This window comes from Mycobacterium sp. DBP42 (genome assembly GCF_005924235.1).
In the GTDB taxonomy this organism is placed as follows: Bacteria; Actinomycetota; Actinomycetes; order Mycobacteriales; family Mycobacteriaceae; genus Mycobacterium; species Mycobacterium syngnathidarum.
Map to the genome: position 1 here is coordinate 448,671 of NZ_VCMY01000001.1, position 50,295 is coordinate 498,965.

Sequence of the window (50,295 nt, forward strand, 5' to 3'; positions counted from 1 at the left end):
CCGGGATCACCGCGGACAGCCGGCGGGTGAGGTCCATGGTCGATTTGGGTGTGGCGGTGAACGTGGTCCACCGGGCCAGGTTCTCGCCGTCGGTGCCGATGACGACATCGGCTACATCACCGTTGATGACGTAGTCGGCGTCAAAAGCGACCGTGCCGATGGCTGTGCCATCGGCCAGACCTTCGAGCGGCTCGTGGTCGCCCACGGCCAGCAGGGCGAGTTCGGCCAGGGTGGTGCCCAGCAGGGGAGTGGGTACCAGGGCCTTGCCAAGCTCTTCGAGAACCACTGCGGCATCGGCGAGTTCGCCTCCGGCCCCGCCGAGTTCCTCCGGGACCACCAGGGCGGCGGCGCCGACCTGCTCGCACAGCAGGCCCCACAGCTTCTCGTCGTAGCCGCGCTTGGATTCCATCGCGGCGCGGACCGCCTCGGGGGAGGCATGCTTGTCCACGAGCGCGGCGACGGTTTCGCGCAACAGTTGCCGTTCTTCACTCACGACAGGGCCTCCAGCAGTCGACGACGGTGTGCGTTGGGGTCGCCCCAGGCACTGCGCAACGCCTGCACGCGCAGCAGCGACAGGGACAAGTCGTGTTCCTGGGTGAACCCGATAGCGCCGTGGGTCTGCAGCGCCGAGCGGGCGGCCAGCAGCGCGGCATCGGCGGCGGCCACCTTGGCGGCGCTGACGTCGCGGGCGGTATCGGGCGAGCCCTCGCCCAGTGACAGCGCCGCGCCGTACACCAGCGGGCGGGCCAACTCGACGGCGATGTGCACATCGGCGAGCTTGTGCTTGATGGCCTGGTACGAGCCGATGATCCGGCCGAACTGGGTGCGCTGCTTGGCGTATTCGACGGAATGGCCCAGCATGGCCTGGCCGGCGCCGACCAGTTGGGCGGCAGTGGCCAGGACACCGAACTCGTAGGCGCGTGCGGTATCAGCGGCCTGCGTGTCGCCGGATGCGGTGATGTCGAACAGCTTTCGGGCCGGGTCGACGGAATCGTGGGCGGCACCCGCGGTGGCATCGCCGACCTGGCCGTCGGCGGCCAGCAGCGTCAGTCCGGCGAAGTCGGCGTTGACGGCCCGTGGTGCCTGGGGCGGCATGGCGACGGTGGCGATCAGTTCACCGGAGGCCAGCGCTCCCGAACGCTCGTCGTTCGAAAGCAGAATCGGGGCAACGGCGATGGATTCGGTGACCGGGCCGGGCACCGCCCAGTAACCCAGCCGCTCCAGTGCGACCACCAGGTCGACCGGGCTGGCGTCGATGCCGTCGTACTTCTCCGGCACCAGCAGCGCCGTGACGCCGAGGTCGGTCAGCTGTGCCCACACCTTGCGGCCCGGCCCGGTGTCGCCCTCGCCCCAGGCTCGCACCGCAGCCGGGACATCGGCGGCGCTCAGTGCCGCGTCGATGCTGGCCGCAAAGTCCCGTTGCTGTTCGTCGATCTCGAAATTCACTTTGGCTTCCCTCCAGATTCGCGCGGTAGGCCAAGCAGTCTTTCCGCAATGATGTTGCGTTGGATCTCGTTGGTGCCGGCGTAGATCGGGCCGCCGAGCGCGAACAGCAGGCCTTCGGTCCAGTGATCGACCAGTTCGGCCTCGGGACCCTGCATGTCCAGTGCAGTTTGGTGCAAGGCGACGTCCAGGTCGGACCAGAACACCTTGGTCACCGAGGACTCCGCGCCCAGCTCGCCACCGTTGGCGAGCCGGGTGACGGTGCCGAAGGTGTGCAGCCGGTAGGCCTGGGCCTTGATCCAGGTGTCGGCGACGCGGTCGGTGAAGACCGGATCCGGGTTGGACTTCCACTGTGCGACAAGCCGTTCCGCAGGTGCCAGGAACCGGGCCGGGCTGCGCAGCGACATGCCGCGTTCGTTGCTCGACGTGCTCATCGCCGCGCGCCAGCCTTCGTGCACAGCGCCGATCACGTCGTTGTCCGGCACGAACACGTCGTCGAGGAAGATCTCGCCGAAGCCGGTGTCCCCGCCGAGCTGGGCGATCGGGCGCACGGTGATGCCGGGAGCCTTGAGGTCGAACATGAAGTAGGTCAGACCCTTGTGGCGCTGCGCCTCCGGGTCGGAACGGAACAAGCCGAAGCCCCGCTCACCGAACGGTGCACGGGAGCTCCAGATCTTCTGCCCGTTGAGCTTCCAGCCGCCGTCGACTTTGGTGGCCGTCGAGCGCAGCGAGGCCAGGTCGCTCCCCGACTCGGGCTCGGACCAGGCTTGTGCCCAGATCTCCTCGCCGCTGGCCATTTTCGGCAGTACCCGCTGCAGTTGTTCTTCGGTGCCGTGCGCGAACAGTGTCGGCGCCAGCATCGCGGTGCCGTTGGCGCTGGCCCGCCCGGGTGCGCCGGCGTGGAAGTACTCCTCCTCGAACACCACCCACTGCAGCAGCGTGGCGTCGCGGCCGCCATATTCTTTAGGCCAGGCGATCACCGACAGGCCGGCGTCGAAAAGCACCTTGTCCCAGCGACGGTGCTGCTCGAACCCCTCCAGGGTGTCGTACGACTTGGTCGGGAAGTGTTCCCGGTTGGCCGCCAGGAAGTCGCGGACCTCGGCCCGAAAGGCCTCGGTCTCGTCGTCGAATGTCAGGTCCATTGCACCCCTTCTCGGGTCCCTCTGCTGCGCAGCACCGGTTTGATCACCTTGCCGCCCGGGTTTCGCGGCAGCACATCCAGAAACTCAACTGATCGCGGCACCTTGAAGTTCGCCAGATGCTCGCGGGTGTGGGCTATTACGTCGGCCTCGTCGAGCGTCACGCCGGGCTTGAGCACCACATAGGCCTTGCCGACCTCGCCGAGCCGCTCGTCGGGAACGCCGATCACCGCGGATTCGACCACCCCGTCCAACCGGGCCAGCACCTGTTCGATCTCGGCCGGGTACACGTTGAACCCGCCGCAGATGAACATGTCCTTGAGACGGTCGGTGATGGTCAGGTTGCCGCGGGCGTCGAGCGTCCCGATGTCGCCGGTGTGCAGCCAGCCGCCGGCGTCGATGGCCTCCGCGGTGGCCTCGGGATCGTCGAGGTAGCCGAGCATGACGTTGGGTCCACGTAGCAGAACTTCGCCCGAATCATCCAGGCGCAGTTCGAAATCGGCGATCGGACGGCCGCACGTCGTGGCCACGGTCACCGCGTCGTCGTCGGCACTGCACATGGTGCCGAAGCCGGCGGCTTCGGTCAGCCCGTATGCGGTCAGCACGATGTCGATGTCGAGCTCGGACTGCATCCGCTCGATCAGGACCACCGGGACGACGGCGGCACCGGTCACCGAGAAGCGCAGCGAGGACAGGTCGTAATCGGCACGCCCGGGATGGTCCAGCAGGGTCTGGAAGATGGTCGGCGGACCGGGGAGGACGGTGATGCGCTGTTCGGCAATCGTTTTCAGCACCTGCTCGGGCTTGAACGTGAGCACCGGGTACAGCGTGGCGCCAGTCTGCAGGCAGGCCAGGATGCCGGCCTTGTAGCCGAAGTTGTGGAAGAACGGGTTGATGCACAGGTAGCGGTCGGTGCTGGTGACCTGGCCGCACTCGGCCCAGGCCGCCGATCCGTCGAGGGACTGGCGGTGTGCGCACCGCACGCCCTTGCTGCGTCCGGTGGTGCCGGAGGTGAACAGGATGTCGGAGACGTCGTCGGGCATCACCGCCGCGGCACGTGCGTCGACCGCCTCCAGGTCGGTCCCCCGGGAGACGAACTCGTCCCACGACACGACGGAGTCTTTGTCCTGGACTTCAACGGGCACCCGCACGATGTCGCGCAGTGCCGGCAGTGCGTCGCGATCCAGTTCGGACGCGCGATCCGAGCCGAGAAATTCGCCCGCGGCAATCAGCAGCGGAGCTTCGGTGCGGGCCAGGATGTCGGTGGCCTCGCTGGCGGTGTAGCGGGTGTTCAGCGGCACCATCTGGGCCCCGGCGTAGTGGGTGGCCAGGCAGGCCACCACCCAGTGCCAGGTGTTCGGTGACCAGATCGCCACCCGGTCGCCGGGTTGGACGCCGAGTGCGATCATCGCCGCCGCAGCTTGGCGTACGTGCGCGCGCAGCTCCGAATAGGTCAGCCTCTGGACTCCGGCCGAATTGCCGGCTTCGCCGGCGGTCACCAGGGCGTCATGGTCGGAAAACTGCACGGCAACCCGGTCCAGCACCGCTGGCACGGTGCGGCGATCGCTCGTCATCGATGCTCCCTTAACAAAGCAAGTGCTTGGTAGGTTAGCCTACAGGGGTGATAGAGGTCCAGGAGTTCCGGGCCGAGGTCCGGCAGTGGCTCGCAGACAATCTCGTTGGCGAATTCGCAGCGCTCAAGGGCCTGGGTGGACCGGGGCGTGAACACGAAGCCTTCGAAGAGCGACGGGCGTGGAATCAGCATCTGGCCGCGGCGGGATTGACCTGCCTCGGCTGGCCGGTGGAGCATGGCGGCCGCGGGCTGTCGGTCGCGCACCGCGTCGCCTTCTACGAGGAGTACGCCCGCGCCAACGCGCCCGACAAGGTCAACCACCTGGGCGAGGAACTGCTCGGGCCGACGCTCATCGAGTACGGCACCCCCGAACAGCAGAAGCGGTTCCTGCCGAAGATCCTGGACGTCACCGAGCTGTGGAGCCAGGGTTACTCCGAGCCCAACGCCGGCAGTGACCTGGCCAATGTGGCGACGACGGCCGAACTGGTCGGCGACGAATGGGTGATCAACGGTCAGAAGGTGTGGACGTCACTGGCTCACTGGGCGCAGTGGTGCTTCGTGGTCGCGCGCACCGAGAAGGGCTCCAAGCGGCACGCCGGCCTGTCCTATCTGCTGGTGCCGCTGGATCAGCCGGGCGTCGAGATCCGCCCGATCATCCAGCTGACCGGGGACTCCGAGTTCAACGAGGTGTTCTTCGACGACGCTCGCACCGAGGCGTCGCTCGTGGTCGGTCAGCCCGGTGACGGCTGGCGCGTGGCGATGGGCACGCTGACCTTCGAGCGCGGGGTGTCCACGCTGGGTCAGCAGATCCGCTACGCCCGTGAGCACTCCAATCTCGTCGAGCTGGCCAAGCGCACCGGCGCGGCCGACGACCCCCTGATCCGCCAAAAGCTGACCGAGTCGTGGACCGGCTTGCAGGCCATGCGGTCCTACGCCCTGGCCACCATGGATGTCGAGCAGCCGGGCCAGGACAATGTGTCGAAGCTGTTGTGGGCCAACTGGCACCGCGAGCTCGGCGAGATCGCCATGGACGTGCAGGGCACGGCCGGGCTGACGCTGGAAGACGGCGAGTTCGACGAGTGGCAGCGGCTCTACCTGTTCTCGCGTTCGGACACCATCTACGGCGGGTCCAACGAAATCCAGCGCAACATCATCGCCGAGCGAGTGCTCGGTCTACCCCGAGAGGCAAAGGGCTGATGGATCTTTCAGTTGCTCCGAACGAGGTTGAGGGACACGGCCTGCTGAAGGGCAAGGTGGTCCTGGTGACCGCCGCCGCCGGAACCGGCATCGGCTCGTCCACCGCACGCCGCGCCCTGCTCGAGGGTGCCAACGTCGTGGTGTCCGACTACCACGAGCGGCGCCTGAACGAGACCCGCGACCAGCTGGCCGAACTCGGCCTGGGCCGGGTCGAGGCCGTGGTCTGCGACGTCACCTCCACTGAGGCGGTCGACGCGCTCATCGCCCGGTCGGTCGAGACGATGGGCCGCCTGGACGTTCTGGTGAACAACGCCGGCCTGGGTGGCGAGACGCCGCTGGTCGACATGACCGACGACGAATGGGACCGCGTCCTCAACGTCACGCTGAACTCGGTCATGCGGGCCACCCGCGCCGCCCTGCGGTACTTCCGTGATGTCGAGCACGGCGGGGTGATCGTGAACAACGCCAGTGTTCTCGGCTGGCGCGCACAGCACTCGCAGTCGCACTACGCTGCGGCCAAGGCCGGTGTGATGGCGCTGACCCGGTGCAGCGCAATCGAAGCCGTCGAGTTCGGGGTGCGAATCAACGCTGTGTCGCCGAGCATCGCGCGGCACAAGTTCCTGGAGCGCTCGGCCGATGCCGCGCTGCTGGACCGGCTGTCCTCGGATGAGGCGTTCGGCCGCGCGGCCGAGCCGTGGGAGATCGCCACCACGATCGCCTACCTGGCCAGCGACTACTCGAGCTATCTGACCGGCGAGGTCATCTCGGTTTCGAGTCAGCGGGCCTGAGGCCACACGAGTCACAGTTTCGGGTGGCATGTCTGACATGCCCGCCTGTTAGCGACAATCGAGCGACAATCGCCTCACTGGCAACACCTGCGCCGCCCGACGCATTGTCGCTGGTCACTTTCAGCTGTCCAGTACCGTGGGTCACATCAGCCTCAGTGGTTTAGTGCCCACTTACCAGCGACTCTGTCGCGCGTAGGTGGGCAGCCTGAAATCTGTTGCACACGCGACTGATTGGGCCTGAGTGACGCATGTATCGATCGTGCCTGCGACGGAAGTTGTCGATGCGACCTATGTGGCGACTGTCGCTGAGTTGTCGCTCGTAGGCGGGCACTTCGGCACCCGGCCGCGAAGCCGGTGCCATTGAGGCGGGTGTGACTCTTGTGCTCGAGCCCAAGTTGCGTGCAAGCGAAGCCGGGCTCCCTCTGATGGCGGCCGGGGCGGCAACCGTCGTTCTCATCGCGGCCGCATCGAGCCCGAACGTGACCTAGCAAGCGCTTGGTTGCTATGCTGTGTCGATGGAGCCGGAGACCGCCGCCCAGCCGGCAAGCAGACGCGACGAGCTTCTCGATCTTGCCGCGAGGATGTTTGCCGAACGCGGCCTGAAGGCGACGACGGTCCGCGACATCGCCGACTCTGCTGGAATCCTCTCGGGCAGCCTGTACCACCACTTCAAGTCCAAAGAGCAGATGGTCGAGGAAGTGCTCAAGGACTTCCTGGACTGGCTGTTCGCGCGCTACCAGGAGATCCTCGACCGCGAGACCACGCCGTTGGGCCGGTTGACCGGACTGTTCATGACGTCGTTCGAGGCGATCGAGCACCGGCATGCGCAGGTCGTCATCTACCAGGACGAGGCCAAGCGGCTCTCGTCGATCCCTCAGTTCGGCTTCGTCGACGAGCGCAACCGCGAACAGCGCAAGATGTGGGTGGACATCCTGCAGCAGGGGATCTCCGACGGCTCGTTCCGGCAGGACATCGACGTCGACCTGGTGTACCGGTTCATTCGCGACACCACCTGGGTTTCGGTCCGCTGGTATCAACCGGGCGGACCGCTTTCGGCCGAAGAGGTCGGCCGGCAATACCTCGCCATCGTCCTCGGCGGAATCACCGCCGGGAACGCCACTGTCAAAGGAGACCAGTAATGCCTGAGGCATACATCGTCGACGCCGTGCGTACGCCGGTCGGAAAGAAGAACGGCTCGCTGGCCGAGGTGCACCCGATCGATCTCGGCGTGCACGCGTTCCGCGCCATCTTCGACCGCAACGATGTCGACCCGGGTGCGGTTGACGACGTCATCGTCGGTTGCGTCGACGCGATCGGTGGCCAGGCCGGAAACATCGGTCGGCTGACCTGGCTGGCCGCCGGCTATCCCGAAGCCGTCCCCGGCGTCACCGTCGACCGGCAGTGCGGCTCCAGCCAGCAGGCCATCTCCTTCGGCGCCCAGGCCATCATGTCCGGCACGGCGGACCTGATCCTCGCCGGCGGTATGCAGAACATGAGCTGGATCCCGATCTCCTCGGCCATGGTGGTCGGCAAGGAATTCGGATTCACCTCGCCCACAAACGAATCCAAGAACTGGCTGCACCGCTACGGCGATCAGGAGATCTCTCAGTTCCGTGGCTCGGAAATGATCGCCGAGAAGTGGGACATCTCCCGTGCGGAGATGGAGGAGTTCGCCTACAACAGCCACCAGCGGGCGTTCGCGGCGATCCGCAACGGGCACTTCGACAACGAGATCGTCCCGGTGGGTGACTTCGGTGTCGACGAGGGACCACGTGAGTCGACGCTGGAGAAGCTGGCCTCGCTCAAGCCCTTGGTCGAGGGTGGTCGCCTGACTGCCGCGCTGGCCAGCCAGATCTCTGACGGCGCGGCGGCGGTGCTGCTGGCTTCGGAGGAAGCGGTCAACAAGTACAACCTGAAGCCCCGCGCCCGCATCCACCACATCAGCGCCCGCGGCGACGACCCGGTGATGATGCTGACCGGCCCGATCCCGGCCACCCAGTACGCGCTGGAGAAGACCGGCCTGACGATCGACGACATCGACACCGTCGAGATCAACGAAGCCTTCGCACCGGTGGTGCTGGCCTGGCTCAAGGAGACCAAGGCCGATCCGGCCAAGGTCAACCCGAGCGGCGGCGCCATCGCACTGGGTCACCCGCTGGGTGCCACCGGAGCCAAGCTCTTCACGACCATGCTCAACACCCTCGAGCGCACCGGCGGCCGCTACGGCCTGCAGACCATGTGTGAGGGCGGCGGCACCGCCAACGTCACGATCATCGAGCGCCTCTAGATTTCCCCGCGAGACTTCCTCCCTCGAGCAGACACAGAACTGCCCTTCGGAAGAGGGGCAGTTCTGTGTCTGCTTACCGGGTTACGTCACACCCAACGGCTGCGTGGAGGCGGCGCTTGCGGTGTCACCCACGCCTTCGCGTAGCGGTTTTTCCCGGTCTGCTGCGGGTCGCGGCTGCGGTAGATCACAAACGGGCGTACCAGATAGCCGATCGGTGCGCTGAACATGTGCACCAGCCGGGTGTAGGGCCACACCCCGAGCAGGGCGAGCACGATCAGTACATGCGCCTGAAAAGTCCACGGCGATTCGGCCATCAGCTGTGGCGCCGGATGCAGGGTGAACAAGCTGCGGAACCACGGCGACACCGTCTCGCGGTAGTTGTACGTGGAGAACACGTTGGTGAGGGTGTTCAGCATCCCGGTCGCCAGCGCCCCGACCAGAAGCAGGTACATCACCTTGTCGTTGAGTGTGGTCGCTGTTCGCACCTCGGGTACGGTGACCCGGCGGTAGAGCAGGATGGCTATCCCGGCGATGACGGCGATGCCGGCCAGCGACCCCATGCTCACCGACATCAGGTGGTAGACGTGTTCGGAAACGCCGACCGCTGAAGTCCACGACTGCGGAATCAGCAGGCCCACGACGTGTCCGGCCAGCACACCGAGGATGCCGAAATGGAACAGCGGGCTGCCCAATCGCAGCAGCCGGCTTTCGTAGATCTGGGAAGACCTTGTGGTCCAACCGAACTGATCCGCCCGGTAACGCCAGATGTGCCCAAGGACGAACGACGTGAAGGCGATGTAGGGCAGTGTCATCCACAGCACGTTGCTCATTGGCATTCTCTCTTCGCGCAAGCGCTCATCGGCGAGTTCCTCCCGAAGCCATCGGATCCAACGCGAACGGATCGAGACCGACATCCTCATCGGGCGGCCCCTCGGCGGCGAGCTGCGCGATGCGGCGGCGGTCAGCACTGTTGACCGGGGGCAACGTGACCAGGATCGCGGCCAACAGGCCGGTGTAGTAGGAACCGTTGTCCTCCAGGGACAGCCGAAGTAGTTCGAGCACCGGGACATGTTCGGCCAGCAAGCGTTCGCCTTGGGCATGATCGACGGTCGCCGCGAACTCGAGCACCATGGGCAGGTAGTCGGGCAGTTCCGAACTGCCCAGGTCCCCGTCGGCGATCCCGGCCTGACGGTAGGCGTGCTTGAACCGCAGCAGGGCCATTCCGCGTTTGCGAGTGTCGCCGTATGCGTAGTAGGTGAGGTGCAGGCTGCTGCGCCGTTGCATGTCGAACGTCTCGACGTAGTTCGACGCACGCCGCATCGGGTCCGTCTCGCCGAACCGGTTCAGGAACTCCGTCAGCGGCGCACATGCCGCGTCCGGCAGTTCCGCGGTGGCAGCGCCAAGTTGGTCTACGAGGCCGGCTGTCTCGGCTGTCGGGTAGTCGAGCAGCAGCGCGGTCATACGCCACACCAGCCGCTGCTGGCGTTCGGACAGGGCAGATCCCGTTCCGGTTCTGCGGCCGCGGGTGAGTAACTTCATGTGGTCGGCAACAACCCGTCTGTGCTCCGGCCGTCCCAGTTGAGCAGGTTGACCCGGGACGGATCGCCCTGCGGGACAGCATCGTTGGTGTGGGTCAGATGGAACTTGTCCACCATGGTGTCGAACGCGGTCATTCCCGGCCCGCCGTCACCATCCAGGCTGCAACCGGTGGCCAGTGCGTCGAGGCGGTGGGCATCGGACCCGGCCCCGGTGGGGATGACGTAGCGATCCTGGTATTTGGCGATCGCCAGCAGCCGGTACATCGACTCGATCTCGTTGCCGCTCAAGCGCACTGATTCCGGGATGGTCTCGTCGAACTCCTCACCGAGGTTCGCCGCCCGCATGTAGGCCCGCATGGCCGCAAGTCGTTGCAGCGCCGCCCGGACCGGGCCGACCTCACCGGCGGTGAACAATTCGGCGAGGTACTCGACCGGGATGCGCAGCGTGTCGATCGCGCCGAACAGGTTGTTCTTGTTCTCGCCGTCGTGACCGGTCTCCTTGAGGATGTCCACCACCGGGGACAGCGGTGGCACGTACCACACCATCGGCATGGTCCGGTATTCCGGATGCAGCGGCAGCGCCACCTGGTAGTCGACGATCAGCCGGTACACCGGCGAATTCTGTGCCGCCTCGATCCATTCCGGGGAGATACCGGCCCGTTCGGCTTCGGCGACGACGCGCGGATCGTGCGGGTTGAGGAACACCCCGAGCTGTGACGGGTAGAGGTCCTTGTCGTCTTTGACCGAGGCCGCCTCCAGCACCGCATCGGCGTCGTAGAGCATCACACCGATATAGCGGAGCCGCCCGACGCAGGTCTCCGAACACACCGTGGGGATGCCGACCTCGACGCGCGGGTAACAGAACGTGCATTTCTCGGCCTTGCCGGTCTTGTGGTTGAAGTAGATCTTCTTGTAGGGGCATCCGGTGACGCACTGCCGCCACCCTCTGCACTTGTCCTGGTCGACCAGCACGATGCCGTCTTCGGAGCGCTTGTAGATCGCGCCCGACGGGCACGCGGCGGCGCAGGCCGGGTTGAGGCAGTGCTCGCAGATGCGCGGCAGGTAGAACATGAATGTCTGCTCGAACTCGAGCTTGACCTTGTCCGAGATTTCAGCCACTTTGGCCAGCACCGGATCCCGGCCGACCTGCTCCGGACCGCCACCCAGGTCGTCGTCCCAGTTGGCGCCCCAGGTCACCTTGGTGTCCCGCCCGGTGATCAAGGACTTGGGCCGCGCCACCGGAGTGGTGTCCATGGCCGGCGCCGACAGCAGGTTCTCGTAGTCGTAGGTCCACGGATCGTAGTAGTCCGACACCGTGGGCAGGTCCGGGTTGGCGAAGATGTTGAGCAACCGCTTGAAGCGAGAGCCGGACTTGAGGGTGAGCTTGCCGCGCTTGTTCAGCGTCCAGCCGCCCTTCCACTTCTCCTGATCCTGGTACTGCCGTGGGTACCCTTGTCCGGGACGGGTTTCCACGTTGTTGAACCACACGTATTCCACACCGCTGCGGTTGGTCCAGGCCTGCTTGCAGGTGACGCTGCAGGTGTGGCAGCCGATGCACTTGTCGAGGTTCATCACCATCGCGAGCTGCGCCATTATCCTCATTGGTCCACCCCGCAAGCTTCGTGTCCGGTCATCGTCTAGTACTCCACTTCCTGCGAGCGACGACGAATCGTGGTGACTTCATCGCGTTGGTTTCCGGTGGGCCCGTGGTAGTTCAGGGCGAAGGACTGCTGCGCGTACCCACCGATCAGATGGGTGGGCTTGATCATGATCCGGGTCAGCGCGTTGTGGATGCCGCCGCGTTTGCCGTTCTTTTCGGTGCGCGGCACGTCGACCGCCTTGTCCTGGGCGTGGTACATGAACACCAGGCCTTCGGGCATGCGGTGGCTGACGATGGCGCGGGCATTCACCACGCCGTTGCGGTTGGTGCACTCGATCCAGTCGTTGTCCTTGACCCCGATCTTGGCGGCGTCCACGTCCGACATCCAGATGCACTGACCACCGCGGGACAGGGTGAGCATGTACAGGTTGTCCTGGTAGGCAGAGTGAATCGACCACTTCGAGTGCGGGGTGAGATACCGCACGGTGATCCCGCCGCTCATGTCTCCGACGGCCGGTTCGTTGAACAGTGCAGTCATGTCCAGCGGTGGCCGGAACGTGGGCAGCTGCTCGCCGAGCTCACTCATCCAGTCGTGGTCGAGATAGAAGTGCTGACGCCCGGTCAGCGTGTGCCACGGCTTGAGTCGCTCGGTGTTGATCGTGAAGGGGGAGTAACGCCGGCCGCCGGTCTCCGAACCGGACCATTCCGGTGAGGTGTTGACCGGGACCGGCCGGGCCTGCGTGTCGGCGAACGTGATCCGCTTTCCCTCGCTCTCCTTGGCCAGATCGACCAGCTCGGTTCCGGTGCGACGTTCCAGCGCTTCGAAGCCTTCGACGGCCAGCCGACCGTTCGTGGTGCCGGACAACGCGAGGATGGCCTCGGCGGCGTGGGTGTCCTTGGCCAATGACGGGCGCCCGACCGCGACGCCGCTGACCACTGCGCCATTGACGCCGCGCAGATATTCGACCTCGGCCTCGGGGTGGGTGGTCACGCCCTTGGTGGTGAGGCCGACGGTTTCGACCATTGGTCCCAGCGCGGCCATCTTCTCGGCGATCGCCGGGTAGTCGCGGTCCACCATGACCAGCCGCGGCATGGTCTTGCCCGGAATCGGCTCGCATTCACCGGCTTTCCAGTCCAGCACGTGACCGCCGGGCTGCGCGGTGGCATCGGCGCTGTCGTGCTGCAGCGGCATCGCCACAATGTCCTTGCGCTTGCCCAGGTGTTTTTCGGCCAGCCACGAGAAGCCGCGGGCGATGCGGTGGAACGCCTCGAAATCGGTCTTCGTCTCCCACGGCGGTGAGATGGCCGGCGAGAACGCGTGCACGAACGGGTGCATGTCGGTGCTGGACAAGTCGTGCTTCTCGTACCAGGTGGCCGCGGGCAGCACGATGTCGGAGAACAGGGTCGTGCTGGTGTTGCGGAAATCCAGGGACAGAAGGAGATCCAGCTTGCCGGCGGGCGCCTCGTCGCGCCAGCGAACCTCTTGGGGCCGAATGCCGTCCTCGTCGCGGGCGGCGACTGCGGAGTCGGTGCCGAGCAGGTGTTTGAGGAAGTATTCGTTGCCTTTGGCCGAGGAGCCCAGCAGATTCGACCGCCATACCGTCAGACAGCGGGGAAAGTTCTCCGGAGCGTCAGGGTCTTCACAGGCGAACTGCAAATGGCCCGACTTCAGCCCGTCCACCACGTATTCTGCGGCGTCCTTGCCCATCCGGGCGGCTTCGTCGGCCAGATCCAGCGGATTGCGATTGAACGTGGGGTAACTCGGCATCCAGCCGAGCCGGCTGGCCAGGGCGATGTTGTCGGCGGCGGTGCGTCCCGAGAACTTGCCCTCGGCCAAGGGGGAGGCCATCACCTCCGAGGTGAACGGGTCATAGCGCCATTGATCGGTCGCCAGGTACCAGAACACCGTGCCCTGCATCTGTCGTGGGGGCCGCTGCCAGTCCAGGCCGAACGCCAGTGTGGACCAACCGGTCACCGGCCGGCACTTCTCCTGGCCGACGTAGTGCGCCCAGCCGCCGCCGTTGACGCCCTGGCAGCCGGTGAGCATGACCAGCGTGAGAAACGACCGGTAGATCTGGTCGGAATGGAACCAATGGTTGGTGCCCGCGCCCATGAGGATCATCGAGCGGCCCTTGGAACGTTCGGCGTTGTCGGCGAATTCGCGGGCGATGCGCTCGGCGGCCTGGGCGGGAACGCCGGTGATCTCTTCCTGCCACGCGGGGGTGTAGGGCTCGGACGCGTCGTCGTAGCCTGTCGGCCACTGCCCGGGCAGCCCGTCGCGACCCACCCCATATTGCGCCATCATCAGGTCGAACACCGTTGTCACGCGGTGTCCGGCAATGGTTTTGGTGGGCACGCCGCGTTCCAGGACGCCGGGCTTGTCGCTGTCGAACCGGGGGAGCGCCACGGCAGCGGTGTCGTCATGGTTGCCGAGCAGGGTCAGCATGGGGTGGACACCGTGAAGGTCCAGGTTCCAGTGGCCTTCGCCGGAAGCGGTGAATCGGTGGCCGAGTGAGCCGTTCGGCACCACGGGTCGCCCGGCCTGGTCCAGCAGGACTGTTTTCGATTCGGCGGCTTCGGTGTCGGCATACTCACCGCCCAGATCGGCTGCGGTGAGGAACTTTCCGGGCAGCATCCGCCCATCGCGTTCGGTGAGGGTGACCAGGAACGGCAGATCGGTGTACTTCTTGACGTATTCGGTGAAGTACGGCGTCTGCTTCTCGACGAAGAACTCCTTGAGGATGACGTGGCCCATCGCCATGGCGAGCGCGGCATCGGTACCGGGGCGGGCCGGCAGCCATTCGTCGGCGAACTTGGTGTTGTCGGCGTAATCCGGTGACACCACGACCACCTTCTGGCCGCGGTACCGGGCCTCGGTCATGTAGTGCGCGTCCGGGGTTCGGGTGACCGGGACGTTGGAGCCCCACATGATCAGGTAGCCCGCATCGAACCAGTCGGCCGACTCGGGCACGTCGGTCTGATCCCCGAACACCTGCGGCGACGCCACCGGCAGGTCGGCATACCAGTCGTAGAACGACAGCATCGACCCACCGAGCAGCGAGATGAACCGGGCTCCCACGGCGTGGCTGACCATCGACATCGCCGGGATCGGTGAGAAGCCGGCCACGCGGTCCGGCCCGTACTTCTTGACGGTGTGGACGTGGGCGGCGGCCGCGATCTCGGCGGCCTCCCACCATTCGGCGCGGACGAATCCGCCCTTGCCGCGGGCCGATTTGTACCGCTTCGATTTCTCCGGATCCTCGACGATGTCGGCCCAGGCCAGTACGGGGTCCTTCAAGCGTTCCTTGGCCTCGCGGTAGTACTCCAGCAGAATCCCGCGCACGTACGGATAGCGAACGCGGGCAGGCGAATACGTGTACCAGGAGAACGAGGCACCGCGGGGGCACCCGCGCGGCTCGTACTCGGGCTTGTCGGCGCCGACCGACGGATAGTCGGTCTGCTGCGACTCCCAGGTGATCACACCGTCCTTGACATAGATCTTCCAGGAGCAGGATCCGGTGCAGTTCACGCCGTGGGTCGACCGCACCACTTTGTCGTGCGCCCAGCGGTCCCGATAGAACTCGTCAGCCGAGCGGCCGCCGATCTTGTGCAGAGTGCGCTGATCGTCGGAGATCTCACCGCGGTGGAAGTACCTACCCAGCCGCAGCAAAGCATCGGCAGGTGGTGTACCGCCTGCATGTGAATCGACCACGATCCGTCCCTCCCAGCTGTTGACTTCTGAGCGTAAGGGCGTCGCGGAGGCCGTCAAAAGAACGCACCAGGGGGTGCGCACCGGTGTGAAATTGCGTTAACGCACAAGTTATTTCGCGGGAACGCGGTAGTCATACAGCGATTGGCGAGGGCCACCGCAATTGCGGGTGTCACCTGCGATTACGGCAGAAATTTCGGCCGGTTCCGAGTTTGGGGGAGCATCGGGATCGCACCGGGCGTGCCCGGGCAGGGCGCGATGATTTTTCACCCCGGTAACAATGCATCCGTCGGACGCTCCGGCCGTGACACGTCGATGGTTCACCGACTTCCCGGCGGCCTTCCTGGCCGGGAAGCAACGGGACGAACCCGATCGCCGTTGGACCGTGGTGACCTAGGCGGCAAACATATCGACGGTCAGGGACGGGCGGGATTCGTCCAGCTGATGGTGTGGCGGAACGCCAGGCGACGGCGCATCTGGGCGCCCGGCATGACGCCTTGGACGAGCGCATGCAGCTGATCGAAGCTGAGCTGCGGATCGCGAACCGGAAACGGCGGTGCCACAGCACCGCCGGACACCGGGCGTGGATGCTTGATCAAGCCGATGAGCGGGTTGGTCGCCGCCGAGGCGAAATCCCATGCGGTATCCCGGATCGACACCGGGGCCGCCAGGCCGACAACCAGGAACCGCCCGCCGGGGGCCAGGAGTCTCTTGACGTCCAGCAGCGCCTGTTCGGCGTCGAGGTGGTGCAGCACCGCCACCATCGTGATCAGGTCGACGGTTCCGTCGACGAGCTGGCCCAGTTGGCTGTCGTCGATGGTGACGTTGGCCAGGCCGGCGCATCGTCGGCTCGCAGCGGCACGCATGGCCGCGTCGGCGTCTGTGCCGATGACGTGGGTGAACTGAGCAGCCAGTCGTGCCACCAAACCGCCCTGCCCGCACCCGACGTCGATCGCCGTCCGGCGCTGTGCGGGCAGGTTGGCCAGGATCCAACCGTGGAAATGGTCGTTGTGACTCCACGGGTGCCTGCTGTTGAAGGCGTGCAGGCCGTCGGCGACCCGCCTGACCACCGGATGCCCGACGAGGCGGATGTCCATGCACCCACTGTGCCGGGCCGCGCGTGCCGGCAGCTACTGAGCAGCGGCCGGACGGCGACGGCGCCAGCCCGAGATCGCCCGCGCGGTGGAGGTGGCGGCCGGGATCAGTACCGGGAACAGGCCGATGAAGAACAGGGAGAAGAAGCCGAGGACAGACATGCAGGACTCACTTTCGTAGGCGGCTTTGGTTCGCAACTGCTCAAAGGGGTCGGCGTTGCGTTCGTGACCGAGATTACGAAGTGGGTCCGGCTGTGGCGATGGTCTCAACGGACGAAAAATCGGCCGCCGTATGTGCCGAGAAGACAAAATGGCCGGTTGCTGCGGTGCCGCCGGCTGGGCACTGCGCTGCTCCGGTGAGCAGCTACTGCACCAGGTCGGCGGCGGCTTTGAGGTGCGTGACGGCCTCGTCGACGATCGTTTCGACCAGTTCAGCGCAGGACGGCAGATCGCTGATGATCCCGGCCACCTGACCGGAGGCCAGCACACCGGCGTCGGTGTTGCCCTCGACCAGACCGGCCTTGAGCAGCATCGGGGTGTTGGCCGCCATCACCACCTGCGACCAGGTGAGCTCTTTGCCGTGCCGCATGGCCAGACCGTCTTTGACCATCGACAGCCACGTCATACCCGAGAGCTTCTTGAACTTCTGGGCATTGCCGACCGCCGCGGCGAAGCCACGTGCCCGCGAACCGCTCTCCAGCTTCTCCACCAGACCGGTGCGCAGCACCCGGTGCGGCATGCCGTCCACTCGGGTGGACACCACAGTGCCGTCCAGCGCGGCCTGCAGATAACGCTGCTTGACCGCATCGGGCACGGTGGAATCCGAGGTCAACAGGAACCGGGTTCCCATCGCCACGCCCGCCGCACCGTAGGACAGCGCGGCGGCCAGGCCGCGGCCGTCGAAGAAACCGCCCGCGGCGATCACCGGCATGCCGGTGTCCTTGACGGCGTCGAGCACCGAGGGCAGCAGCAGCGTGGTGGCGACCGGGCCGGTATGCCCGCCGCCCTCCCCGCCCTGCACGATCACCGCGTCGGCGCCCCATCCGGCCACCTTCTTGGCGTGCTTGGCCGCACCGACCGACGGGATCACCACGACCCCGGCGTCTTTCAGCTTGGCGATCAGCTCAGGCTTGGGAGCTAGAGCGAAGGAGGCGACTTTGACTCCTTCGCGGATCAGGAGGTCGACGCGCGCACCGGCATCTCCCGCGTCGGCACGCATGTTGATGCCGAAGGGTTTGTCGGTCGCGGCCTTGACCTTGGTGACGGCGGTCTGCAGTTCCTCGAGCGTCATCGTCGCCGATGCGAGGATGCCGAGCCCGCCGGCGTTGGAGGTTGCGGCGACCAGACGTGCACCGGCCACCCAGCCCATTCCGGTCTGCACGACGGGATGCTCGATACCGACCAGCTCGGTCAGCGGAGTTTTGAGCTTGCCCATTGTCTAGACCTTGACCTCTTTGTCGCGCAACGACTTCGGATCGATGACCTCACGCAGCAGCTTGAGCTCCTCGTCGGTGGCCAGCCGGGTGGTCTCGGCCTCCTGCAGGCCGTGTACCTCGAACGAGGTGTTGTCGGCCACCTGCTGAGCCTCGACGCCGGGGTGCAGCGACACCGCGCGCATCTGGTGGTCGGGGCCGTTGAAGTCGAACACGCCCAGGTTGGACACCACGCGGTAGATGTTGGCGAACCGGTAGGCGGGGTTGTCCGGATCCACCTTGTCCCAACCGATTCCGGAGACGATGTCCACCGACTCACAGAACACCCGCTTGGAGTGGTTGCCGACGAAGTAGCTGGTGGTGTGGTTGATGCTGTTGCCGGGTGCGCCGCGGACGCCGAACATCTGGCGGGTCGGGTGCTGGATCGGGCCGAACGCCGAAAGGTTCTGGTTGCCGTAGCGGTCGATCTGGTTGGCGCCCATCACCACGTGGCGCTTGCCCCAGGCCAGGGTCTCGAAGACGCGGTTGAACGGCATCCAGCCCTCGATGGTGAACGGGGCGCCGATCGCCGGGGTGTCGGCCAGGATCCGGGCCTCACCGTCGGTCAGCACGATGTCGGGGGAGAAGGTCAGCCGGGCCAGCCGGGCACCGATCTGGACGACGGTGGTCATCGGGCTGGCCATGATCTCGCCGGCGTCGCGGAACAGTTCGGCGCAGGCGACGGCGCACACCTCAGCGCGGGTCACGGCAATCACTTGGCGGCCTCCTGATCTTCCTTGAATTTCCGGACCGCGGCCTGGTAGTCGGCCTCGCCACCGGACAGGTACGTCTTGACGAACTCGGCCCAGGTCTCGTCGGAACCGGCGGCCTCTGCATAGTGGCGCTGGAACTTCTCGTCGCGCCGGTAATCGGGCTCGTTGGTGGTGAAGTGGGCGCCGTTCGGGGCCTCGACCACCGAGTCGACCATCATCCGGTTGATCAGCAGGGCCTGCGTCGGGACGGCCTTCACCAGTTCCTCGGTGGACACCACGCGCTCCACGGAAAGGATGCGCCGCGTAGCTGCCATTAGGAACAAGTCGTCGAAGTACGGGTCGATACCGGTGTAGGCCGCATTGCCCTGGGCATCACCGAGATTCATGTGCACGAAGGCGGCGTCGAGGTTCAGCGCGGGCATCGCGATGAGCTCCTCGTAGGCGCCGTCGGTCTCGTACGGAGACTTCACGGTCTTGAGCTCGTCGCCCCAGAACGTGCGGACGTCGCTACCGAGGCCGGCACGGATCGGCAGGAACGGCAGCCGCTGGGCCGCGGCTTGCAGGCCGCAGCGCAGCATGCCTTCGTCCATCTCGCGGGCCTCGATCGCGCCACTGGTGCGGGCCTTGGCGAACCACGGGTCGTAGAACGGCGGTGAGTCCAGCGACACGAAGCCGTAGTAGACGCGCTTGACCTTGCCGGCCGAGCACAACAGACCCAGGTCCGGGCCACCGTAGGTCACCACGGTCAGGTCTTTGACGTCGGTGCGCAGCAGGGCGCGGACGAAGGCCATCGGCTTGCGCCGTGAACCCCAGCCGCCGATGCCGATCGTCATGCCGCTTTCGATCGAGGCGACCGCCTCGTCGAGAGTTGTTCTCTTGTCTGTCATTTTGACCCCTTGTCAGTTCCGGCGAAGGCGTCGCGGTGCTCGTCGGACACGCCGGACAGGTTGAGCTCGAAGGTGAAGCCCTGCTCCATGCGGTATCGCGCGTTGACCGGCTGGACGTCGATGAAGTTCAGCGCTTCCTTGGCCGCCCGGATCACCCGGGTGTCCTTGCTGGCGATGTCGCGGGCGACGCGCAGCGCGGCCTCGTCGAGTTCCTCGCGCGGGACCACCTCGTGCACCGAACCGAAGTGGTGCAGAGTCTCGGCGGGAACGGTTGCGGCGGTGAAGAACAGCCTGCGCATCAGGTGCTGGGGGACCAGGCGGGACAGGTGGGTGGCGGCACCGAGCGCGCCGCGCTCCACCTCGGGCAGGCCGAACTTGGCGTCGTCGGAGGCCACGATCACGTCGGCGTTGCCGACGAGGCCGATGCCGCCTCCGACGCAGAAGCCGTTGACGGCGGCGACGACAGGGACCTCGCACTCGTAGACGGACTTGAACGCGTGGTAGCAGCCACGGTTGGCGTCGATGAGCGCGGTGAAGCCCTCGGTGTTCTGCATTTCCTTGATGTCCACACCGGCGTTGAAGCCACGGCCCTCGGCCCGCAGGATCACCACGTGGGTGCTGCGATCGCGGCCGGCCGCGGTGATGGCATCGCCGAGTTCGAACCAGCCGGCTGACGGGATGGCGTTGACGGGCGGGTAGTTGACGGTGACCGAGACGATGCCCGGTTCGACTGTCTTGGTGGTGATCGTCATCAATCCACTTCCTGAAGGGGTCGCTACCTAAGCAAGCACTTGCTTGGTACGCTAGCACAGTGACAGTTACGCCAGAAGCCGGCGCCATCAATTTGGGTTTGACCGGCAAGGTGGTCCTGGTGACCGGTGGAGTGCGCGGGGTCGGCGCTGGAATCAGCGGGGTTTTTGCCGGTCAGGGCGCCACCGTGGTGACCTGCGCGCGCCGTCCGGTCGAGGGGCTGCCCTACGAATTCCACAGCTGCGACATAAGGGATGACGACTCGGTGAAGTCGCTCATCGAAAGCATCGTCGAGAAGCACGGGCGCCTGGATGTGGTCGTCAACAACGCCGGTGGCTCACCGTACGTGCTCGCCGCCGACGCGTCGGCGAAGTTCAGCACCAAGATCATCGAACTCAACCTGATCGGTGCGCTGTCGGTGGCCACGCATGCCAATGCGGTGATGCAGAAGCAGGACTCTGGCGGTTCGATCGTCAACATCTCGAGCGTCAGTGGGCACCGGCCCACCCCCGGGACGGCTGCGTACGGAGCAGCGAAGGCCGGCATCGACAACCTCACCTCGACGCTGGCCGTCGAGTGGGCGCCGAAGGTGCGGGTGAACTCGGTGGTGGTCGGAATGGTCGAGACCGAGCAGTCCGAACTGTTCTACGGTGACGCCGACTCCATCGCCGCGATCTCCCGCAATGTTCCGCTCGGACGGTTGGCCAAGCCCGCCGATATCGGCTGGGCCACAGCATTTTTGTCGTCTGCGGCCGCGTCCTATATCAGCGGTGCATCGTTGGAAGTGCACGGTGGCGGGGAGCCGCCGCATTACCTGTCCACCACAACTGCCGACATCAAGTAACTCGAAAAAGGAGACATCACAATGGGATTGCTCGACGGCCGCGTGGTCATCGTGACGGGTGCCGGTGGCGGTATCGGGCGTGAGCACGCGCTCGCGTTCGCTGCCGAAGGAGCCCGCGTCGTGGTCAACGACATCGGGGTCGGCCTGGACGGTTCGCCGGCCGGCGGTGGCAGTGCCGCGCAGAATGTGGTCGACGAGATCATCGCCGCCGGTGGTGAGGCAGTCGCCAACGGCTCCAACGTCGCTGACTGGGCGCAGGCCGAGGCGTTGATCCAGAATGCCGTCGACGCGTTCGGCACCCTCGACGTGCTGGTCAACAACGCCGGCATCGTGCGTGACCGGATGTTCGCCAACGCCACCGAAGAAGAATTCGACGCCGTCACCGCCGTGCACCTCAAGGGCCATTTCGCCACGATGAAGCACGCCGCCGCTTACTGGCGGGCCAAGTCCAAGGCCGGTGAGACGGTTGATGCCCGCATCATCAACACCAGCTCCGGCGCCGGTCTGCAGGGCAGTGTCGGACAGGCCACGTACAGCGCTTCCAAGGCCGGCATTGCCGCGCTGACCCTGGTGGCCGCCGCCGAGATGGGTCGCTACGGCGTCACCGTCAACGGCATTGCCCCCTCGGCGCGCACGCGGATGACCGAGACCGTCTTCGCCGACATGATGGCCACTCAGGACCAGGCCTTTGACGCCATGGCGGCCGAGAACATCTCTCCGCTGGTGGTGTGGCTGGGCAGTGTCGAGTCAAAAGACGTGACCGGCAAGATGTTCGAGATCGAGGGCGGCAAGATCCGTATCGCCGAAGGCTGGGCTCACGGTCCCCAGATCGACAAGGGCGCCAAGTGGGAACCCGCCGAGCTCGGCCCGGTCGTCAAGGACCTCCTGGCCCAGGCCCGCCCCGCGGTTCCGGTCTACGGCGCCTAGTTTCTCCCGCGAGGTCTCTCCCGCGAGCAGACACCAAACTGGCCCCTTTTCACGCGAAAAGGGGCCAGTTTTGTGTCTGCTCGGGTTAGGCGGCGTCCTTCTCGCTCGGCTTGGGTGTGGCCTTCTTGACCGCATCCTTGATGTTGCGCACCGAGGACGAGATCTGATCGCGGGTGTCCTCGACGGCTGCCCGCACGCGCTCGCGGGAATCGGTCACGGACTTCTTGAGGCCGGGGACCGCCTTGTTTCCGTCGCTGAGATCCGTTGCACCAGAGCGGGTATTGAGCTTGGGCTGCAATTTGGTCACCGTCGGCTTAGCGTCAGATGCTGGCCGGGTGTCGGTTGCCGTGCCCTGCGCAACCTTTACAGGCTTTGCATCCTCGGCGGGCTCGGTCACGCCGGCGGTGTTGTCCAGGGCCGTCTTCACGCTCTCGACAGTCCCGACACGTTGGACGCTCTCGATGCCCGATGTCACCGCGTCGCGGGACTCGTTCTCGTTCTTCGGGATTGCCTTGCTGACCCGGTCGATGATCTCGGCGCCGATCGCCCGGTTGAATTTGGTCACCGAGAAGCTCGCGTCGGCGATGCTCCGATTGATCGCCGTGGCGATGGTGCCCGGATCCCGTGTGGCGAAGGCATCTGCCACCTGCGAAGCCGCGGCATTGAGCTGCCTGGACAGCGTCCGCACCTGGCGCAGGGCCTCGACCCGGAAGGGTGTCTCTGGCCCCACCTCGGTGCCGTTCCAGTTGACGACGCGCCAGCCGTCCTCGGGGTTGCCTTCGACCACCACGTAGCCGGTATTTCGCAGCGGGTTGGTCATCAGCCACATCGGGTCTGCATTTTCTGCATTCAGGAAAACCCAGAACATGATGGCGCCGCCGTGCGAGAATGCCGCGACATTCCGGTCTCCGTTGTCGTACATCGTCTGGATTGCACCATCCATGCGGGCATCGAATTCTCGGCCGTTGATGGAGCCGGGAATCCGGGCGTCCAGGTCGCCCTGCAGCCATTTCAGCGGCGCCTGCAGATATCCGTTGATGGCGTCCGATTCGGGGGTGCCTTCGTAAATTCCCGCCTCGATTTCCTGAAGGCCGGGAATGACCTGGATCGGAAGTCCTAGATACTCGGCCATCGGCGCGGCAGTGAGTTGGGTCCGGACCATCGTCGAAGCGTAGATCGCGTCGTAATTGTTGTCGCCCAGCACCTTTACAATGTCTCGGGCCTGTTGACGACCTTTTTCGGTGAGTACGGGGCCGGGCACCGAGGAGTCGGCGACGTTGGCCGCGTTGGCGGTCGATTCGCCGTGGCGGATGAACGTGATGCGCATGACTTCCGCGGCGTGGGCGACCGGAATGGCCAAGAGGAATGCCAGGAAAAGCATTCCTATGCCAGCAATCGTCGCTCGGATGCCCGAGCGTCTGAAATCACTCATTTTGCTGCGTTTCTCCAATCGTTGTGTACAGGTGGAGCGAAATGAGCGTACGGCCGAAACGCAATGCATTGAGCAGATGTCTCGATGTTTGGGACGCGTTATTGATGCGAAGGAAAAGGTGCCCCAGACCGGCTGGTCTGGGGCACCTTTGGGATAATTCCGACCGGTTAGGCGGCGTCCTTGTTTTTGGCGGTGTCGTTGTCCGCACCATGGCTGTTGGCGGCGGCCTTTTTGGTCTGTCCGGTCGCCTTCTTGACGGTATCGCCGAACTTCTTCAGCGACGACGACACCTGATCGGCGGCGTCCTTGACGGCGGTCTGAACCTTCTCGCCGCTATGGCTGAGCGACTTCGTCACGCCCGGAAGCGCCTTGTTGCCGTCGGACAGGTCGGTAGCGCCGCGGGGCTTGACGATGCTGTCGACGGCAGTCTTGAGCTTCGACTTCGCACCGCTGTCGGCCACCGTCTTGTCGGCCAGTTTGGTTGTGACCGAGGACGACTCCGGGGTGGAGGCGGCCTTCTGCTCGATGCTCTCCTTGCTCACGTCCACCGCGGCCTTGATGTTCTCCACTTCGGTGGACACCTTCTCCTGCAGGTCCTCGGTGCTGGTCGGGACCGCCTTGGTGGTCCGCTTGATGATCTCGGCATTCACCGCCCGGCTGAACTTGGTGATGGAGAAAGACGCGTCGGCCACGCTGCGGTTGATCGCCGTCGCAATGGTCACGAAGTCGCCGGTCTTGAAGGCCTCCTTGACCTGATCGGCGGCGGCGGCCAGTTGACGGGACAACGTCCGGAACTGGAGTTTCACCTCGTGCTCGAAGGTCGGTTCAGGGCTGAACTGCTTGCCGTTCCAGTTCACCAGGGTCCAACCGTCCTCGTTGTTGCCCTCGATGACGACGTAATCGGTGTTGTGCAGCTGTGCTGTCTGCAGTAGTTGGAGCTTTTCCATCACGGTGAGGTTGTTGACGTTCATCAACGTCCAGAACATGATGGTCCCGCCGTGCGAGAACACCACGGCGTTGCGGTCACCGTTGTCGTACATGGTCTGCAGCGCGCCCCTGACCCGTTCGTCGAAGACGTAGCCGTTGAGGTTGGTGCCTGGCATGTTCGTGCTCTTGTCGAACGGGATCTGCGGGATGGCGCCCGGCAGCGCCCACGCGATCGGATACAGCCCGTACCCGCTGGCAGCATTCGCCTCCGGCGTGCCCTCGAAGACACCGGCCTCGATCTCCTGGAGGCCGGGCAGCACCTGAATCGGGAGGCCCAGGCGCTGCGACATCGGTGCGGCGGTCAACTGAGTGCGCACCATCGTCGAGGCATAGATTGCGTCATAGTTGTTGTCACCGAGTTTGTCGGCGACGGCCTGGGCCTGCTGTTGGCCCAGGGGCGTGAGCACCGGCCCCGGGGTCGTGGTGTCGATCAGGCCCGAGGCGTTGCCCTCCGACTGTGCGTGACGCACAAACGTCACCCGCATGACCTCGGCGGCATGGGCGACGGGCATCGCCAGGAAGAATGCGAGGAAGGCCAGGGCGACACCCCCTAGGAGACTTCGATAGCGTGACGCCGGCGCGTCACCTCTGCGGCGGTTCATATGCTTCCTCCATTGCGGCTGTACCGATTTCACGTGACCTGCCGGTGACAGTTCGCTGGCCGGCCAGATCAATTGTCTGACCACTCGCTGTGGGATTGAGCAGTTATCCCGTTGTGCGGGAAGAAAGTTGACAGAAACCGTGATTCTGCTACCGGCCTGTTGAGGGACGGCAGGTACGGCTCAATCCCCCTCCTCGCACGAGGAGGGGGACCGACCCGGTTGGTATTACCTTGTCCTGCTGCTTATTTCACGCGGCGTCTTTGGCCTTTGACTTGCCCGCCTTGTTGTCCGACTTGGCGGCCTTGCTGTCCTTATCTGCACCGGTGAGTTTCTTGACGGTCTCGCGAGCCTGCTTGGCCGAGGATTCGATCCCACTGCGCACATCGTCGGCGGCACGGTTGACCCGTTCGCGAACCGCGGAGGCAGCCTTACCCGGCTCCGCCTTGTTGCCGTCGGTCAGCTTGGTGGCACCGTTGACGGTGCGAGCGTTGGCGATCTTGGCCTGTACCGGCTCGCTCACCTTCTCGACTGTCGACGCGGCATCCTCGGTGACCTTTTCAACGGAGGTCTTGGCATCTTCGGTTGCGGTCTTGGCGTTTTCGGCGAGATCGCCCGTTGCCGGGGTAGCGCTGTCGGCGGCGGCGTTGAGGGTGCTGACCTTGGACACCTGCGATGACCGCTGGTCCAGTGAACCCGGGATGCCGGTGATGGCGTTGACAGTGTCGGTCACCGAGTCCGTCACGAACTTGACCCCGGCCTGTGCCACGTTCTGGAGGCCCTGCGCCCCGGTGGTGACGATGGCCTCCGGATCCATGGAGAGGACCGGCAGGCGCATGTCGTAGACCGCCTTCTGCGGCGCCACGATGAGATCACGGACGTTGACGAACATCTGGGTGGGGTAGTCGGCGGGACCGACTTCTTGGCCGGCCCATTCCTTGAGGGTCCAGCTACCGTCGTCATTCTTCTCTACGACGACCGTGTCGGTGTTGTTCAACGGATGCTGCACGATCAACAACAGGTTCGGGTTGTCGACGTTCATCATCGTCCACATCATGATCGTGGCGCCGTGCGAGAACACCGCGGCGTCGAGATCGCCGTCGCCGTTGGTGTCTTCGGTGTCCGACTCGACCTGGGCGAGGGCATTTGTCACACGCTCGTTGAACTCGAGGCCGTTCTCGCCGCCGGGGATCGGGACGAACTGCAGGCCCATGGTCCAGGCCAACGGGGCGAGGATGTAGCCGATGCGGCCGATGCCTTCGCCTTCGGGCAGGCCTTCGAAGATGCCGGCGCTGATCTCCTGCACACCGGAGTTCTGCTGCGGATTGTCCGGGTCGTAGGCGCCCAGCACCGTGACCGGCAACCCGCTCTTGGTGGCGAACGGTGCGGCGGTCTCCTGGGTGCGGATCATGGTCGAGGCGTAGAGCGCGTCGAACGCGTCGGCCGACTGCGCATCGGCCCAGGCCTGCGCCTGCTGCACGCCGGTCGCGCCACCGTTCTGGTTCACGTCGTCGTTGGTCAGGTGCGGCCCGGGAGTGCTGGTGTCGATGTACCCCGAGGCGTTGCCCTGCGACTCGGCGTGCCGGATGAACGTCACGGTCAGCGCGGAGGCGGGCAGGGTCGCAGCGGCGAACAGTGAGCACGCAGTCAACGTGGTCGCGGCGGCACCGGCAGCCCGGCGGCGGTTGGGTCGTTGCATAGGGTCTCCATCGGTTCACGAAAATGTGGGCTGCCGCTCACTTGCTGTTCACTGTGTGCGGGCTCACAGAACATAATCAAAGAATTGTTCACCCGTCAATTCAGCTACCCAGAGTTGCGTAATTGGCCAGCTCCCGGTCACCCGGTAACGCAAGGCGCCCCCGACCGCACGGTCGGGGGCGCCTTGGGTGAACGTCAGGTCAGGCGGGGTCGCAGATCACGATCGGGATCTTGCGATCGGTGTAGGAACGGTAGTTCGCGAAGTCGGCATACATGGCGTCCAGCTTGGGCCAGTACGCGTCGCGCTCGGCGTCGGTGGCGTCACGCGCGATGAGGTCCAGGGTCTCGCGTTTGGTCTGGAACTTCACCCGGGGATTGGCCGCCAGATTCAGGTACCACATCGGGTTGGTGGCCCGGCCGCCCTGCGAAGCGACCAGCACGATCCGCTTGCCTTCCTGCAGAAAGAGCAACGGACTGTCCCGTTCCTCGCCCGACTTACGGCCGATCGTGGTCAAGATGCCCACTTCGGCGCCACGCAGGAACTTGTCGCCGAACCGCCCGCCGGTCTTCTTGAAGATCCAGGTCTGAGCGCGCGACATCCACTTGATGGCGGTACCGGTCGATTTCGCGTTGAGGCGTTCGACCTGTTTGGGGCTGAGCGGGCGAGGGGTGTTGGCCATGCGGGGACCTTAGCGGCTGATGAATGGGGTGAGGGAGGCGCGGATGTGGTGGATCTTTCCGTCGGACGCGGGGATCAGGAACGTCTCGTCGACGTGTGAGCACACCCGCCGGCCGAACAGGCGCGGCTTCGTGAGTACGTCGAAACGAGCGCGAATCTGGTCTCCGTCGACGCTGAACTCCGGCGTCGTCGTCTTCTCGATCAACTTGAACTGCGGGCCGTTGTTGAGGCTGCGGCGCAGATGATCTCCGGAACGGCCGGTCTTCAACCCCATCTCGATGCGGATGCAGTCCGGTGTGAACGGCACCGCATCCGCCTGATGGCTCACCAATGCATCGATGTAGGCCTGGGCCGCTGCGATGCGCTCGGCGTCACTGAACGTCATCAGATCCGCTCGATGATGGTGCCGGTGGACAGCGCGCCACCGGCGCACATGGTGATCAGCGCCGTGCTCTTGCCGGTTCGCTCCAGCTCGTGCAGCGCGGTGGTGATCAACCGGGAGCCGGTCGATCCGACCGGGTGACCGAGGGCGATGGCGCCACCGTTGACGTTGACTTTGTCCATATCGGCACCGTGCACCTGGGCCCACGACAATACGACCGAGGCGAATGCCTCGTTGATCTCGACGAGGTCGATGTCGCCCAGCTTCATGCCGGCCTTCTCGAGGACCTTCGCCGTGGACTGCACCGGTCCGTCCAGGTGGTAGTAGGTCTCGGCGCCGACGTTGGCCTGGGCGATGATCCGCGCACGCGGCTTGAGGCCGAGAGCTTTTGCCTTGTCCTCGTCCATCCACAGCACCGCGGCGGCGCCGTCAGAGATCTGCGACGACGTACCCGCGGTGTGGATACCGCCCTCCATCACGGGCTTCAGCCCGGCCAGGCCCTCGGCGGTGGTGTCGCGCAGGCCCTGGTCGCGGCTGACCGTGTTGAGTTCGGCCGTCGGCTGCTTGTTCTCGTCGATGACCGGCGCCTCGATCGGGGAGATCTCCCGGTCGAAACGCCCCTCGGCCCAGGCCTGCTTGGCGCGGTTCTGCGATGCCAGTCCCAGGGCGTCCACGTCGGCGCGGGTGATTCCGCGGCGCTTGGCGATCCGCTCGGCGGCCTCGAACTGGTTGGGCAGGTCGATGTCCCACGACGCGGCACGGGCACCGCCGCCGTTGGCGCCAAGACCGACCCGGCTCATCGCCTCGATGCCGCAGGCGATACCGATGTCGATGGCGCCGGTGGCGATCAGGCCCGCGATCAGGTGATTGGCCTGCTGCGCGCTGCCACACTGGCAGTCGACGGTGGTGGCACCGACGTGCTCGGGCAGCCCGGCGACCAGCCAGGACTGTCGGGTGACGTTGTTGCCCTGCTCGCCGTACTGCGTGACGCAGCCGCCGATGAGCTGCTCGACGCTGCCGGCATCAATGCCGGCCTTCTCGATGAGGGCCTTCTGGACGGCTCCCAGGAGCTCGGTGGCGTGCAGGCCGGACAACCAGCCGTTGCGCTTGCCGATGGGGCTGCGGGTGGCTTCGACGATGACAGGGTTACCCATGGAGCCAGGCTAGAACACGTTTCATTACTCTGACAAGCGCGGATGCATCACTACCTTTGATCTGCGGTCAAGGCGTGTTTCAATGGTCTCAATTGGTACTAGACCACGTTGTTTCAAGCATTGCTGGCTACGCGCACGGCTTGCTACAGACACTAGGAGTAAGACACATGGGCTGCCCCAACATCCCCAAGGATTTCGACTTCCTCGATTCCGAGCGCAACCTCCAGGGCCTGCCGATCAAGGAGCTCGCCGAGCTCCGCAAGGCCGAACCGGTTCGCTGGGTCGACGTACCCGGCGGCACCGGAGGTTTCGGCGACAAGGGGTACTGGTTGGTCACCCGACATGAGGACGTCAAGGACGTGTCGCTGCGCAGCGACGTGTTCTCCAGCGCGATGAACGGCGCGATCCCGGTTTGGCCGCAAGAGATGACCCGTGAGGCCGTCGACCTGCAGCGCGCCGTGCTGCTGAACATGGACGCCCCGCACCACACCCGGCTGCGCAAGATCATCTCCCGCGGATTCACCCCCCGCGCGCTCTCGCGCCTCGAGGAGGAGCTCAACAACCGCGCGCAGGCCATCGCCAAGAACGCCGCGGCATCGAACACCGGTGACTTCGTCGAGCAGGTCTCCTGCGAACTCCCGCTGCAGGCCATCGCCGAGCTGCTCGGTGTGCCCCAGGACGACCGCGACAAGCTGTTCCGCTGGTCCAACGAGATGACCGCAGGCGACGACCCCGAGTACGCCGACGTCGATCCGGCCATGTCCTCGTTCGAGGTCATCACCTACGCCATGAAGATGGCCGAAGAGCGCGGCAAGAACCCGACCGACGACATCGTCACCAAGCTGATCCAGGCCGACATCGACGGCGAGAAGCTGTCCGACGACGAGTTCGGCTTCTTCGTGATCATGCTGGCGGTGGCGGGCAACGAGACCAGCCGCAACTCGATCACGCACGGCATGATCGCCTTCTCGCAGAACCCCGACCAGTGGGAGCTGTTCAAGAAGGAACGTCCCAAGACCGCCGTCGACGAGATCATCCGGTGGGCCACCCCGGTGTCGGCCTTCCAGCGCACCGCCAGCGAGGACACCGAGATCTCGGGCGTCAAGATCAAGGCCGGCGAGCGTGTGGTGATGTCCTACCGTTCGGCCAACTTCGACGAGACGGTGTTCGAAGACCCATTCACGTTCAACATCCTGCGCGACCCGAACCCGCACGTCGGCTTCGGCGGCACCGGGGCGCACTACTGCATCGGCGCCAACCTGGCCCGCCTGACGATCAACCTGATCTTCAACGCCGTCGCCGATCACATGCCCGACCTCAAGCCGATCGGGGACCCCGAGCGGCTGAAGTCCGGATGGCTCAATGGTATTAAGCATTGGCCGGTGGATTACACGGGCGCCTGCCCCGTCGCCGGCGAGCCGGCAAAGCAGGCCTGAGCTCACTGACCTACCCACGGATCAAGGAGGATTCGGGTGGATTTCACACCGAACCCAGAACAGCAGGCCGTCGCCGATGTGGTGACCTCTGTTCTGGAACGCGACAACACCTGGGATGCACTGGTTTCCGGTGGGGTTGCGGCGCTGGGAGTGCCGGAACGACTCGGCGGTGACGGCCTCGGTCTGCCCGAGCTGTCGACGGCGCTGACCGAGATCGCCCGCCACGGCACCACCGGTCCGGCGCTGGCCACCGTGGGTCTGGGTCTGGTGTCGCTGCTCGACCTGGCTTCCGACGCCCAGCAGGACCGGTACCTCGCGGGTGTCGCGACGGGCGCGGTGCTCTCGGCGGCGCTCAACGAGCCCGGGCAGTCACTGCCGGAGCGGCCCGCCGTGAACTTCGCCGACGGCAAGCTCAACGGCACCAAGATCGGTGTGCCGTACGCGGAGACGGCCAAGTGGCTGGTCGTCACCACCGACAACGCGGTGGTGGTGGTCTCCCCGGCGGTTGACGGTGTCACGGTCACCAAGACCCCGACCTCCAACGGTTCCGACGAGTACGTGGTCACGTTCGCCGATGTCGCAGTCGACGCCGCGGACGTGCTCGACGGCGCGAGCGCGCACCGCGTCAACCAGCTGGCACTGGCTGTCACCGGGGCGTTCGCCGCCGGCTTGGTGGCCGGCGCACTGCGGCTGACCGCCGACTACGTCGCCACCCGTGAGCAGTTCGGCCGGCCGCTGTCGACGTTCCAGACCGTCGCGGCACAGCTGTCCGAGGTCTACATCGCCTCGCGGACAATCGATCTGCTGTCCACCTCGGCGCTGTGGCGGCTGTCCGAGGGCCTTGACGCCGACGAGGATCTGAACATCCTGGGCTATTGGCTCACCTCGCAGGCCGCGCCGGCCATGCGGCTCTGCCATCACCTGCACGGCGGTATGGGTATGGACATCACCTACCCCATGGACCGCTACTACTCCTCGATCAAGGATCTGACCCGGCTGTTGGGCGGTCCGTCGCATCGCCTCGATTTGGTGGGAGCGTAATGTTCATCGACCTGACGCCCGAGCAGCGCGCGCTGCAAGCCGAACTGCGGGAATACTTCTCGACTCTCATCACGCCCGAAGAGGCTGCGGCGATGGAGTCCGACCGGCACAACGAGGCCTACCGTGCGGTGATCAAGCGCATGGGCAGCGACGGCAAGCTCGGTGTCGGCTGGCCCAAGGAGTACGGCGGCCTGGGCTTCGGCCCCGTCGAGCAGCAGATCTTCATCAACGAGGCCAACCGCGCCGACATCCCGCTGCCGATGGTCACGTTGCAGACCGTGGGCCCGACCCTGCAGGCGCTGGGCACCGAGGCGCAGAAGAAGAAGTTCCTGCCCGGAATCCTCTCCGGTGACGTGCATTTCGCCATCGGCTACTCCGAGCCTGATGCCGGCACCGACCTGGCGTCGCTGCGCACCACTGCTGTCCGGCACGGTGACGAGTACATCGTGAACGGCCAGAAGATGTGGACCACCGGCGCCCACGACGCCGACTACATCTGGCTGGCCTGCCGCACCGATCCGACCGCGGCCAAGCACAAGGGCATCTCGATCCTGATCGTCGACACCAAGGATCCCGGCTACTCGTGGACGCCGATCATCCTGTCCGACGGGGCCCACCACACCAACGCGTCGTACTACAACGACGTGCACGTGCCCGCCGACATGCTCGTCGGCGAGGAGAATGGCGGCTGGAAGCTCATCACCACCCAGCTCAACCACGAGCGGGTCGGCCTGGGCCCGGCTGGTCGCGTCGCGGGTATCTATGACCAGGTGCATGCCTGGGCATCCAAGCCGGGCTCCGACGGCGTCACGCCGATCGAGCAGGACGACGTGAAACGCCTTCTGGGGCAGATCAAGTCGATCTGGCGGATCAACGAGTTGCTCAACTGGCAGGTCGCGGCATCCGGTGAGACCATCGCCGTGGCCGACGCGGCTGCCACCAAGGTGTTCTCCACCGAGCGCATCCAGGAAGTCAGCCGGTTGGCCGAGGAGATCGTCGGCAAGTACGGCAACCCCGCCGACCCCGAGACCGCCGAACTGCTGGTCTGGCTGGACAAGGTGGCCAAGCGCAACCTGGTCATCACCTTCGGTGGCGGTGTCAACGAGGTCATGCGCGAGATGATCGCGGCGTCGGGCCTGCGGGTGCCGAGGGTTCCGCGGTAACAGCGAGGGATTGAGGTGAGCGTGAATCTGCAGGCCGGTATCGACCAGATCATCGCGTCCGGGACGAGTAAACCGACGGTGGCTCGGGATCCGGTGAATCAGCCCATGATTCACCACTGGGTCGACGCGATCGGAGACACCAACCCGATCTACGTCGACGCGGAAGCCGCCAAGGCTGCCGGACATCCCGGCATCGTGGCACCCCCGGCGATGATTCAGGTCTGGACCATGATGGGCCTGGGGCGCACCCGGTCTGACGATGATCCGCTGGGCAGGGCGATGAAGATGTTCGACGATGCCGGGTATGTCGGTGTCGTCGCGACCAACTGCGACCAGACCTATCACCGCTACCTGGAACCCGGCGAGCAGGTGGTGATGAGCGCCGAGATCGTCGGCATCGTCGGCCCCAAGCAGACCGCACTGGGTGAGGGCTACTTCATCAATCAGAAGATCCGCTGGCATGTCGGTGACGAGGAAGTTGCCGACATGGACTGGCGGATCATGAAGTTCCTGCCTGCTGGTAAGCAGGAGGCCTCGGATGCCGCCGAAACCTATGAGATCCCAGAGGATCTCGACCCGGACAAGCTGATGCGGCCATCCTCGTCGCGGGATACCAAATTTTTCTGGGACGGCGTCAACGCACACGAACTACGTATCCAGAAGCGGCCCGACGGCTCGCTGCAGCACCCGCCGGTGCCCGCGGTGTGGCAGGACAAAGAGGCCCCCGTCGACTATGTGGTGGCCTCGGGCAAGGGCACGGTATTCAGCTACGTCGTGCATCACGCCCCCAAGGTGCCGGGCCGCAGCCTGCCCTTCGTGATCGCTCTCGTCGAACTCGAGGAGGGCGTCCGGATGCTGGGCGAGCTGCGCGGGATCGCCGCCGATCAGGTGAAGATCGGAATGCCGGTCACCGCAACCTATATCGACTTCCCGGACAGTGAGATCAGCCCGGCCTGGACGTTGTACGCATGGGAGCCACAAGCATGAGCCTGACTGTCTCCGACGTTCGAGTCGGCACCGCACTCCCCGAACTCAAGATCTACGGCGACCCGACGTTCATCGTGTCCACCGCCATCGCGACGCGGGACTACCAGGATGTGCACCACGACCGGGACAAGGCGCAGGCCAAAGGTTCCAAGGACATCTTCGTCAACATCCTGACCGACACCGGGTTGGTCGGTCGGTACGTGACGGACTGGGCAGGTCCGGCCGCGGTCGTCAAGTCGATCAAGCTGCGCCTCGGCGTGCCCTGGTACGCCTACGACACCATCACCTTCACCGGCGAGGTCACCGCGATCGAGGGCGATCTGGTGACACTGAAAGTGGTGGGCAGCAACAGTCTTGGCAACCACGTCATCGCCACGTCCACACTCACTTTGGGGGACAACTGATGCTCTCCGGCAAGGCAGCCATCGCCGGTATCGGCGCCACCGACTTCTCCAAGAACTCCGGCCGCAGTGAGTTGCGCCTGGCCGCCGAGGCCGTGCTCGACGCACTCGACGACGCCGGGCTGAAGCCGTCCGACGTCGAAGGCTTGGTGACGTTCACGATGGACTCCAACCTGGAGACCGCCGTGGCCCGCTCCACCGGCATCGGGGACCTGAAGTTCTTCAGTCAGATCGGCTACGGCGGCGGTGCCGCGGCCGCAACCGTTCAGCAGGCCGCCCTCGCCGTCGCCACCGGTGTCGCGGAAGTCGTTGTGGCGTACCGGGCATTCAATGAGCGCTCGGAGTTCCGGTTCGGCCAGGTGATGACCGGGCTGACCGTCAACGCCGACTCGCGCGGCGTGGAGTACAGCTGGTCCTACCCACACGGCCTGAGCACCCCGGCCGCTTCGGTGGCCATGATCGCCCAGCGCTACATGCACGAATATGGCGCCACCAGTGCGGATTTCGGTGCCGTGTCGGTGGCCGACCGCAAGCACGCCGCGAACAACCCGAAGGCGTTCTTCTACGGCAAGCCGATCACCATCGAGGATCATCAGAACTCCCGGTGGATCGCCGAACCGCTGCGACTGCTGGATTGCTGCCAGGAGAGCGACGGCGGCGTGGCCATCGTCGTCACCACGCCGGAGCGGGCCAAGGATCTCAAGCACCGGCCGGCGACCATCGAGGCCGCCGCCCAAGGCGCAGGCACCGACCAGTTCACCATGTACTCGTACTACCGTGACGAGCTCGGGCTGCCCGAGATGGGCCTGGTCGGCCGTCAGCTCTGGGAGCAGAGCGGCCTGTCACCCGACGACATCCAGACCGCGATCCTCTACGACCACTTCACGCCGTACACGCTGCTCCAGCTCGAGGAGCTGGGCTTCTGCGGCAAGGGCGAAGCCAAGGATTTCATCGCCGGCGGTGCCATCGAGCTCGGTGGCCGGCTGCCGATCAACACCCACGGCGGTCAGCTGGGTGAGGCCTACATCCACGGCATGAACGGCATCGCCGAGGGGGTGCGCCAGTTGCGGGGGACCTCGGTCAACCAGGTCGAGGGCGTCGAGCATGTGCTGGTCACCGCGGGAACCGGCGTTCCTACCTCCGGATTGATCCTCGGATAAAGGTGCATCGACACCCCCTATCGGCACGGTAATGTTTGCTCCGGATGTGCATCACGCGTAGAAGGGGGCCGTGGCATGGGAGTGCCGCGCGACAGCAGCCCGTACGGGTCGCAGACGTTGCAGGGACCGGCTTGGCCGAACATCGACGAGGACCAGCTGACCTCGGCTGCCGCGTCCTATACGAAGACCGGGACCAAGATCAGCGGCTCCGTCGTTCCTGAACAGACAAGCCAACTGTCCAAGTTGGGGGAGGGCTGGACGGGCACCGGCTCGGTGGCGGCATCGGGTGAGGCGACCACGATGATCGCCGGCCACGAGGCCAACGGCTTGCAGGCGACGGCCATCGGCACCGCCCTGATGAAGATGGCGGCGTCGGTGGCGCAGACCAAGACCGCACTGAACGTGGCCGCGCAGGAAGTGCAGGCCGAGGTCGAAGCGCTGCAGAAGATGCCGTTCGGCAATATGCAGGCACTCATCGAGAGCCGGATCAAGGCGGGTTTGGCGCAGAACACCGCGACGGTGTCGGCCGCCTCCGTCGAAATGGCGGACAGTCTCAGCACGGTGGCCAACCTCCCTCAGGTCGGCACCCCGCCGACGGCGCAGGCGCAGCAGGCGGCCCAGAAGGGCGCCGACTCGATGATGCAGCTGATCAGTCAGCTGCCCCAGATGCTGGGCCAGATTCCGCAGATGGCCAGCCAGATTCCCCAGCAGCTCTCCCAACCCCTGCAGCAGTTGACCCAGCCCCTGCAGCAGCTGACCCAGATGCTGGGCTCGGGCGGCAAGGGCACCGGCGGCGGGCCCAGTCCGTTCTCGGCATTCTCGAACCACCCACTGGCCGGCGGATCCGGGCCGAGCAGCGGTGCCGGCATGGTCAAGGCGGCGGGTTTGCCCGGTGGTTCGGGTGGCGGTAGCCCCCAGACCCCGCTGTTGTCGAAGCTTGTCGGCGGTGGCGGGACCGCACCGGTCTCCGTCGACCCAGGCGCGAGTGCCGCTGTGGTCGGCGGCGTCGCTCCGGTGGCTGCCGCCAACGCGGCGGGCGGCGGCATGGGTGGCGGTATGGGCATGATGGGCGGCGGCCAGCGTGCCGGAGGTGGCGGCGGGACTACCACCGGGCTGGCCGTCCCGGCCCCGCTGGACCACGACACGGGCGACGGTGATGATGACTATGACGATTGGTGATCCATCTCGACGAGCAGGAGGTAACAACGGTGTCTGAACTCGGGATGAAGGTTCCACTCACCTGGAACGCCGCGGCGCCGGAACTGCCGGAGATGCCGTCGATCCAGGCCGGTGAGGACGCCATGAGCATGACCATCGCCGGCATCGTGCCGGCCCTGGCGGCATCATTGACCACGAACGTGACGGCCTTGTCGGCCAAGGAAAACATGTTCAACGCCAAGCTTTCTGACGCTCAGGGCGCCTACGAGAAGGCCGACGAATCCGGTGGGCAGGGCGTTGGCCAGATGGGCCAGATGATGGGCCAGCTGGGGCAGATGGGCCAGATGGCCAGTGCGCCAGCACAGATGGCGGGCCAGATGGGCGGTCAGTTCGGCTCGCTCATGGAGCCGTTGATGAAGGCCATGGAGGGCGCCAAGGGCGGTGGGGAGAACGGCGGAGCGCCTGGTGCCGGCCAGCCCGGCGGTCCGGGCGGTCCCGGCGGGCCGAACCCGCAACAGCAGCAGGAAGAGCGCGAGGCCAAGCTCGACGAGCGGGACAAGCAGCAGGACGATCGGGAGACAGCACAAAACGATCGCGACGCCGCACAGGATCGGCGCGAAGCAGGCCTGGACGCCCGCGAGAGTCAGATGAGCGACCGCTCCGGTGGGGCGGCGTCGTCGGCTCCGCATTCGGCGCCCCCGGCCACACATTCGGCCCCGCCTGCCGCGTCGGCGCCACCGGCTGCCGCCGGGCCCAGTCCGAGCCAGCCGGCTCCCGGTCCCATTCCGGTCGCTCCCGAGACCCCGCGTCATTCCGGCGGGGACGATCTCTGGAAGCGGATGTAGCTCTGCGTTCGCGTCGCGTCCCCGTTTGCGCAGCACCTGTCGCGTCGCGTCGCGTCCCCATTTGTCACGCTGGGGTGGCTCTCGACTCCGACAGTCACCCCAGCGTGGCAATGGAAGAGTTCGGCTCTCCCGAGACGCCCGCTGAGTCACACCAGAGTGGCAGTCGAGTTCGACAGTCGCGCTAGCGTGACAGTCGTTGTGCCCGTGCCGCGACGACGCGACGTAGAACATTGTCCGCACGTTCGCCCGCCGAGACTCGGACGTTGATCCAGCCTTGCCGCTGTATTCGCTCAGCTCGCCGTAGGTCCCAGCCATATCGCCAACTGCTGGCCCGGTGTTCCTCACCGTCATACTCGGCCGCGACTTTGATGTCCTCCCAACCCATGTCGAGATACGCAAATGGGTCGCCCGGGCCGTCGAATACCGGTATCTGAGTCTGGGGTCGAGGTAGGCCGCCGTCGATGAGGATCAGCCGTAGCCAGGTTTCCTTGGGGGACTGGGCGCCACCATCCATCAAATCCAGGGCATTGCGGGCGTCTTGAATACCCCGCCGCCCGGCGTATCGCTGTACCAACCGGTCGACGTCGGCGGGTTTGAGGTCGGTGGCATGGGCGAGCGCGTCGAGTGCTGCCACCGCGTCGTCCCGCAGATACCAGCAGCCGATGTCGAGTGCGGTGCGTGCCAATGACGTTACCCGGACACCCTCGAACTCGACTATCTCGTCCTCCTCGATCGCTTCGGTTCGAACTCGAAGTCCTGCAAGGGGATTGCGGTTGGAATGGATCATCTCGAACGGAGCGTCCAGGTCGACCCATTTCGCGCCGTGGACTGCGGCTGCCGAGTTCCCGGCGACGATTCCGCGTCGACGAGACCACAACCAGCCGGCCCGTGCCCGTACCAACGGCGTCAGCTCTGTGCCCGGGCTGACGTAGACGTCGCGGAATACCCTGGTGTAGCGCGTGCGTAGTGCGCTCTTGCGTAGCTCTCCTTTGGCGACGGCCTCACTGCCGACGAATGGTTCCCCCATGACGAAAAAGTTTGCAGCGCAACGCTGTTTTCGTCACATCGGTTATCCACAGGTGCTGGAGTGACACTCGTTGTCCACAGCCACGCTGCTGTGACAGGTGACGGCGCGGCGGATCTGTGCTAGCGCGCACTTGCGCTACGTCGGGCAATCGCTTTGTCACACCAGAGTGGCGGCCGGGGCCCACCGCCACTCCAGCGTGACAAAAGGCCCGGCCGCCAACGGCATTAGCCCCCCAATGCAACGCTGGAGTGGCGGTCGGGTTCGACAGCCACTCCAGCGTGACAAAGCGGAAAAGGGCCGGGTGTAGACCGGCGAAACGTGACGACAGTCAGGCCGGGACGAGCTCCACACCGGACAGCACCACGGCGTTGTCCCGCGACGGTGCGGTCAGCACGCCGATGAACTTGCCATCTTGCTTCCAGATGTTGGCCTGCAGGGTCTCGCCGGGGATCACGACGCCGGCGAACCGGGCACCGTAGGACGCCACCTGGGAGACGTCGCCGTCGAGGAGGTTGTCGACGATGGCCTTGCAGCCGATGCCGTACGTGCACAAGCCGTGCAGGATCGGCCGCTCGAAGCCCGCCGCCGCGGCGAAGGCCGGGTCGGAGTGCAGGGGGTTGCGGTCACCGCACAGGCGGTACAGCAACGCCTGCTGCGGCAGCGTCGGCAACGAGATCTCGATGTCCGGTGCCCGGTCGGGCAATTCGGCCGAGGTCGCCGGGCCACGCTCGCCGCCGAAGCCACCCTCACCGCGGGCGAAGATCGACCGCTTGGTGGTCCACAGCACCTTGCCGGACTCGTCGGTCACCGTGGATTCACTGACGATGACAGCGGCCTTGCCCTTGTCCCAGATCTCGGTGAAGCGCTGTACCGACTTGGCGGTGCCGCTGGTCGGGATCGGGCCGGGCACGCTGACGGCCTCGCTGGCGTGCAGCACCTTGGACAGCTCGATGTCGATTCCGGGGAACTGCACCTTGGGTGCCTCGGTCATGTGGAAGCTGGCCGCGACATTGCCAAACGTCGGCAGCACCTGCGGGGTGTCGTCGACCAGGTAGCGCAGCTCACGCTGATCCATCGGATCGGAGCCCGCGCCGAGGCCCAGGTGGTACAGCTGGATGTCGCTGCTGGTCCAGGAGAACTCGATGGGTTCCAGCTCGGCGCCCAGCGCTTTGTCGAGATCGATTGGCATCTACTTCTTCCCTGCAATGTCGAGTGCTGCGAGGTATCCAAACGTCATGGCGGGACCGATGGTGCCGCCCGGGCCGGGATAGGTGTGACCCATCACCGGTGAGCTGACGTTACCTGCGGCGTAGAGGCCGTCGATCACGGAGTCGTCGTCCCGCAGGACCCGGCCGTTCACGTCGGTGCGGACACCGCCCTTGGTGCCCAGGTCGCCCGGCACCATCTTGGCCGCGTAGTACGGGCCGTGCTTGATCTCGCCGAGGTTCGGGTTGGGCTTGTTGGTGGGATCGCCGTAGTAGCGGTCGTAAGCGCTCTCGCCGCGGTGGAAGTCCTCGTCCACCCCGGAGCGGGCAAAGCCGTTGAACCGGTCGATGGTCGCGGCGAAGGCGTCGGCGGGCAGACCGGTCTTGGTGGCCAGCTCCTCGAGGGTGTCGGCTTTGACGATGACGCCCGATTCCAGCCACTTCTTCGGAATGCGCTGGCCCGGCTGCAGACCGGCGAAGATGAAGCGGTCGCGGTACTGCTGGTCGAAGATCAGCCAGGCCGGGATGTTCTCGCCGGGACCGGCGCCCTGGCCGTACTCGCCGCCGTACATATGGTGGCACGCCTCGACATAGGGCATCGATTCGTTCATGAACCGCTTGCCTGCCATGTTGACGATGATCGAGCCGGGGGAGTTGCGCTCGGACAGGGCGAACCACGGCGAGTCGACCAGCGGGACCGTCGGGCCCCACCAGGAGTCCTCCATGAATTCGAGTGCGGCGCCCTGCTTTTCGGCGGCGAGAATGCCGTCGCCGGTGTTGGCCACCGCGCCCACGGTCCATTCGGTGGTGATGGGTGCGCGCTGGTACTTCACCCGCATCTGCTCGTTGTGTTCGAAGCCGCCCGAGCCGAGGATCACGCCCCGGCGGGCCCGAATCAGTTGTGGCTCGGCGTTTTCGGAGTCACGGGCATCAACCACGTAGATGCCGCGGACGACGCCGTCCTCGACGTAGAGATCGGTGAGCGCGGTGTTCAGCAGGACCGGAACGCCGGCTTTTTGCAGGCCGATGCGCAGCGGGGCGATGAGTGCGCGGCCCATGCCGACCAGGTTCTTGCCGGTGGCGTTGGCCCAGACGGAGCGGACGCCGACCTTGATGCTGCGCAGCACGCCGCGGGGGTGACGCTTGAGCTGGTTGAGCCGGACGTAGTCCTGCTGCATCACCACCATGTTCATCGGCACCTTGCCGTACGGCGGTTCCAGGCCCTTCTCGTCAACCCCGAGCTTCTTGGCGTTGAACGGCTTGGGTTCCACCGAGCGGCCGGTGGGCTTGCCGCCGGGCGTCTCGGGGTAGTAGTCGGAGTACCCCGGCACCCAGCACAGCTTCAGCGGTGAGTTCTTCAGGACGAACGACAACATCTCGGGTGAGCGGTCGAGGTAGGTGTCGATCTTCTCCGCGGGCACCACGTCGCCGATGATCTTGTGCAGGTAGGTGCGGGCGGCCTCGGGGGTGTCTTTCACCCCGTCACGCTTGAGAATCTCGTTGTTCGGGATCCACACCCCACCACCTGACCGCGCAGTGGAACCTCCATAGTGCGGCGCCTTCTCTACGACTACTGTCGAGAGGCCCTGGTGGGCGGCGGTGAGGGCGGCGACCATGCCGGCAGCGCCGCTGCCGACCACGACAACGTCGTACTCCTGTCCAGTCATGTAGAACACGTTATAGAATTGCCGGGCCTGTGGACAACTGCGCCGGTCAAAGAAGCGAGGGGAATTCACCAAAATGCTTAGTGTCGAGGTTCGCGACGAGCTCGCGGCCGATCTCGCTCAGGCCGAGCGGAGCCGGGTTCCGATGACGCCGCTGACGGATCGGTACAGCGATATCGACGTGGTGGATGCCTACGAGATCCAGCTGATCAACATCCGGCAGCGGGTCGCCGAGGGCGCCCGCGTCATCGGCCACAAGGTCGGGCTGTCCAGCAAGGCCATGCAGGACATGATGGGTGTCGACGAGCCGGACTACGGTCATCTCCTCGACGAGATGGAGGTGTTCGAGAACGTCCCGGTGCCCTCGTCGAAGTTCCTGTACCCGCGCGTCGAGGTCGAGGTCGGGTTCATCCTGGCCGACGATCTGCCCGGGGCCGGGTGCACCGAGGAGGACGTGCTCGCCGCGACGGCTGCGTTCGCCCCGGCGATCGAGTTGATCGACACTCGCATCACCAACTGGCAGATCAAGTTGTGCGACACCATCGCGGACAACGCCAGCAGCGCCGGATGGGTGCTCGGACAGGCGCGGGTATCGCCCAAGGACATCGATATCTGCAACATCGATGCAGTCCTGACCAATCACGGCGAGGTCGTGGCCGAGGGACGCAGCGATGCGGTGCTGGGAAATCCGGTCACCGCGGTGGCCTGGTTGGCCCGCAAGGTGGAGAGCTTCGGGGTGCGTTTGAAGGCCGGCGACATCGTGTTGCCGGGTTCGTGCACACGTGCGATAGATGCACCTCCGGGCAGCGATTTCGTCGCTGACTTCGCCGGGTTAGGTTCAGTAAGACTGAGTTTCGAATAAGGGAGCCGATATGGCTGAGAAGGCGTCTGTCGCCATCGTCGGGTCGGGCAACATCAGCACCGACCTGCTGTACAAGTTGTTGCGGTCGGAGTGGCTCGAACCGCGTTGGATGATCGGCATCGATCCGGAATCCGAAGGTCTGGCACGGGCTCGCAAACTGGGCCTGGAAACCTCCCACGAGGGCGTGGACTGGCTGCTGGCCCAGGACGAGAAGCCCGATCTGGTGTTCGAGGCCACCAGTGCCTATGTGCACCGCGATGCCGCCCCGCGCTATGCCGAGGCGGGCATCCGCGCGATCGATCTGACCCCGGCCGCGGTCGGCCCCGGCGTCATCCCGCCGGCCAACCTGCGCGCGCACCTCGATGCGCCGAACGTCAACATGGTCACCTGCGGTGGCCAGGCCACCATCCCGATGGTGTACGCCGTGAGCCGTGTGGTGGACGTGCCCTACGCAGAGATCGTGGCGTCGGTGTCGTCGGCCTCGGCCGGCCCGGGTACCCGCGCCAACATCGATGAGTTCACCAAGACCACCAGCGCCGGTGTGCAGAACATCGGTGGGGCCCGCAACGGCAAGGCGATCATCATCCTGAACCCGGCCGAGCCGCCGATGATCATGCGCGACACCATCTTCTGCGCGATCCCTGAGGACGCCGATCACGCCGCGATCACGCAGTCGATCAAGGACGTGGTGGCCGAGGTGCAGACCTATGTGCCCGGCTACCGGCTGCTCAACGAGCCGCAGTTCGACGAGCCGTCGGTGGTCAACGGTGGTCAGCACCTGGTCACCGTGTTCGTGGAAGTGGAGGGTGCGGGTGACTACCTGCCGCCCTACGCTGGAAACCTGGACATCATGACCGCCGCGGCGACCAAGGTCGGCGAAGAAATTGCCAAGGATCGCGTCGTCACGGTCTCGGGAGGTGCGCAAGCATGAGTGACATTTTCTTCAACCCGGTGTGGGACGTCCGGATGACCGACACCTCGCTGCGCGACGGGTCCCATCACAAGCGCCACCAGTTCACCAAGGATGAGGTCGGCGCGATCGTCGCCGCCCTGGACACCGCCGGTGTCCCGGTCATCGAGGTGACCCACGGTGACGGCCTGGGCGGGTCGAGCTTCAACTACGGGTTCTCCAAGACCCCGGAGCAGGAGCTGATCAAGCTGGCCGCCGAGACGGCCAAGGAAGCCAAGATCGCCTTCCTCATGCTGCCCGGCGTGGGCACCAAGGAAGACATCAAGGAAGCCCAGAACAACGGCGGCTCGATCTGCCGCATCGCCACGCACTGCACCGAGGCCGACGTCTCGATCCAGCACTTCGGGCTCGCCCGCGAGTTGGGCCTGGAGACCGTCGGGTTCCTGATGATGAGCCACACCATCAGCCCGGAGAAGTTGGCCAAGCAGGCCCGCATCATGGCCGACGCCGGTTGCCAGTGTGTGTACGTGGTGGATTCCGCGGGTGCGTTGGTGCTCGACGGCGTCGCCGACCGGGTTTCGGCGCTGGTCGCCGAACTGGGTGACGACGCGCAGGTTGGTTTCCACGGGCACGAGAACCTCGGCCTGGGCGTGGCCAACAGCATCGAGGCCGTGCGCGCCGGTGCCAAGCAGATCGACGGGTCCTGCCGCCGGTTCGGGGCGGGTGCCGGCAACGCTCCCGTCGAGGCGCTGATCGGGGTGTTCGACAAGATCGGCGTCAAGACCGGTATCGACTTCTTCGACATCGCCGATGCCGCTGAAGAGGTGGTTGCGCCGGCCATGCCGGCCGAGTGCCTGCTCGACCGCAACGCGCTGATCATGGGCTACTCGGGCGTGTACTCCAGCTTCCTCAAGCACGCCATCCGTCAGTCCGAGCGGTATGGGGTGCCCGCACACCAGCTGCTGCACCGCGCCGGGCAGCGCAAGCTGATCGGTGGTCAGGAAGACCAGCTGATCGATATCGCGCTGGAGATCAAGCGTGAGCAGGAAGCCGAGAAGGCGAAGGCCTGAACGCTGACTGCCGCGCCGTCGTCCTCAGCGACGATGCCGAGTTGTCGATAGACGTCGTCGCGGTAGTTGGCCGATTGTGAGTTGATCGGGATCGGGCCGCCTTGTGCCCAGTCGTGGATCTGGCCCATCCCGATCACCACGGTGATGTCGGCATCTGGATCGGCGTCGACCAGTCTTTCGGCGTAGAGCAACGCGCCTGGCGCGGCTTGCTCTCGTGAACCCACGTAGATCGTGGTCGGGGCATTCCCTCGGTCGGTCCGATCATCGGGTTCCACAACTCCTCGGGTCCGGCGGCCCAGGAGCCGAAGTACTCCTTGTCCTCTTCGGTGAGCCAGACGACCGGGTCGTTCACCAAAGTCACGTTCGGGTCGGTGTAGGCGGCTTCGCCTTGAAGGCCCGGGGAGAGCAGCACCATGCGCGACGGGACCCTGGTTGCCAGGCACGCCGAATCACCATTGCAATCGCGGACGATCTTCTGCACGGCAAGCATCGACAGCGTGCCGCCGGCCGAATCTGCGTAGACGCTGACGTTCTCGGCTCCATATTCGTCGACCTGTGCGGCGATGAAGTCGGCCATCGCCGGGACCGAGTTCTCTGCGGTGCCGCCGGCGGGGATCAGTGGGTACCGGGGGACGACGATCGTCGCACCGGTCTGACGCGCCATCTGGGCGTAGTCCATCCAGTGAATGATGTTGGGGTCGTAGACGAATCCGCTGCCGTGCACCGCGACGACCCGCTCGCCGGTCGGGTTGGGTGGGGTGATCACCCAGACGTCGCCACCCTCGTAGGTCTCTTTGGTGACGTCGAGTCCGATGGTGGTGAACCAGGGCGGCTCGGGGGTGGTGATCAGCTCGCCCAGCTTCATCGTGATGTTGACACCGACGATCTGGGAGACCTGCTTGAGCGCCTCCATCCCGAACAGGGTGACCTGGTCGATGATCGACGGGGCCGGGGTGGCGACGACATGGTCGGCGAGTTCCGGTGGGACGACGATGCCGGGTGCGAGCGCCACCGGCCCTTCCGCGGTGATGGTGTTGGTAAGGGTGCTCGCCTGTGTCAGGAGGCCCTGCGGCTGCCGGAGGGCGTGCTCGAATTCGCGGCGTGCGAATGCCAGCATGGCCCACGCCGCTGGGGGCTCGGCCGGTGCCTCAGGGACCGAGTCGACCGAAAACGGACTCAGCACGGTGCTGATGACCGTGGCGACCGCCCCGGTGACCGTCGATTCGACCCTTTCCACCTTCGGCGGCGCGGGAGTTTCCGGCCGCGGGTCACGTACGAGAACAGACGTCGGGATCGCGGCGATCGATTCGACATCAGCCGTCGTTGGCGCTTCGGGTTCGGATCTCTCGGGCGCGACCTGGACGCCTCGCGGTTCGGGGTCTGGATCAACGGCGATGGCCGGGCTGGGCGGCCGGCGCTCGACAGTTTTGGCCCCGCGCTTCGTCGGTGTCTTGGCGGTGGCGTCGCGGCTTTGGTCGTGGGCCTGTTGGCGTGGTGAGTGGTGTCAGCCCTGCCCGGCATGATTAGGGCCATGGCAACCCGCGAGCAGGCCCAGTCGATCCTCGAACAACTCGCCGGCCCCGCCGCCGTACTGCGCGATGACCAGTGGGCTGCCATTGAGGCCCTCGTGGTCCAGCGTCGCCGGGCGCTGGTGGTGCAACGCACCGGCTGGGGCAAGTCCGCGGTGTACTTCATCGCGGCCAAGCTGTTGCGTGCGTCCGGTCGCGGACCGACGGTCATCGTCTCGCCGCTGCTGGCGCTGATGCGCAACCAGGTGGCAGCGGCCGAGCGGGCCGGCGTGCGGGCCGCCACGATCAACTCCGGCAACGTCACCGAATGGGATGCCATTCACCAGCAGGTCGCGGACGGACAGCTCGACGTGCTGCTCGTCAGCCCTGAGCGGCTCAACAATCCCGACTTCCGCGACAACGTCCTGCCGGCGCTGGCCGCCGATGCGGGTCTGGTGGTGGTCGACGAGGCGCACTGTGTTTCGGACTGGGGCCATGACTTCCGGCCGGACTACCGTCGTATTCGCACTCTGGTTGCCGAATTGGGTTCGGATATACCGGTTCTCGCCACCACCGCGACGGCCAATGACCGGGTGGTGGGTGACGTGGCGGCCCAACTGGGGGTCGGCGGCTCGGACACCCTGGTGCTGCGCGGTGGCCTGGACCGCGAGTCGCTGCGACTGTCGGTCGTGCAGGTGGGCACCCCCGCGCAACGCGCTGCCTGGATCGCGGCGCACCTGGATTCCCTGCCCGGCTCCGGAATCATCTACACGCTGACGGTGGCCCAGGCGCACGACGTGGCGGCGCTCTTGGCTGAGCGGGGTCACAAGGTGGCGGCCTACACCGGGTCCACCGACACCAGCGAGCGGGAGCAATTGGAGGCCGATCTGCTCGACAACCAGGTCAAGGCCCTGGTGGCGACGTCCGCACTCGGCATGGGCTTCGACAAACCCGATCTCGGGTTCGTCGTGCATCTCGGGGCGCCGTCGTCCCCGATCGCCTACTACCAGCAGGTCGGGCGTGCCGGCCGCGCGACCGACAGCGCCGAGGTGATCCTGCTGCCCGGCACCGAGGATCAGGACGTCTGGCGGTACTTCGCCTCGGTGGCATTCCCGTCGGAATCCATGGTGCGCAACGTCATCGGGGCACTGGAGACGGGCCGGGCGCAGTCCACGCAGGCACTGGAACCGCTGGTGGACCTCAACCGGTCCCGCCTGGAGATGGTCTTGAAGGTGCTCGACGTGGACGGTGCGGTCCGCCGGGTAAAAGGCGGCTGGATCGGCACCGGTGTGCCCTGGAGCTACGACGAGGCCCGTTACCGAGCATTGGACGAGGCCCGGCGCCGGGAGCAGCAGGCAATGCTGGACTACCAGGCCACCGAGGGCTGCCGCATGGTGTTCCTGCGGGGGCAACTCGATGACCCGGACCTGCTACCGGGGGCCCAGTGCGGGCGGTGCGACAACTGCGCCGGTCGGCGTTACGAGGGCGCGGTGGCGCAGGAGATCGTGACCGACACGGCGCAGCGCTTGTCCAGGCCCGGCATCCTTGTCGCCCCGCGCAAGCAGTGGCCGTCCGGGCTCGCTGCACTGGGCGTGCCGCTGTCAGGTCGGATCACCGAAGGTGCGGCGCCGGGGCGAGCGATCGGCAGACTCACCGATCTGGGCTGGGGGGCACGGCTCCGGCGGCTGCTGGCCGAACCCGACGGCGACGTGCCCGACGACATGGTGGCCGCGGCTGTCGAGGTGCTCAAGGCGTGGGATTGGGATCAGAGGCCCGGCGCGGTGATCGGGTTGGACTCCCAGACGCACCCGATGTTGATCTCCTCGACCGTGCAGCGGCTGGCGCAGATCGGACGACTGACGAATCTGGGCACCCTGCAATATGCCGCGACGCACCGGCCTGTCACCGCAGCGAATTCGGCGTATCGGGTGGCGGCGTTGGACGGTGCCTGGGAGCCGCCGCAATGGGGGGTTGCCGACGGGGAAAGAGGCGGAGACTGGGATGGTCCGGTGCTTCTGATCGACGATATGACCGACACCGGCTGGACGCTGACCATGGCCGCACGACTCTTGCGCGACGCCGGAGCGCCCGGGGTCTTGCCGTTCGTTTTGGCAACTGTCAGCTGAGGTGTTTCCGGCGTTCGTCGGAGAGTTCATAGGAACGTCTGATCAATTGCCAACATATATTCGCCGTCTGTTGTTTGCCAAACTCGCCAACAATGGGCGTATTAAGAGCTTCACCACACCCGAGCCAAGCGGTCGAATGTTTGCGATCGCAAATTTAATGCAAACGATCTTGATTTTGCGAATTCAAGATCATTTGAGGTCGCCCTGGCTAACTCAATCTGTTTCGCCGCCGATTGCTATTAGTCGGCGGCGAATGGCCCTTACGCCACCGACAGAATTTGCTGTCTGGCGGGGGCGCCGCGGTGGCGGCGCCCTCTACCGTGCTGCGACGTGTCTGCGGGGTCGCGCGCCCTGATCGTTCGCTTCGCTGAATTGAACTACAGGGGTGTCGTAGCCGTATCCACAGGGGAGAACTCCGGGCGAGTCTGCGTCGCCGGGCGTGTCGTGGTGCCCGCCCGATGACGCGCGAGAGTTAGCCATGTAAGCCTCGCCTGCCCGCTTGTCAAGCACCGTGGGAAGAGTGTGTCGTCCCTGTATGGAAGCTGTGTGGCCGGCCTCGAACCCGGCTGTGGTCGGGCACCGTTTGAAGCTGTGTAATCGCTGGGCACTCAACCGCAGCGGTGACCGCGAGAGCATCCAGGGTCGGCATGTTCACGCCCGCGTGCAGGTGTCGCGTCACCTGCACGCCCGGCCTTCTCCCGGGCGGCCGGCGGGAGGGTGGAGTTTCCGATCGACGTTTGCGCGCTCCGGTAAGCGCGGCGGAACGGCCGTCGCACGGAGTTCGTGGACCGTTGAGCGTCGATTTTTCGCCGTAATCCCGGTTCCTGGGTAGCTGAATGCGGCGGCTTCTGGGGTGGGGGCGCTCAAACCGCAGGCCACCGCGCATCGGGCCAGCTGGCGGCGAGTCTGGGCAGAGCCTGGGAATTATTTGCCGAATCTTGGAACCTGTAACAGGTTTGTAGTTGAATTCAAGAGGCACAGCAACGGGAAATTCTTTGATTCCTAATTTCTGCACCCTCGTCAAGATAAGTGGATATGCTGGCGCCCTGCAACGAGAACGTCATAGCTGGAGTGGGCCACAGGAAACAGGCATCGTGAAACAACCGGCGGGGGCTAGGCGCCTGCGCCGGGTTGTCGATCGATTTTCACTGGTCTGCTCGACGATGGGGAGGACCAAGTGAGCATCAATCCGTTCGATGACGACAATGGCAGCTTTCGCGTCTTGGTCAACGACGAGGAGCAACACAGTCTATGGCCAACATTCGCTGACGTCCCTGCCGGCTGGAAGGTCGTTTACGGCGAGGCGGATCGAGCTTCTTGTTTGGACTACATCGAACAGCACTGGCCCGACATACGCCCCAAGAGTCTGCGCGACAGGTTGGCGGGACTCTGACAGATCGCAGGCGGCGCGGGGGCCCCGAAAACTTGCAGTGGGAGAGTCCGATGCAGCTTGATGAACAGTCGCTGCCGGTAACACGTGCACAGCTCGATATTTGGCTTGCGCACGACGTGGCGGAATCCGGCACGGAATGGTTACTCGGTCTATTCGTAAAAATCGCGGGCCCGCTCGATCGCGATGCTCTTGAGTGGGCGATCCGCCGGGTAGTGCGAGAGGCCGAGCCGCTCAGGGCCACATTCTTCGAGGTGGACGGGCAGGTCTACCAAAAGGCGGTCGACTACCCAGATGTGGAGCTGGCGTTCCACGACCTGCGTGGTGCGTGTGACCCGGTGGCAGAAGCCCGTGACAAGGCAGCCGCGATCCAGCGCACGCCAATGTCTTTCACCGAGCCACTGTTCAGATTTGCGCTGTTCCAGACACAGGACGATGAGCACTTCCTGATCGCGTGCTGTCACCACATCGTGCTCGACGGGACCGGGATTGCGCTCGTCGGATCTCGGCTTGCATCGGTGTACTCGGCAGTTTTCTCCGGCGCTCCCATACCTCCGCCGATCTTCGGATCGCTCGCGGATCTGATCGAGAACGAATCGAAGTACGAAGCCTCCGGCGACTATCTCGAAGACCAGGCTTTTTGGACGAGGCACCTGCCGCCGGAAGCCGGGCCGAGCTCCTGGCACGCCGACGAACTCAATAGCGGCGAGGCCCATCGGCATTCTGCCCCAGTGCAATTCGACTCGACGCTGCTGCATCAAGTCGACATGCTGGCCCGGTCAAAGGATGTCGCTCGGTCCTCGGTCATCACCGCGGCATGCGCGTTGCTCGTGCACGGGTGGAGTGCCGAGGGCTCTGATGTGGTGCTCGACTTTCCGGTCAGCCGACGTGTGACCCCAGAATCGCGGACGGTGCCCGGAATGGTGGCCGGCGTCGTCCCGCTCGTAGTCAAGGCTTTACCTTCAACTTCGATCTCCCAATTCATCGACGATGTCGAGGGTCACATACAGGAAGCCCTGCAACATCAGCGTTTTCCGGTGCACGCCCTCGAGCGCAAGGTCAACCCGCGTGCTGCGGGCCAGATGGCGAATCGGGTGAGTGTCAACTTTCTTCCTTCTACGTTCACGTTGGACTTCGGCGGTGCCGAGGCGTCGGCGTCGTTGACCAATGCCGGCGTTGTGGGTGGCTTCGGTCTCGTCTTCTTCAGCGCCGGAGACGAATTGGTCTTGAGCACGATGGGCGCCGGCCAACCATTCTCCAGTTTCGACGTCACGGATCTGGCAGACCGTTTGCGGCGGATTCTGGCGGTGTTTGTCTCGGATCCTGCTCAGCGGTTGTCGGCTGTAGATGTGTTGGATGCGGCTGATTGTGCTCGGTTGGATGAGGTTGGTCATCGGGCGGTGTTGATGCGGCCGGTGGTGGAGTCTTCGATTCCGGTGTTGTTCGGGGC

At 65.5% G+C, this 50,295-nt stretch carries 45 protein-coding genes (1 of these 45 cut by a window edge); 20 read left to right on the forward strand and 25 right to left on the reverse strand.

Translation table 11 applies throughout. The features are described from left to right. The 4 genes in view from E0T84_RS02275 to fadD3 are tightly spaced (each overlapping or abutting the next) and all read right to left on the reverse strand, a layout consistent with a single transcriptional unit that may run on beyond the window. Positions 1-493 carry the 5' portion of an acyl-CoA dehydrogenase family protein gene (locus E0T84_RS02275; protein WP_138743641.1) on the reverse strand. It extends 443 nt beyond the left edge of the window, so 493 of the gene's 936 nt are visible here — the first part of the coding sequence; it begins with the start codon at positions 491-493; the stop codon falls past the left edge of the window. Further along, positions 490-1,446, reverse strand: a complete 957-nt coding sequence (locus tag E0T84_RS02280; RefSeq protein WP_138743642.1) for an acyl-CoA dehydrogenase family protein — start codon at positions 1,444-1,446, stop codon at positions 490-492. Before E0T84_RS02280 ends, E0T84_RS02275 begins: the two co-directional genes overlap by 4 nt. Further along, positions 1,443-2,585: an acyl-CoA dehydrogenase family protein gene (locus tag E0T84_RS02285; RefSeq protein WP_138743643.1), complete on the reverse strand. Its 1,143-nt coding sequence runs from the start codon at positions 2,583-2,585 to the stop codon at positions 1,443-1,445. Before E0T84_RS02285 ends, E0T84_RS02280 begins: the two co-directional genes overlap by 4 nt. Then, positions 2,576-4,156 carry a 3-((3aS,4S,7aS)-7a-methyl-1,5-dioxo-octahydro-1H-inden-4-yl)propanoate--CoA ligase FadD3 gene (gene fadD3, locus E0T84_RS02290; RefSeq protein WP_138743644.1) on the reverse strand — a complete coding sequence of 527 codons (1,581 nt, stop codon included), beginning with the start codon at positions 4,154-4,156 and terminating at the stop codon, positions 2,576-2,578. Before fadD3 ends, E0T84_RS02285 begins: the two co-directional genes overlap by 10 nt. A gap of 47 nt (positions 4,157-4,203) precedes the next feature. On the opposite strand from fadD3, the gene ipdE1 reads away from it, so the two are divergent. The 4 genes from ipdE1 (at position 4,204) to fadA6 (ending at position 8,427) form a co-directional block, all read left to right on the forward strand. Further along, positions 4,204-5,352, forward strand: a complete 1,149-nt coding sequence (gene ipdE1 / locus E0T84_RS02295; protein ID WP_138743645.1) for an acyl-CoA dehydrogenase IpdE1 — start codon at positions 4,204-4,206, stop codon at positions 5,350-5,352. Beyond that, positions 5,352-6,140 carry a (5R,7aS)-5-hydroxy-7a-methyl-1-oxo-2,3,5,6,7,7a-hexahydro-1H-indene-carboxyl-CoA reductase gene (gene ipdF / locus E0T84_RS02300; RefSeq protein ID WP_110765097.1) on the forward strand — a complete coding sequence of 263 codons (789 nt, stop codon included), beginning with the start codon at positions 5,352-5,354 and terminating at the stop codon, positions 6,138-6,140. The genes ipdE1 and ipdF overlap by 1 nt, the downstream gene beginning before the upstream one ends. A 515-nt stretch (positions 6,141-6,655) precedes the next feature. Next, positions 6,656-7,279, forward strand: coding sequence for a TetR family transcriptional regulator KstR2 (gene kstR2, locus E0T84_RS02305; protein WP_070946710.1), 624 nt, complete (start codon positions 6,656-6,658; stop codon positions 7,277-7,279). Then, positions 7,279-8,427, forward strand: a complete 1,149-nt coding sequence (gene fadA6, locus E0T84_RS02310; RefSeq protein WP_070187821.1) for a steroid 3-ketoacyl-CoA thiolase FadA6 — start codon at positions 7,279-7,281, stop codon at positions 8,425-8,427. Before kstR2 ends, fadA6 begins: the two co-directional genes overlap by 1 nt. 86 nt (positions 8,428-8,513) lie before the next feature. Here fadA6 and narI read toward each other — a convergent pair whose 3' ends face one another. The 10 genes from narI to echA20 form a co-directional block, all read right to left on the reverse strand. Then, positions 8,514-9,257 carry a respiratory nitrate reductase subunit gamma gene (narI, locus tag E0T84_RS02315; protein ID WP_070187822.1) on the reverse strand — a complete coding sequence of 248 codons (744 nt, stop codon included), beginning with the start codon at positions 9,255-9,257 and terminating at the stop codon, positions 8,514-8,516. A gap of 25 nt (positions 9,258-9,282) precedes the next feature. After that, on the reverse strand, positions 9,283-9,966 hold the full coding sequence (gene narJ / locus E0T84_RS02320; protein ID WP_138743646.1) for a nitrate reductase molybdenum cofactor assembly chaperone: 684 nt from the start codon (positions 9,964-9,966) through the stop codon (positions 9,283-9,285). Then, a complete protein-coding gene (gene narH, locus E0T84_RS02325) occupies positions 9,963-11,558 on the reverse strand; it encodes a nitrate reductase subunit beta (RefSeq protein WP_138743647.1) in 1,596 nt (531 codons plus the stop codon). Before narH ends, narJ begins: the two co-directional genes overlap by 4 nt. Positions 11,559-11,602: 44 nt before the next feature. Next, complete coding sequence (locus E0T84_RS02330) at positions 11,603-15,277, reverse strand: nitrate reductase subunit alpha (protein ID WP_249383545.1); 3,675 nt, start codon at positions 15,275-15,277, stop codon at positions 11,603-11,605. 413 nt (positions 15,278-15,690) lie between these two features. Further along, positions 15,691-16,371, reverse strand: a complete 681-nt coding sequence (locus tag E0T84_RS02335) for a bifunctional 2-polyprenyl-6-hydroxyphenol methylase/3-demethylubiquinol 3-O-methyltransferase UbiG (RefSeq protein WP_138743648.1) — start codon at positions 16,369-16,371, stop codon at positions 15,691-15,693. 33 nt (positions 16,372-16,404) lie between these two features. Continuing rightward, positions 16,405-16,530 carry a hypothetical protein gene (locus E0T84_RS32560; protein ID WP_255742076.1) on the reverse strand — a complete coding sequence of 42 codons (126 nt, stop codon included), beginning with the start codon at positions 16,528-16,530 and terminating at the stop codon, positions 16,405-16,407. A gap of 202 nt (positions 16,531-16,732) precedes the next feature. Next, complete coding sequence (ipdC, locus tag E0T84_RS02340; RefSeq protein WP_070187826.1) at positions 16,733-17,803, reverse strand: (3aS,4S,5R,7aS)-5-hydroxy-7a-methyl-1-oxo-octahydro-1H-indene-4-carboxyl-CoA dehydrogenase; 1,071 nt, start codon at positions 17,801-17,803, stop codon at positions 16,733-16,735. Positions 17,804-17,806: 3 nt separating this feature from the next. Next, positions 17,807-18,556 carry a cholesterol ring-cleaving hydrolase subunit IpdB gene (ipdB, locus tag E0T84_RS02345; RefSeq protein WP_138743649.1) on the reverse strand — a complete coding sequence of 250 codons (750 nt, stop codon included), beginning with the start codon at positions 18,554-18,556 and terminating at the stop codon, positions 17,807-17,809. After that, positions 18,553-19,440 (reverse strand): cholesterol ring-cleaving hydrolase subunit IpdA, encoded by an 888-nt coding sequence (ipdA, locus tag E0T84_RS02350; RefSeq protein WP_138743650.1) that lies wholly within the window; start codon positions 19,438-19,440, stop codon positions 18,553-18,555. The genes ipdB and ipdA overlap by 4 nt, the downstream gene beginning before the upstream one ends. Then, entirely contained in the window at positions 19,437-20,192 is a 756-nt protein-coding gene (gene echA20, locus E0T84_RS02355; RefSeq protein WP_055117843.1) for a (7aS)-7a-methyl-1,5-dioxo-2,3,5,6,7,7a-hexahydro-1H-indene-carboxyl-CoA hydrolase, read from the reverse strand. The genes ipdA and echA20 overlap by 4 nt, the downstream gene beginning before the upstream one ends. A gap of 59 nt (positions 20,193-20,251) precedes the next feature. On the opposite strand from echA20, the gene E0T84_RS02360 reads away from it, so the two are divergent. Together E0T84_RS02360 and E0T84_RS02365 are read left to right on the forward strand one after the other, a co-directional pair. Beyond that, positions 20,252-21,034 (forward strand): SDR family oxidoreductase, encoded by a 783-nt coding sequence (locus E0T84_RS02360; protein WP_138743651.1) that lies wholly within the window; start codon positions 20,252-20,254, stop codon positions 21,032-21,034. A 21-nt stretch (positions 21,035-21,055) separates the two neighbouring features. Beyond that, entirely contained in the window at positions 21,056-21,961 is a 906-nt protein-coding gene (locus tag E0T84_RS02365; RefSeq protein WP_138743652.1) for an SDR family oxidoreductase, read from the forward strand. Positions 21,962-22,046: 85 nt separating this feature from the next. On the opposite strand, the gene E0T84_RS02370 is transcribed toward E0T84_RS02365, so the two are convergent. From E0T84_RS02370 to E0T84_RS02395, 6 genes are all read right to left on the reverse strand, one after another. Next, on the reverse strand, positions 22,047-23,411 hold the full coding sequence (locus E0T84_RS02370) for a histidine phosphatase family protein (protein ID WP_249383546.1): 1,365 nt from the start codon (positions 23,409-23,411) through the stop codon (positions 22,047-22,049). Positions 23,412-23,560: 149 nt separating this feature from the next. Then, positions 23,561-24,982 (reverse strand): histidine phosphatase family protein, encoded by a 1,422-nt coding sequence (locus tag E0T84_RS02375; RefSeq protein WP_138743653.1) that lies wholly within the window; start codon positions 24,980-24,982, stop codon positions 23,561-23,563. A gap of 247 nt (positions 24,983-25,229) precedes the next feature. After that, on the reverse strand, positions 25,230-26,678 hold the full coding sequence (locus tag E0T84_RS02380) for a histidine phosphatase family protein (protein WP_138743654.1): 1,449 nt from the start codon (positions 26,676-26,678) through the stop codon (positions 25,230-25,232). 199 nt (positions 26,679-26,877) lie between these two features. Further along, positions 26,878-27,357 (reverse strand): nitroreductase family deazaflavin-dependent oxidoreductase, encoded by a 480-nt coding sequence (locus E0T84_RS02385; protein WP_070187834.1) that lies wholly within the window; start codon positions 27,355-27,357, stop codon positions 26,878-26,880. A gap of 9 nt (positions 27,358-27,366) precedes the next feature. After that, entirely contained in the window at positions 27,367-27,741 is a 375-nt protein-coding gene (locus E0T84_RS02390) for a hypothetical protein (protein ID WP_070187835.1), read from the reverse strand. Beyond that, positions 27,741-28,892 carry a steroid 3-ketoacyl-CoA thiolase gene (locus E0T84_RS02395; RefSeq protein ID WP_070187836.1) on the reverse strand — a complete coding sequence of 384 codons (1,152 nt, stop codon included), beginning with the start codon at positions 28,890-28,892 and terminating at the stop codon, positions 27,741-27,743. The genes E0T84_RS02390 and E0T84_RS02395 overlap by 1 nt, the downstream gene beginning before the upstream one ends. A 167-nt stretch (positions 28,893-29,059) precedes the next feature. Between E0T84_RS02395 and E0T84_RS02400 the strand changes: the two genes are divergently transcribed. The 8 genes from E0T84_RS02400 (at position 29,060) to E0T84_RS02435 (ending at position 37,083) form a co-directional block, all read left to right on the forward strand. Next, a complete protein-coding gene (locus E0T84_RS02400) occupies positions 29,060-30,328 on the forward strand; it encodes a cytochrome P450 (protein WP_070187837.1) in 1,269 nt (422 codons plus the stop codon). 36 nt (positions 30,329-30,364) lie between these two features. Beyond that, positions 30,365-31,369, forward strand: coding sequence for an acyl-CoA dehydrogenase family protein (locus E0T84_RS02405; protein ID WP_138743655.1), 1,005 nt, complete (start codon positions 30,365-30,367; stop codon positions 31,367-31,369). Next, on the forward strand, positions 31,369-32,532 hold the full coding sequence (gene fadE29 / locus E0T84_RS02410; RefSeq protein WP_138743656.1) for an acyl-CoA dehydrogenase FadE29: 1,164 nt from the start codon (positions 31,369-31,371) through the stop codon (positions 32,530-32,532). The genes E0T84_RS02405 and fadE29 overlap by 1 nt, the downstream gene beginning before the upstream one ends. Positions 32,533-32,547: 15 nt before the next feature. Continuing rightward, positions 32,548-33,519: a bifunctional MaoC family dehydratase N-terminal/OB-fold nucleic acid binding domain-containing protein gene (locus E0T84_RS02415; protein WP_070187840.1), complete on the forward strand. Its 972-nt coding sequence runs from the start codon at positions 32,548-32,550 to the stop codon at positions 33,517-33,519. After that, on the forward strand, positions 33,516-33,923 hold the full coding sequence (locus E0T84_RS02420; protein ID WP_171054858.1) for a MaoC family dehydratase: 408 nt from the start codon (positions 33,516-33,518) through the stop codon (positions 33,921-33,923). The genes E0T84_RS02415 and E0T84_RS02420 overlap by 4 nt, the downstream gene beginning before the upstream one ends. Beyond that, positions 33,923-35,080, forward strand: coding sequence for a lipid-transfer protein (locus E0T84_RS02425; RefSeq protein WP_138743658.1), 1,158 nt, complete (start codon positions 33,923-33,925; stop codon positions 35,078-35,080). Before E0T84_RS02420 ends, E0T84_RS02425 begins: the two co-directional genes overlap by 1 nt. 75 nt (positions 35,081-35,155) lie before the next feature. Continuing rightward, the gene (locus E0T84_RS02430; protein WP_138743659.1) at positions 35,156-36,259 is read left to right on the forward strand and encodes a hypothetical protein; all 1,104 of its coding nucleotides are present in this window, start codon (positions 35,156-35,158) and stop codon (positions 36,257-36,259) included. Next, positions 36,256-37,083: a hypothetical protein gene (locus E0T84_RS02435; protein ID WP_165617845.1), complete on the forward strand. Its 828-nt coding sequence runs from the start codon at positions 36,256-36,258 to the stop codon at positions 37,081-37,083. The genes E0T84_RS02430 and E0T84_RS02435 overlap by 4 nt, the downstream gene beginning before the upstream one ends. Positions 37,084-37,264: 181 nt before the next feature. On the opposite strand, the gene E0T84_RS02440 is transcribed toward E0T84_RS02435, so the two are convergent. The 3 genes from E0T84_RS02440 to kstD all read right to left on the reverse strand — a co-directional run bounded on the left by E0T84_RS02440 (position 37,265) and on the right by kstD (position 40,982). Continuing rightward, on the reverse strand, positions 37,265-38,110 hold the full coding sequence (locus E0T84_RS02440) for a hypothetical protein (RefSeq protein WP_070187843.1): 846 nt from the start codon (positions 38,108-38,110) through the stop codon (positions 37,265-37,267). A gap of 328 nt (positions 38,111-38,438) precedes the next feature. Continuing rightward, entirely contained in the window at positions 38,439-39,299 is an 861-nt protein-coding gene (locus tag E0T84_RS02445; RefSeq protein ID WP_138743660.1) for a MaoC family dehydratase, read from the reverse strand. Continuing rightward, positions 39,300-40,982 (reverse strand): 3-oxosteroid 1-dehydrogenase, encoded by a 1,683-nt coding sequence (gene kstD, locus E0T84_RS02450; RefSeq protein ID WP_138743661.1) that lies wholly within the window; start codon positions 40,980-40,982, stop codon positions 39,300-39,302. Positions 40,983-41,055: 73 nt separating this feature from the next. On the opposite strand from kstD, the gene E0T84_RS02455 reads away from it, so the two are divergent. Genes E0T84_RS02455 through dmpG form a run of 3 tightly spaced genes read left to right on the forward strand, consistent with a single transcriptional unit; the run spans position 41,056 to position 43,821 of the window. Further along, positions 41,056-41,841, forward strand: coding sequence for a 2-keto-4-pentenoate hydratase (locus E0T84_RS02455; RefSeq protein WP_070187845.1), 786 nt, complete (start codon positions 41,056-41,058; stop codon positions 41,839-41,841). Positions 41,842-41,851: 10 nt separating this feature from the next. Continuing rightward, positions 41,852-42,772: an acetaldehyde dehydrogenase (acetylating) gene (locus E0T84_RS02460; RefSeq protein ID WP_070187846.1), complete on the forward strand. Its 921-nt coding sequence runs from the start codon at positions 41,852-41,854 to the stop codon at positions 42,770-42,772. Continuing rightward, positions 42,769-43,821 carry a 4-hydroxy-2-oxovalerate aldolase gene (dmpG, locus tag E0T84_RS02465; protein ID WP_036442281.1) on the forward strand — a complete coding sequence of 351 codons (1,053 nt, stop codon included), beginning with the start codon at positions 42,769-42,771 and terminating at the stop codon, positions 43,819-43,821. The genes E0T84_RS02460 and dmpG overlap by 4 nt, the downstream gene beginning before the upstream one ends. Here the strand turns inward: dmpG and E0T84_RS02470 are convergent. Together E0T84_RS02470 and E0T84_RS02475 are read right to left on the reverse strand one after the other, a co-directional pair. After that, on the reverse strand, positions 43,749-44,045 hold the full coding sequence (locus E0T84_RS02470) for a hypothetical protein (protein ID WP_131823153.1): 297 nt from the start codon (positions 44,043-44,045) through the stop codon (positions 43,749-43,751). The genes dmpG and E0T84_RS02470 overlap by 73 nt on opposite strands. Next, positions 43,955-45,058 (reverse strand): alpha/beta hydrolase, encoded by a 1,104-nt coding sequence (locus E0T84_RS02475; protein ID WP_070187847.1) that lies wholly within the window; start codon positions 45,056-45,058, stop codon positions 43,955-43,957. The genes E0T84_RS02470 and E0T84_RS02475 overlap by 91 nt, the downstream gene beginning before the upstream one ends. Positions 45,059-45,352: 294 nt before the next feature. On the opposite strand from E0T84_RS02475, the gene E0T84_RS02480 reads away from it, so the two are divergent. From E0T84_RS02480 to E0T84_RS02490, 3 genes are all read left to right on the forward strand, one after another. After that, on the forward strand, positions 45,353-47,455 hold the full coding sequence (locus E0T84_RS02480) for an ATP-dependent DNA helicase RecQ (protein WP_138743662.1): 2,103 nt from the start codon (positions 45,353-45,355) through the stop codon (positions 47,453-47,455). Positions 47,456-48,632: 1,177 nt separating this feature from the next. After that, positions 48,633-48,848 (forward strand): MbtH family protein, encoded by a 216-nt coding sequence (locus E0T84_RS02485; RefSeq protein ID WP_004571464.1) that lies wholly within the window; start codon positions 48,633-48,635, stop codon positions 48,846-48,848. Between the two features lie 50 nt (positions 48,849-48,898). Further along, positions 48,899-50,295 (forward strand): condensation domain-containing protein (locus E0T84_RS02490; protein ID WP_249383547.1); only part of this gene is annotated, 1,397 nt, incomplete at its 3' end.

Coding starts and splice junctions, on each gene's coding strand:
- fadD3 (WP_138743644.1), bottom strand. CDS start 4,156: ATGACGAGCGATCGCCGCACCGTGCCAGCGGTGCTGGACCGGGTTGCC.
- dmpG (WP_036442281.1), top strand. CDS start 42,769: ATGAGTGACATTTTCTTCAACCCGGTGTGGGACGTCCGGATGACCGAC.
- E0T84_RS02480 (WP_138743662.1), top strand. CDS start 45,353: ATGGCAACCCGCGAGCAGGCCCAGTCGATCCTCGAACAACTCGCCGGC.
- narI (WP_070187822.1), bottom strand. CDS start 9,257: ATGAGCAACGTGCTGTGGATGACACTGCCCTACATCGCCTTCACGTCG.
- E0T84_RS02445 (WP_138743660.1), bottom strand. CDS start 39,299: ATGCCAATCGATCTCGACAAAGCGCTGGGCGCCGAGCTGGAACCCATC.
- E0T84_RS32560 (WP_255742076.1), bottom strand. CDS start 16,530: ATGTCTGTCCTCGGCTTCTTCTCCCTGTTCTTCATCGGCCTGTTCCCG.
- ipdA (WP_138743650.1), bottom strand. CDS start 19,440: ATGACAGACAAGAGAACAACTCTCGACGAGGCGGTCGCCTCGATCGAA.
- E0T84_RS02420 (WP_171054858.1), top strand. CDS start 33,516: ATGAGCCTGACTGTCTCCGACGTTCGAGTCGGCACCGCACTCCCCGAA.
- E0T84_RS02365 (WP_138743652.1), top strand. CDS start 21,056: ATGGGATTGCTCGACGGCCGCGTGGTCATCGTGACGGGTGCCGGTGGC.
- ipdF (WP_110765097.1), top strand. CDS start 5,352: ATGGATCTTTCAGTTGCTCCGAACGAGGTTGAGGGACACGGCCTGCTG.
- E0T84_RS02385 (WP_070187834.1), bottom strand. CDS start 27,357: ATGGCCAACACCCCTCGCCCGCTCAGCCCCAAACAGGTCGAACGCCTC.
- E0T84_RS02425 (WP_138743658.1), top strand. CDS start 33,923: ATGCTCTCCGGCAAGGCAGCCATCGCCGGTATCGGCGCCACCGACTTC.
- fadA6 (WP_070187821.1), top strand. CDS start 7,279: ATGCCTGAGGCATACATCGTCGACGCCGTGCGTACGCCGGTCGGAAAG.
- narH (WP_138743647.1), bottom strand. CDS start 11,558: ATGGCGCAGCTCGCGATGGTGATGAACCTCGACAAGTGCATCGGCTGC.
- narJ (WP_138743646.1), bottom strand. CDS start 9,966: ATGAAGTTACTCACCCGCGGCCGCAGAACCGGAACGGGATCTGCCCTG.
- E0T84_RS02375 (WP_138743653.1), bottom strand. CDS start 24,982: ATGAACCGCCGCAGAGGTGACGCGCCGGCGTCACGCTATCGAAGTCTC.
- E0T84_RS02285 (WP_138743643.1), bottom strand. CDS start 2,585: ATGGACCTGACATTCGACGACGAGACCGAGGCCTTTCGGGCCGAGGTC.
- fadE29 (WP_138743656.1), top strand. CDS start 31,369: ATGTTCATCGACCTGACGCCCGAGCAGCGCGCGCTGCAAGCCGAACTG.
- kstR2 (WP_070946710.1), top strand. CDS start 6,656: ATGGAGCCGGAGACCGCCGCCCAGCCGGCAAGCAGACGCGACGAGCTT.
- E0T84_RS02380 (WP_138743654.1), bottom strand. CDS start 26,678: ATGCAACGACCCAACCGCCGCCGGGCTGCCGGTGCCGCCGCGACCACG.
- E0T84_RS02395 (WP_070187836.1), bottom strand. CDS start 28,892: ATGGGTAACCCTGTCATCGTCGAAGCCACCCGCAGCCCCATCGGCAAG.
- E0T84_RS02460 (WP_070187846.1), top strand. CDS start 41,852: ATGGCTGAGAAGGCGTCTGTCGCCATCGTCGGGTCGGGCAACATCAGC.
- E0T84_RS02455 (WP_070187845.1), top strand. CDS start 41,056: ATGCTTAGTGTCGAGGTTCGCGACGAGCTCGCGGCCGATCTCGCTCAG.
- E0T84_RS02440 (WP_070187843.1), bottom strand. CDS start 38,110: ATGGGGGAACCATTCGTCGGCAGTGAGGCCGTCGCCAAAGGAGAGCTA.
- E0T84_RS02335 (WP_138743648.1), bottom strand. CDS start 16,371: ATGGACATCCGCCTCGTCGGGCATCCGGTGGTCAGGCGGGTCGCCGAC.
- kstD (WP_138743661.1), bottom strand. CDS start 40,982: ATGACTGGACAGGAGTACGACGTTGTCGTGGTCGGCAGCGGCGCTGCC.
- echA20 (WP_055117843.1), bottom strand. CDS start 20,192: ATGACGATCACCACCAAGACAGTCGAACCGGGCATCGTCTCGGTCACC.
- ipdC (WP_070187826.1), bottom strand. CDS start 17,803: ATGGGCAAGCTCAAAACTCCGCTGACCGAGCTGGTCGGTATCGAGCAT.
- E0T84_RS02390 (WP_070187835.1), bottom strand. CDS start 27,741: ATGACGTTCAGTGACGCCGAGCGCATCGCAGCGGCCCAGGCCTACATC.
- E0T84_RS02430 (WP_138743659.1), top strand. CDS start 35,156: ATGGGAGTGCCGCGCGACAGCAGCCCGTACGGGTCGCAGACGTTGCAG.
- E0T84_RS02400 (WP_070187837.1), top strand. CDS start 29,060: ATGGGCTGCCCCAACATCCCCAAGGATTTCGACTTCCTCGATTCCGAG.